The organism is Methylothermus subterraneus, assembly GCF_054656915.1.
Window position 1 is genome coordinate 167042 of the sequence record NZ_BAAHXK010000001.1, and the last position, 53646, is coordinate 220687.

The 53646-nt window shown below is 61.0% G+C and carries 59 protein-coding genes, 3 tRNA genes and 1 CRISPR repeat array (2 of these 63 only partly in view); of the genes, 28 read left to right on the forward strand and 34 right to left on the reverse strand.

Annotation, left to right across the window (positions count from 1 at the left end; all coding sequences use genetic code 11):
- The 3 genes in view from ACYQ3M_RS00815 to ACYQ3M_RS00825 are tightly spaced (at most 14 nt apart) and all read right to left on the reverse strand, a layout consistent with a single transcriptional unit that may run on beyond the window.
- Positions 1-224, reverse strand: partial view of an HAD family hydrolase gene (locus tag ACYQ3M_RS00815; protein WP_460034144.1) — the 5' portion only. The gene continues 475 nt to the left of window position 1, outside the view; only the first 224 of its 699 coding nucleotides appear in the window; it begins with the start codon at positions 222-224; the stop codon falls past the left edge of the window.
- The gene (gene ubiG / locus ACYQ3M_RS00820) at positions 221-937 is read right to left on the reverse strand and encodes a bifunctional 2-polyprenyl-6-hydroxyphenol methylase/3-demethylubiquinol 3-O-methyltransferase UbiG (protein ID WP_460034145.1); all 717 of its coding nucleotides are present in this window, start codon (positions 935-937) and stop codon (positions 221-223) included. The genes ACYQ3M_RS00815 and ubiG overlap by 4 nt, the downstream gene beginning before the upstream one ends.
- A 14-nt stretch (positions 938-951) precedes the next feature.
- Positions 952-2262 carry a TRZ/ATZ family hydrolase gene (locus ACYQ3M_RS00825; protein ID WP_460034146.1) on the reverse strand — a complete coding sequence of 437 codons (1311 nt, stop codon included), beginning with the start codon at positions 2260-2262 and terminating at the stop codon, positions 952-954.
- A 54-nt stretch (positions 2263-2316) separates the two neighbouring features.
- Here ACYQ3M_RS00825 and mtnA point away from each other — a divergent pair, with 54 nt between their 5' ends.
- Positions 2317-3378: an S-methyl-5-thioribose-1-phosphate isomerase gene (mtnA, locus tag ACYQ3M_RS00830; protein WP_460034147.1), complete on the forward strand. Its 1062-nt coding sequence runs from the start codon at positions 2317-2319 to the stop codon at positions 3376-3378.
- Here mtnA and pbpG read toward each other — a convergent pair.
- The gene (gene pbpG, locus ACYQ3M_RS00835; protein ID WP_460034148.1) at positions 3375-4481 is read right to left on the reverse strand and encodes a D-alanyl-D-alanine endopeptidase; all 1107 of its coding nucleotides are present in this window, start codon (positions 4479-4481) and stop codon (positions 3375-3377) included. The two genes, mtnA and pbpG, sit on opposite strands and share 4 nt — an antisense overlap.
- A gap of 101 nt (positions 4482-4582) precedes the next feature.
- Between pbpG and ACYQ3M_RS00840 the strand changes: the two genes are divergently transcribed.
- Positions 4583-5074, forward strand: coding sequence for a tRNA (cytidine(34)-2'-O)-methyltransferase (locus tag ACYQ3M_RS00840; RefSeq protein ID WP_460034149.1), 492 nt, complete (start codon positions 4583-4585; stop codon positions 5072-5074).
- Here ACYQ3M_RS00840 and ACYQ3M_RS00845 read toward each other — a convergent pair.
- Together ACYQ3M_RS00845 and ACYQ3M_RS00850 are read right to left on the reverse strand one after the other, a co-directional pair.
- A complete protein-coding gene (locus ACYQ3M_RS00845; RefSeq protein WP_460034150.1) occupies positions 5047-5862 on the reverse strand; it encodes a hypothetical protein in 816 nt (271 codons plus the stop codon). The genes ACYQ3M_RS00840 and ACYQ3M_RS00845 overlap by 28 nt on opposite strands.
- A 12-nt stretch (positions 5863-5874) precedes the next feature.
- Entirely contained in the window at positions 5875-8376 is a 2502-nt protein-coding gene (locus tag ACYQ3M_RS00850) for a glycogen/starch/alpha-glucan phosphorylase (protein ID WP_460034151.1), read from the reverse strand.
- Between the two features lie 114 nt (positions 8377-8490).
- Here ACYQ3M_RS00850 and ACYQ3M_RS00855 point away from each other — a divergent pair.
- Together ACYQ3M_RS00855 and ACYQ3M_RS00860 are read left to right on the forward strand one after the other, a co-directional pair.
- Positions 8491-8567, forward strand: a tRNA-Arg gene (locus ACYQ3M_RS00855).
- Positions 8568-8573: 6 nt separating this feature from the next.
- Positions 8574-8646 (forward strand) — tRNA-Asn (locus ACYQ3M_RS00860).
- A gap of 71 nt (positions 8647-8717) precedes the next feature.
- Here ACYQ3M_RS00860 and ACYQ3M_RS00865 read toward each other — a convergent pair.
- A complete protein-coding gene (locus tag ACYQ3M_RS00865) occupies positions 8718-10010 on the reverse strand; it encodes a hypothetical protein (protein ID WP_460034152.1) in 1293 nt (430 codons plus the stop codon).
- Between the two features lie 55 nt (positions 10011-10065).
- Positions 10066-11049 carry a Kelch repeat-containing protein gene (locus tag ACYQ3M_RS00870; RefSeq protein WP_460034153.1) on the reverse strand — a complete coding sequence of 328 codons (984 nt, stop codon included), beginning with the start codon at positions 11047-11049 and terminating at the stop codon, positions 10066-10068.
- 87 nt (positions 11050-11136) lie between these two features.
- Between ACYQ3M_RS00870 and ACYQ3M_RS00875 the strand changes: the two genes are divergently transcribed.
- Both ACYQ3M_RS00875 and gstA read left to right on the forward strand, forming a co-directional pair.
- Positions 11137-12012 (forward strand): M28 family peptidase, encoded by an 876-nt coding sequence (locus ACYQ3M_RS00875; RefSeq protein WP_460034154.1) that lies wholly within the window; start codon positions 11137-11139, stop codon positions 12010-12012.
- Positions 12013-12087: 75 nt separating this feature from the next.
- Complete coding sequence (gene gstA, locus ACYQ3M_RS00880) at positions 12088-12693, forward strand: glutathione transferase GstA (protein ID WP_460034155.1); 606 nt, start codon at positions 12088-12090, stop codon at positions 12691-12693.
- A 2-nt stretch (positions 12694-12695) separates the two neighbouring features.
- Here the strand turns inward: gstA and uvrD are convergent, their stop codons facing one another.
- Positions 12696-14837 carry a DNA helicase II gene (uvrD, locus tag ACYQ3M_RS00885; RefSeq protein ID WP_460034156.1) on the reverse strand — a complete coding sequence of 714 codons (2142 nt, stop codon included), beginning with the start codon at positions 14835-14837 and terminating at the stop codon, positions 12696-12698.
- Between the two features lie 62 nt (positions 14838-14899).
- Here uvrD and ACYQ3M_RS00890 point away from each other — a divergent pair, with 62 nt between their 5' ends.
- The 9 genes from ACYQ3M_RS00890 (at position 14900) to ACYQ3M_RS00930 (ending at position 23004) form a co-directional block, all read left to right on the forward strand.
- On the forward strand, positions 14900-15211 hold the full coding sequence (locus ACYQ3M_RS00890) for a YgaP-like transmembrane domain (protein ID WP_460034157.1): 312 nt from the start codon (positions 14900-14902) through the stop codon (positions 15209-15211).
- A 222-nt stretch (positions 15212-15433) separates the two neighbouring features.
- A CRISPR array of direct repeats spans positions 15434-16246; the repeat unit is 36 nt; unit sequence CTCTAGAAATCGACCTGATGAAAAAGGGATTAAGAC.
- Between the two features lie 4 nt (positions 16247-16250).
- Positions 16251-16589: a divalent-cation tolerance protein CutA gene (gene cutA / locus ACYQ3M_RS00895; protein WP_460034158.1), complete on the forward strand. Its 339-nt coding sequence runs from the start codon at positions 16251-16253 to the stop codon at positions 16587-16589.
- Positions 16559-18352 (forward strand): protein-disulfide reductase DsbD, encoded by a 1794-nt coding sequence (dsbD, locus tag ACYQ3M_RS00900; protein ID WP_460034159.1) that lies wholly within the window; start codon positions 16559-16561, stop codon positions 18350-18352. The genes cutA and dsbD overlap by 31 nt, the downstream gene beginning before the upstream one ends.
- A 73-nt stretch (positions 18353-18425) precedes the next feature.
- Positions 18426-18896: a type II 3-dehydroquinate dehydratase gene (gene aroQ / locus ACYQ3M_RS00905; RefSeq protein ID WP_460034160.1), complete on the forward strand. Its 471-nt coding sequence runs from the start codon at positions 18426-18428 to the stop codon at positions 18894-18896.
- Positions 18878-19321 (forward strand): acetyl-CoA carboxylase biotin carboxyl carrier protein, encoded by a 444-nt coding sequence (gene accB / locus ACYQ3M_RS00910; protein WP_460034161.1) that lies wholly within the window; start codon positions 18878-18880, stop codon positions 19319-19321. The genes aroQ and accB overlap by 19 nt, the downstream gene beginning before the upstream one ends.
- A gap of 9 nt (positions 19322-19330) precedes the next feature.
- A complete protein-coding gene (accC, locus tag ACYQ3M_RS00915; protein WP_460034162.1) occupies positions 19331-20677 on the forward strand; it encodes an acetyl-CoA carboxylase biotin carboxylase subunit in 1347 nt (448 codons plus the stop codon).
- A gap of 4 nt (positions 20678-20681) precedes the next feature.
- Positions 20682-21551 (forward strand): 50S ribosomal protein L11 methyltransferase, encoded by an 870-nt coding sequence (gene prmA / locus ACYQ3M_RS00920; protein ID WP_460034163.1) that lies wholly within the window; start codon positions 20682-20684, stop codon positions 21549-21551.
- Positions 21548-22732, forward strand: a complete 1185-nt coding sequence (locus ACYQ3M_RS00925; protein WP_460034164.1) for a class I SAM-dependent rRNA methyltransferase — start codon at positions 21548-21550, stop codon at positions 22730-22732. The genes prmA and ACYQ3M_RS00925 overlap by 4 nt, the downstream gene beginning before the upstream one ends.
- Positions 22729-23004: an Rdx family protein gene (locus tag ACYQ3M_RS00930; protein WP_460034165.1), complete on the forward strand. Its 276-nt coding sequence runs from the start codon at positions 22729-22731 to the stop codon at positions 23002-23004. Before ACYQ3M_RS00925 ends, ACYQ3M_RS00930 begins: the two co-directional genes overlap by 4 nt.
- A 20-nt stretch (positions 23005-23024) precedes the next feature.
- Here the strand turns inward: ACYQ3M_RS00930 and ACYQ3M_RS00935 are convergent, their stop codons facing one another.
- Positions 23025-23981 (reverse strand): potassium channel family protein, encoded by a 957-nt coding sequence (locus ACYQ3M_RS00935; protein WP_460034166.1) that lies wholly within the window; start codon positions 23979-23981, stop codon positions 23025-23027.
- Between the two features lie 39 nt (positions 23982-24020).
- Between ACYQ3M_RS00935 and apbC the strand changes: the two genes are divergently transcribed.
- The 9 genes from apbC (at position 24021) to dtd (ending at position 31351) form a co-directional block, all read left to right on the forward strand.
- Complete coding sequence (apbC, locus tag ACYQ3M_RS00940; RefSeq protein ID WP_460034167.1) at positions 24021-25109, forward strand: iron-sulfur cluster carrier protein ApbC; 1089 nt, start codon at positions 24021-24023, stop codon at positions 25107-25109.
- Positions 25110-25676: a dCTP deaminase gene (dcd, locus tag ACYQ3M_RS00945; protein WP_460034168.1), complete on the forward strand. Its 567-nt coding sequence runs from the start codon at positions 25110-25112 to the stop codon at positions 25674-25676.
- A gap of 1 nt (position 25677) precedes the next feature.
- Positions 25678-26505 carry an SDR family NAD(P)-dependent oxidoreductase gene (locus ACYQ3M_RS00950; protein ID WP_460034169.1) on the forward strand — a complete coding sequence of 276 codons (828 nt, stop codon included), beginning with the start codon at positions 25678-25680 and terminating at the stop codon, positions 26503-26505.
- Positions 26506-26508: 3 nt separating this feature from the next.
- The gene (locus ACYQ3M_RS00955; protein WP_460034170.1) at positions 26509-28053 is read left to right on the forward strand and encodes an alpha-isopropylmalate synthase regulatory domain-containing protein; all 1545 of its coding nucleotides are present in this window, start codon (positions 26509-26511) and stop codon (positions 28051-28053) included.
- A 136-nt stretch (positions 28054-28189) separates the two neighbouring features.
- Positions 28190-28654, forward strand: coding sequence for a ferritin-like domain-containing protein (locus ACYQ3M_RS00960; protein ID WP_460034171.1), 465 nt, complete (start codon positions 28190-28192; stop codon positions 28652-28654).
- On the forward strand, positions 28647-28853 hold the full coding sequence (locus ACYQ3M_RS00965) for a DUF6494 family protein (RefSeq protein ID WP_460034172.1): 207 nt from the start codon (positions 28647-28649) through the stop codon (positions 28851-28853). Before ACYQ3M_RS00960 ends, ACYQ3M_RS00965 begins: the two co-directional genes overlap by 8 nt.
- Entirely contained in the window at positions 28850-30166 is a 1317-nt protein-coding gene (locus ACYQ3M_RS00970; RefSeq protein ID WP_460034173.1) for an NfeD family protein, read from the forward strand. The genes ACYQ3M_RS00965 and ACYQ3M_RS00970 overlap by 4 nt, the downstream gene beginning before the upstream one ends.
- Positions 30163-30936 carry a slipin family protein gene (locus tag ACYQ3M_RS00975; protein WP_460034174.1) on the forward strand — a complete coding sequence of 258 codons (774 nt, stop codon included), beginning with the start codon at positions 30163-30165 and terminating at the stop codon, positions 30934-30936. The genes ACYQ3M_RS00970 and ACYQ3M_RS00975 overlap by 4 nt, the downstream gene beginning before the upstream one ends.
- Positions 30902-31351, forward strand: coding sequence for a D-aminoacyl-tRNA deacylase (dtd, locus tag ACYQ3M_RS00980; protein WP_460034175.1), 450 nt, complete (start codon positions 30902-30904; stop codon positions 31349-31351). The genes ACYQ3M_RS00975 and dtd overlap by 35 nt, the downstream gene beginning before the upstream one ends.
- Here the strand turns inward: dtd and rplI are convergent.
- The 6 genes from rplI to manA all read right to left on the reverse strand — a co-directional run bounded on the left by rplI (position 31335) and on the right by manA (position 36148).
- Positions 31335-31781, reverse strand: coding sequence for a 50S ribosomal protein L9 (gene rplI, locus ACYQ3M_RS00985; protein WP_460034176.1), 447 nt, complete (start codon positions 31779-31781; stop codon positions 31335-31337). The genes dtd and rplI overlap by 17 nt on opposite strands.
- 21 nt (positions 31782-31802) lie before the next feature.
- Complete coding sequence (locus ACYQ3M_RS00990; protein WP_460034177.1) at positions 31803-32702, reverse strand: hypothetical protein; 900 nt, start codon at positions 32700-32702, stop codon at positions 31803-31805.
- Between the two features lie 9 nt (positions 32703-32711).
- The gene (gene rpsR / locus ACYQ3M_RS00995) at positions 32712-32939 is read right to left on the reverse strand and encodes a 30S ribosomal protein S18 (protein WP_460034178.1); all 228 of its coding nucleotides are present in this window, start codon (positions 32937-32939) and stop codon (positions 32712-32714) included.
- 18 nt (positions 32940-32957) lie between these two features.
- Positions 32958-33374 (reverse strand): 30S ribosomal protein S6, encoded by a 417-nt coding sequence (gene rpsF / locus ACYQ3M_RS01000; protein ID WP_460034179.1) that lies wholly within the window; start codon positions 33372-33374, stop codon positions 32958-32960.
- 164 nt (positions 33375-33538) lie between these two features.
- Entirely contained in the window at positions 33539-34780 is a 1242-nt protein-coding gene (glgC, locus tag ACYQ3M_RS01005) for a glucose-1-phosphate adenylyltransferase (RefSeq protein ID WP_460034180.1), read from the reverse strand.
- A gap of 132 nt (positions 34781-34912) precedes the next feature.
- The gene (gene manA, locus ACYQ3M_RS01010) at positions 34913-36148 is read right to left on the reverse strand and encodes a mannose-6-phosphate isomerase, class I (protein WP_460034181.1); all 1236 of its coding nucleotides are present in this window, start codon (positions 36146-36148) and stop codon (positions 34913-34915) included.
- Between the two features lie 123 nt (positions 36149-36271).
- On the opposite strand from manA, the gene ACYQ3M_RS01015 reads away from it, so the two are divergent.
- Positions 36272-36344 (forward strand) — tRNA-Lys (locus tag ACYQ3M_RS01015).
- A gap of 15 nt (positions 36345-36359) precedes the next feature.
- Here ACYQ3M_RS01015 and ACYQ3M_RS01020 read toward each other — a convergent pair.
- Positions 36360-37214, reverse strand: coding sequence for an HDOD domain-containing protein (locus ACYQ3M_RS01020; protein ID WP_460034182.1), 855 nt, complete (start codon positions 37212-37214; stop codon positions 36360-36362).
- Positions 37215-37340: 126 nt separating this feature from the next.
- Between ACYQ3M_RS01020 and ACYQ3M_RS01025 the strand changes: the two genes are divergently transcribed.
- Together ACYQ3M_RS01025 and mrcB are read left to right on the forward strand one after the other, a co-directional pair.
- Positions 37341-39149, forward strand: coding sequence for a putative bifunctional diguanylate cyclase/phosphodiesterase (locus tag ACYQ3M_RS01025; protein ID WP_460034183.1), 1809 nt, complete (start codon positions 37341-37343; stop codon positions 39147-39149).
- 7 nt (positions 39150-39156) lie between these two features.
- Positions 39157-41472 carry a penicillin-binding protein 1B gene (gene mrcB, locus ACYQ3M_RS01030; protein ID WP_460034184.1) on the forward strand — a complete coding sequence of 772 codons (2316 nt, stop codon included), beginning with the start codon at positions 39157-39159 and terminating at the stop codon, positions 41470-41472.
- Here mrcB and ACYQ3M_RS01035 read toward each other — a convergent pair.
- From ACYQ3M_RS01035 to ACYQ3M_RS01070, 8 genes are all read right to left on the reverse strand, one after another.
- Entirely contained in the window at positions 41469-41657 is a 189-nt protein-coding gene (locus tag ACYQ3M_RS01035; protein ID WP_460034185.1) for a hypothetical protein, read from the reverse strand. The genes mrcB and ACYQ3M_RS01035 overlap by 4 nt on opposite strands.
- 54 nt (positions 41658-41711) lie before the next feature.
- Positions 41712-42686, reverse strand: coding sequence for a ferrochelatase (hemH, locus tag ACYQ3M_RS01040; protein ID WP_460034186.1), 975 nt, complete (start codon positions 42684-42686; stop codon positions 41712-41714).
- Positions 42687-42688: 2 nt separating this feature from the next.
- The gene (folE, locus tag ACYQ3M_RS01045) at positions 42689-43237 is read right to left on the reverse strand and encodes a GTP cyclohydrolase I FolE (RefSeq protein ID WP_460034341.1); all 549 of its coding nucleotides are present in this window, start codon (positions 43235-43237) and stop codon (positions 42689-42691) included.
- Positions 43238-43307: 70 nt separating this feature from the next.
- Positions 43308-43814: a TPM domain-containing protein gene (locus tag ACYQ3M_RS01050; protein WP_460034187.1), complete on the reverse strand. Its 507-nt coding sequence runs from the start codon at positions 43812-43814 to the stop codon at positions 43308-43310.
- Positions 43808-44650, reverse strand: coding sequence for a TPM domain-containing protein (locus tag ACYQ3M_RS01055; protein WP_460034188.1), 843 nt, complete (start codon positions 44648-44650; stop codon positions 43808-43810). The genes ACYQ3M_RS01050 and ACYQ3M_RS01055 overlap by 7 nt, the downstream gene beginning before the upstream one ends.
- Positions 44647-45222, reverse strand: coding sequence for a LemA family protein (locus tag ACYQ3M_RS01060; RefSeq protein WP_460034189.1), 576 nt, complete (start codon positions 45220-45222; stop codon positions 44647-44649). Before ACYQ3M_RS01060 ends, ACYQ3M_RS01055 begins: the two co-directional genes overlap by 4 nt.
- Positions 45223-45233: 11 nt before the next feature.
- Positions 45234-45611 (reverse strand): hypothetical protein, encoded by a 378-nt coding sequence (locus ACYQ3M_RS01065; protein WP_460034190.1) that lies wholly within the window; start codon positions 45609-45611, stop codon positions 45234-45236.
- A 29-nt stretch (positions 45612-45640) separates the two neighbouring features.
- On the reverse strand, positions 45641-46228 hold the full coding sequence (locus ACYQ3M_RS01070) for a DUF4202 domain-containing protein (protein WP_460034191.1): 588 nt from the start codon (positions 46226-46228) through the stop codon (positions 45641-45643).
- Between the two features lie 76 nt (positions 46229-46304).
- On the opposite strand from ACYQ3M_RS01070, the gene ACYQ3M_RS01075 reads away from it, so the two are divergent.
- Positions 46305-47207, forward strand: a complete 903-nt coding sequence (locus tag ACYQ3M_RS01075; RefSeq protein ID WP_460034192.1) for a TIGR01777 family oxidoreductase — start codon at positions 46305-46307, stop codon at positions 47205-47207.
- Here the strand turns inward: ACYQ3M_RS01075 and ACYQ3M_RS01080 are convergent.
- The 9 genes in view from ACYQ3M_RS01080 to glnE are tightly spaced (at most 6 nt apart) and all read right to left on the reverse strand, a layout consistent with a single transcriptional unit that may run on beyond the window.
- Positions 47185-48105 (reverse strand): type II secretion system minor pseudopilin, encoded by a 921-nt coding sequence (locus ACYQ3M_RS01080; RefSeq protein WP_460034193.1) that lies wholly within the window; start codon positions 48103-48105, stop codon positions 47185-47187. The genes ACYQ3M_RS01075 and ACYQ3M_RS01080 overlap by 23 nt on opposite strands.
- A complete protein-coding gene (locus tag ACYQ3M_RS01085; protein ID WP_460034194.1) occupies positions 48105-48752 on the reverse strand; it encodes a type II secretion system protein GspJ in 648 nt (215 codons plus the stop codon). Before ACYQ3M_RS01085 ends, ACYQ3M_RS01080 begins: the two co-directional genes overlap by 1 nt.
- A complete protein-coding gene (locus ACYQ3M_RS01090) occupies positions 48739-49137 on the reverse strand; it encodes a type IV pilus modification PilV family protein (RefSeq protein WP_460034195.1) in 399 nt (132 codons plus the stop codon). Before ACYQ3M_RS01090 ends, ACYQ3M_RS01085 begins: the two co-directional genes overlap by 14 nt.
- Positions 49127-49576: a GspH/FimT family pseudopilin gene (locus ACYQ3M_RS01095; protein WP_460034196.1), complete on the reverse strand. Its 450-nt coding sequence runs from the start codon at positions 49574-49576 to the stop codon at positions 49127-49129. The genes ACYQ3M_RS01090 and ACYQ3M_RS01095 overlap by 11 nt, the downstream gene beginning before the upstream one ends.
- Positions 49560-50774, reverse strand: coding sequence for a type II secretion system F family protein (locus tag ACYQ3M_RS01100; protein ID WP_460034197.1), 1215 nt, complete (start codon positions 50772-50774; stop codon positions 49560-49562). Before ACYQ3M_RS01100 ends, ACYQ3M_RS01095 begins: the two co-directional genes overlap by 17 nt.
- Positions 50774-52486, reverse strand: a complete 1713-nt coding sequence (gene gspE, locus ACYQ3M_RS01105; protein ID WP_460034198.1) for a type II secretion system ATPase GspE — start codon at positions 52484-52486, stop codon at positions 50774-50776. The genes ACYQ3M_RS01100 and gspE overlap by 1 nt, the downstream gene beginning before the upstream one ends.
- A 6-nt stretch (positions 52487-52492) precedes the next feature.
- Positions 52493-52699, reverse strand: coding sequence for a DUF4236 domain-containing protein (locus ACYQ3M_RS01110; RefSeq protein WP_460034199.1), 207 nt, complete (start codon positions 52697-52699; stop codon positions 52493-52495).
- Position 52700: 1 nt separating this feature from the next.
- Positions 52701-53633, reverse strand: coding sequence for a branched-chain amino acid transaminase (locus ACYQ3M_RS01115; protein WP_460034200.1), 933 nt, complete (start codon positions 53631-53633; stop codon positions 52701-52703).
- A gap of 2 nt (positions 53634-53635) precedes the next feature.
- Positions 53636-53646, reverse strand: partial view of a bifunctional [glutamate--ammonia ligase]-adenylyl-L-tyrosine phosphorylase/[glutamate--ammonia-ligase] adenylyltransferase gene (gene glnE / locus ACYQ3M_RS01120; protein ID WP_460034201.1) — the 3' end only. It continues 2842 nt past the right edge of the window; the window shows 11 of its 2853 coding nt (coding positions 2843-2853); its start codon lies off the right edge, out of view — the gene reads right to left on this strand; its stop codon occupies positions 53636-53638.

The following is a 53646-nucleotide window of genomic DNA, read 5'->3' on the forward strand; positions in this document are numbered from 1 at the left end:
AGCCGATTCACCCGACGGTGAACCACCGCCTCGTCCTGCACCTCGCCAAATCCTAGCCGCACCAGGGCCTTTGCGCCGTGCGAGACAGCCGGGCGAATCGCCGCAAGCGGCAAAGGCCTTCGGCCTTCCTCGCTTAGCAGGGTGTTGAGCGCGAAGGCCAAATCCGGAAGCGTGTCGAGCAAAGTGCCGTCCAGATCGAACAGAATGCAGCGCAGGCGGTTCACGCTTCTTTCGCGAAGGCGATCAAGTAATTGACCGAGACGTCGGCGCCCAAACGGAACTTGCCGCTCAAAGGCCGATATTCGATACCGCGAATGGCAAGCGGCTTAAGCTGCACCGCCCGCGCCCAGGCGGTCAGTTCTGAAGGCCGGATGAACTTCTCGTATTGATGCGTCCCCTTTGGGATCAAGCCCAGAATGTATTCGGCGCCGAGGACAGCAAACAGATAGGACTTTAGGTTGCGGTTCAAGGTGGACACAAACACTTTTCCTCCCGGTTTGACCAGCCGCGCCAAGGCTTTTATCACCGCCGCCGGCCGCGGCACGTGCTCGAGCATCTCCATGCACGTGGCCGCATCAAAGCTCTCCGGCTCGCGTTCGGCCAACGCCGCAACGCCGATGTGTTCATAACGCACCCCCTCCACCCCTTGCTCAAGGGCGTGGAGTTTTGCGACCTCGACCAGCTCTTCTGCCAGATCGATCCCCAAAACTTGCGCCCCTTCCCGGGCCAGCGCCTCGCTCAAAATTCCGCCGCCGCAGCCCACGTCCACGATTCTTTGGCCCTGGACGGCGCAGAATTCGCGGATGAACTGAATCCGCAACGGATTGACCTGGTGCAGGGTGCGCAGTTCGCCGCTTGGGTCCCACCACTGCGCGGCTTTGGCGGCGAATTTGGCGACTTCTTCGGGATGAACGTTGGGAGCAAAGTTCTCGTGCATTTTAAACCAAGCTTTCAAACCAGACGGGCCTGCCAGGCAGCCACATCTAAGCGCAGCGCCGGCCAGTCCAGGGAGGTCAGGCGGCGGCTTGCAAGCAGCCTGCGGCCGCCGACCCAGACGTCGGTCACCTGATGCCTCCCCGCCGCATAAACGATCTGAGAGACAGGCTGGTACACAGGCAAAGCTTCCGGCACAGAGAGGTCGATCGCGACTAAATCTGCCCACTTGCCCGGTTCCAAAGAACCGATCTTCGCCTCCAAACCCAAAACCCGCGCCGCCTCAATAGTCGCCATAGCCAGCACTTCCTCCGCCGCCAGAACTTTGGGATCCCCCGCCACGCCTTTGGCGAGCAAGGCGGCGCTACGCATCTCGCCGAGCATATCTAAGTTGTTGTTGCTAGCCGGTCCGTCGGTGCCCAAAGCCACGGTGATTCCCGCATCTTTTAGTTTGGCCACAGGGCAAAAGCCGCTTGCCAGCTTCAGGTTGGATTCCGGACAGTGCACCACGCCGCAGCCGGCTTCGGCCACCTGCTCGATCTCGGCGGGCTGCAGATGAACCATGTGCACCGCGACCAGGCGCCGATCGAGCAAACCCAACCGCTGGATACGCGCCAATGGGCGCTGCCGAAAGCGATCCAGGCTTTCTTCGATCTCGGTCTGGGTCTCGTGCAGGTGCAGGTGCACTTTAAGCCCCCATTCGGCGGCCAAATCGGCCACCTTACCGAACATCGCATCGCTTACCGAATACGGCGCATGCGGCGCCAGCATCCAGGTAATCTGCTCATCCGGCGGCCAGTCTCGATACACAGCTCGATTCTTGGCCAAATATTCCTCCGGGCTGCGCGCCCAAGGCGTGGGGAAATCGACGAAGATCAACCCCAGCACCGCCCGCATTCCCACTTCACGGACCACTTGGGCGGTCCTATCGGGATAAAAATACATGTCGCTAAAGCAGGTAACCCCGCTGCGCAGCATCTCCGCCAGGGCCAGGCGGGTGCCGGTGCGGACAAAATCCTCATCCACCCAACGCAGCTCCCGCGGCCAGATGTGTTCGTTCAACCATTCGGCAAGCGGCAGGTCGTCGGCAACCCCGCGCAGCAAGCTCATAGCCGCGTGGGTGTGGGCGTTGATCAGCCCGGGGATCAAAGCGTGGTCGGGAAGATCGACGGTCTCCTTGGCCTGAAACCGACGCTGCACTTCCTCGCGCTCGCCTACCGCCACGATCCGTCCTTTATGAATTGCAAGCGCCGCGTCCTTAAGTAGCCGTCCCTGGGGCACGACCGGTATAATCCAGCCGGCGCGGATAAGCGTGTCGATCGACTCCATGGCCTGCTTTGCGTTTTTGCTGCGCCTTAAACTTTACCACGAAATCCTTGAACTATGCACGACTCTACCACGACCTACGATCGAATCCGACCTTTGCTTTGGACGGAGGCGGGACTCCAAGTGCTCGACCAACGCTTCTTGCCGGAACGCACCGAGTACCGCCTCTGCACCAGCGCGCAGGAAGTAGCCGAAGCGATCCGCACCATGCAGGTGCGCGGGGCCCCGGCGATTGGCATCGCCGCCGCTTTCGGCGTAGTACTGGCTGCCCGGCAGCGTTTCCGCCAAGATCCAAAGCGCTGGAAGGAAGCGATCGAAAAAGACTTTGCGGTGCTCGCCGAAGCGCGGCCGACGGCGGTGAACTTGGCCTGGGCTTTGGCGCGGATGCGCCGGTGCCTCGCCGCCCTCGACGGCGACCCAGAGCCGGCCTTGCTCGCCGAGGCTCAGGCCATCCAAGCCGAGGACCTGGCCGCCAACCGGAGGATGGGCCGACTGGGCGCGGAACTCATCGGCGGCGCCAAAGGGATTTTAACTCACTGCAACACGGGATCGCTTGCCACTTCCGGCTTTGGCACCGCCTTAGGAGTGGTCCGTGCCCTGTGGCAACGCGCCGCCGCGCGGGGAGAGACACTTCGCGTCTACGCTACTGAGACTCGGCCCTGGCTGCAGGGGGCCAGGCTGACGCTGTGGGAGTTGGAACAGGACGGAATTCCAGCCACTTTGATTTGCGACTCGGCCGCAGCGTTGCTCATGCGACGGCGATTGATCGATTGGGTGGTGGTCGGGGCCGACCGGATCGCCGCCAACGGCGATGTCGCCAACAAGATCGGCACTTACCAGTTGGCGGTGGCCGCGCGTTACCACGGCATCGGCTTTATGGTCGTCGCCCCCACCAGCACCATCGACTGGAATCTCCCCCACGGCGACCGAGTCCCAATCGAGGAACGCAGCGAAAACGAGCTTTTGCCGCCTTATTTCCAGTCCCAAGGAAAGCGGGTCCAAGCTTTAAACCCGGTATTCGACGTCACGCCCGCCGCGCTGATTTCCGCGCTGGTCACCGAGCGTGGGCTGGCCTGCCCGCCGACTGCCGCCTCGCTGCGAACCTTGCGCGCCCCTTAAGCGGGGGTATCTAGCGCCTGGCGCTGGACATAACGCTGCATCGCGCCGCTTTCCAGCCATTTGCGGATACGCTCGGCGTCGTTGATCCGCGACCACTTGTCGCGCGAGTGCAAAAGCACCAAAATGACCGGCCGGTCGGCGATTTTGGCGTGCATCACGAGACAGTAACCGGCTTCGTTAATGAAGCCGGTCTTAGAGACGCCGATTTGCCAGTCGCTGCGGTGAACCAAACGATTGGTGTTGAAGAACGCAAGTCCCCGCCCTTCCAATTCGTAGCTGGCGGTGGTGGTGATCTGCCGGATCAAGGGATGGCGGTAAGCGGCTTGCACCAGCTTTACCAAGTCCTGAGCCGTGGAGCGGTTATGGCTGGACAAACCGGTGCCGTCCACAAAATACGTGGAGGTCATACCCAACTCCCTCGCCTTGCGGTTCATGGCCGCGACGAACGCCCGCCGCCCCCCGGGATAGGCGCGCGACAAAGCCGCCGCCGCTCGATTTTCTGAAGCGATCAAAGCCAGATGCAGGAGTTCCAAGCGGGTAAGCTGAGTGCCTAGAGCCAGCCTGGAATGCGTGTGCTTGATCCGGTCCACGTCCTCGGAGGTGATGGTGATATACTCGTTCAACGGCAGGTTGGCCTCCAAGGTAACCAGGGCCGTCATCAGCTTGGTGATGGAAGCGATAGGAGTAGGCTGATTCGGGTTCTTGGCGTAGATCGGCCGACCGCTCACGGAGTCCACGACCAATACCGAGGAGGCATAGACAAACGGTTCGTATCCACCCCGCGTCTTAGGCCGCATTGCGCTCGCCTGGGGTAGGATTCTTCGCCCAGAATGACGGGCCCGAGTCAAAGGCCGGCGCTTAGCCCAAAAGGCTCTAGAATGCACCCGAGCGACCGGCTTTCTCACTGCGGTCGTTCTGATCGAGCGGGCCTTGTTCAAAACGCGCCGATGGACCGCCGTAGCTTTGGTTTTTTTGGCGACCGCTTTGGTCTTGAAGATCCGCGGCTTTTCCTTCGAGGCCGTCGCCGCGTGTGCGAACCCCACACCGACTGCCAGCCCCAAAAAAACGCTTACCGCCCACGCCGCCAAGCATTTGCCCGCCATTTTACTATCCTCCCCTTGAAGTCCAAATCCTTGCTGTCTCAGATTCTAATACGCTTAGACTTTATTCAATTTTAGGGTGAAATCAAGCACGCTTTATTATCATGTTCGAAATCGTATTGTTTGAACCTGAGATTGCCCCCAACACCGGCAACATCATCCGCCTGTGCGCTAATACGGGCTGTAGGTTGCACCTGATCGAGCCTTTAGGGTTTGATTTGGCCGACTCTAGGCTACGCCGCGCCGGCCTAGATTACCGCGACTTGACCGCCGTGTATCGCTATCCGAGCTTGAGCTTTTGCCTGAACGAATTGGGCCCAAGGCGCGTGTTCGCCTTCACCACCCAAGCCCGGCGGTGGTACACAAGGGCCGATTTTCGTCCCGGCGATGTATTGCTCTTTGGCCCGGAAACCCGAGGTCTGCCGGCGAGCCTGCTCGCCACCTTGCCTGAGTCGCAAAGACTTAAGCTGCCTATGGTGCCAACGAGCCGCAGCTTAAACCTGTCCAACGCCGTGGCGATCGCGGTTTACGAGGCCTGGCGCCAGCAAGGATTTGCCGGCGCCTGCGCTCAAGAGGAAGATTCTGTCCCGACCTGAGCTTCGTGCACGATCCCCAACACATTCAGATCGATGAGGGCGAACGCCGCCAGCCATAAGAACGCGTCCCAGAAATCCAAAAATTCCCCGCGGATCCCCCAGAACACCGCCCCCGCTAGCAGGATCAGATACAAAAACGCCTTGGCGGCTTCGCTGGCGCGGAGGATCCAACCCTTGAGCGCGGCGTGCTCCTTGAAATACACATCCAACTCCAAAAGCGCAACCACCAACAACCAAGTGGCGGCATAGACCACATCCACCAGCGCCATCAGGCGGGCATCCTGAAGGTGTTCCAGATCCGTGAGAATGGCCGCTCCCTCAAGCTTGACCAAGGGGATCCCCTGCAACTTCTGGCACAGCTCGGCAGTCAACGGCAGATATTCGTCCAAAGCTTGCAGATAGGTATAGGCAGAGCCCAAAGCGCACGGATCCGCGGCCAAAGGCTCCACCTCGGTCAGCAGCAGATACTTGGCGATGTATCCATAAAAGGAAGATAGCACGAAGAAGTAACAAACCGCGCGGATTCCATGCAAGCCCCACGCCAGCATGCCTTTGATCTTTTCCGGAGAGATCCACGCCGTCTCCAGCTCAAAGCACAACAAAAGCACCAACCACGAAGTCACATCGATCGTGACGGCAAAGGATTCCATGAATTTCTGATAAGTCACTCCATCGGCTAGAAGATGTCTGGCCCCCGCCGAGTCGGCCTGCAAATATTGGTAAGCGTCAAAGAGCAAAAGCAGATAAATGGTATATTTGAGCAGGTTGAACAGGGTGAGCTTGTTCATCCACGTCATCCGCTAGGCCACGGGAACCGGCGTCAATTTCCAAATCTCCCGATTGTATTCGGCGATCGTTCTGTCGCTGGAAAAGCGCCCGCTGGAGGCGGTGTTGAGGATGCTGGAGCGCAGCCAGCGCGGGCGGTCGCGGAAAGCTTCGGCAGCGCGCTTGTGCGCCTCTACGTAGCTGCGAAAATCCGCCGCCGTCATCCAAGGATCGTGCGGGTTCTTGATCGACGCGATGATCTCATCGAACAGACCGGGCTCGAAGCGGTTGAAGTGCCCGGCCTCGAGCAGGCGCATGACCCGCGCAAGGTCCTCATCGGCGGCGATGATTCCTACTGGGTCGTAATGCCGACGCAGCTGCTCCACCTGCTCGGCGGTCAGGCCAAACAAGAAGAAATGCTCTTCCCCCACTTCTTCCAAAATTTCGATGTTGGCGCCGTCCAGAGTTCCAATCGTCAAAGCACCGTTCATCATGAATTTCATGTTGCCGGTCCCCGAGGCTTCCTTGCCGGCGGTGGAAATCTGTTCGGACAGATCGGTTCCAGCGCAGATCACTTCCATAGCCGAGACCCGATAATTGGGCAAAAAAACCAGCTTGAGCAAGTCCTCCGCGTCTGGATCGCCGTTGATCACTTCAGCGACGTTGTTGATCAGCTTGATGATCCGCTTGGCCATCACATAACCGGGCGCGGCCTTGCCGCCGATGACCACCGCCCGCGGGACCCAGTTCGCCGTATCGCCCCGCTTGATGCGGTCGTACAGGTGGATGACGTGCAAGACGTTGAGCAACTGGCGCTTGTATTCGTGGATCCTTTTGACCTGCACGTCCAGCAGGAAATGCGGCGGGATCTCGACTCCGCTCTCGCGGGCGATGAAATCGATCAGGCGGCGTTTGTTGTGCTGGCGCACCTTATCCCAACGCCGCTGAAACTCCGGATCGGAAGCCAAGGGTTTGAGCTCGCCTAAACGGCTTAGATCGGTGATCCAACGGTCTCCGATCGCCTCGGTAATGAGCGCGCTCAAGGCCGGATTGCTCCAGGCCAGCCAGCGGCGGGGTGTGATCCCATTGGTCTTGTTGTTGAACTTGTGCGGCCAGAGTTCGTAAAAATCCCGAAACAGGCCTTGGCTGAGCAGCCTCGAATGCAGCGCCGCCACGCCGTTGACCGAGAAGCTGCCGACGATGGCAAGATACGCCATGCGCACCTGCTTTTCCGCCCCTTCTTCGATCAGCGACATGCGCGCCAGGCGATCCAAGTCCCCAGGCCAGCGCTTTCTGACCTCGCCTAGAAAGCGGTCGTTGATCAGGTAGATGATCTCCAAGAGCCTAGGCAAGAGCCGCTCGAACAGGCGCACCGACCACTTTTCCAAGGCCTCCGGCAAGAGGGTGTGGTTGGTGTAGGCCATGGTTTGGGTGGTGATCTCCCAGGCCCGATCCCAGTCCAACCCGTATTCGTCCACCAAAAGACGCATCAGCTCGGCCACCGCGATGCTGGGGTGGGTATCGTTGAGTTGGAAGCAGTTTTTGGCGGCGAATTCGGAAAAATCGCTCCCCCGCGTCCAAACCCAACGCCTTAGTACGTCTTGCAAGCTGGCCGAGGCCAAAAAATACTGCTGGCGCAGCCTCAGTTCCTTGCCGTTCTCGCTGGCGTCGTTGGGATAGAGCACCAAGGTGATCTGCTCGGCCAGGTTTTTCGCCGCCACCGCTTCCGGATAATCGCCGGCGTTGAATTCTTCAAGATCAAATTCGTCGGTCGCCGCCGCCTTCCACAGCCGCAGGGTATTGACGGTGCCGTTGCGATAACCGGGAATGGGCACATCGTAAGGCACTGCCAGCACGTCGTGGGTGTCCACCCAGCGCGTCCGCCGGCGGCCTTGGGCGTCGGTGAACGTTTCGGTCCGGCCGCCAAAACGCACCCTAAGCGTTAGCTCCGGGCGCTCCAGTTCCCAGACGTTGCCGTTGCGCAGCCAGTGTTCGGGCTCCTCGACTTGGAAGCCGTTTTCGATGACCTGACGAAACATCCCGTATTCATAGCGCAGGCCATACCCCATCACCGGCAGCTGCATTGTGGCGCAGCTGTCCAAAAAACACGCCGCCAACCGCCCAAGCCCCCCGTTGCCGAGCCCGGCATCCGGCTCGATCTCGATCAACTCCTCCAAATGCAGGCCAAGATCGTACAAGGCTTCGGTCGCCGCGTCCGTGATCCCCAGGTTGAGCATGGCATTCCCTAGGGCGCGCCCTAACAGAAACTCCATCGATAGGTAATAGGCCTGTTTGCACTGGCTTTCCTCATAGGCGCGACGAGTATTCTTCCAACGCTCCATTAGCCGATCCCGCACTGCCAACCCTAAGGCGGTATAGGCGTAATGGGCAGATCGGCACGTCTTGGGATCGCGCCCCAAGGTGTAGTTGAAATGACGTTTGTAGTCGAGCTGGATCTCCCTGGGCGTCAGACCAAGAGGGGGAAGCTCAGCAACGGAGGCAGAGGGTTTGCTTTTGACCAAGGTTCGAATCGGCATGGCGTTAACAAAGTTTTTTAAATTATAATAATAGACGCGCCTAAAATCCTAGAATAACGCTAAGCCTGCTTGACAGAAACTTGTTCTTTACGTAAATTGGATAACTCTTTGCGAGCGCCCGTAGCTCAGTTGGATAGAGTACCTGGCTACGAACCAGGTGGTCGGAGGTTCGAATCCTTCCGGGCGCGCCAGTCCACTCCCCGGTAGCTCAGTTGGTAGAGCAGGTGGCTGTTAACCACCGGGTCGGCGGTTCGAGTCCGTCCCGGGGAGCTTTAAGTCCCGACGAGTCCAGAAAAGGCAATTGGCGTTCTAAGGAGAACGTCAAAGCCTTTGTGCTTGCCTCAAAACTGCCCGGAGAGGGAGACGACCACCTGATTGCCGTGACCGGTCTCCTTGCGGTGCAGGCCGAAGTTGTGGGCGTAATCCAAAGTCAGCAGGGTTCCGCCGAAAAAGCCGGTGACGAGCCGACCGCCGACGAAAGGCATCACCGTGTCCTTGCGGTCGATGTTATCCCCGAGCCGGCGCTGGGGATTGAGATAGCCCGCCCCGCCGTAGGCGCTCACCGCGCTGAAAAAGGTCGGCTGAAAACGATACTCGCCGTGGACGATGGCATAGCGGTCGGGGAAGAATTCCAACAGCGCCGCCCCAGGCAGAACCGGGAACCGGGTGCTGTGATACTCCTGCCCTAAGGGGTTGAAGCCGCCCATCGGGCGCGTGGTGGGGGTGTGGCTGAAGCGGTCCATGTTGGGACCGATGCCGGCGTGGACCGCGCCCAGCACATGATGGCGCGTCTCGTCCAACCAAGACAAAGGCGCCACGCCCAGAGCGTAGGCACTAAACCAGGCGTAATCGGCCTCAGCCCGGCGGTGGCCCTGCTTGCCGATGTCCTGCGGCAGTCCCCAATCGCGCCAGCGGAAGCGGTGGCCGTAAATGGCATCGCCCCCCAACGCAAAACCCTCCTGCGGCAAGCTGATCAGGTTACGCGTGACGGCATCCCAGCGCAGGTGCAGGTGGACGCGGGTCTCAAAGGTGTCGCTGGGATCGCGAAACCCCTGGCCGGCGGCTGAATCGCCGAAATACAAATACCCCGGTTGGACGACGAGGCTGACGGCTTGCATGTTGTCCTGATAGAAGGGCGCTACCATCCGCCGCCACCCGATGCCTATGCCAGGGCGCACATACCCCCACAGGATTTCCTCGGCGCGCTTCTTTTTGCCGTCGATCAACTCGTTCTGCTGGAAAGGAACGGTGAAGTTTTCAAACGAGGTAATCCACTCGAAATTGCCGCGAAATCGCTGGGCAAAGAACAAATTGTTGTAAAGGAGCGCCACATCCCCCCAAAACAGCCGGTCCTCGTTGGGATGTTCCCAAAAGTACAAAGAGGCGTAAGGTTCAACCCGGCGCTCGGAAGGGGCCGGAAAGTTGTAGTTCGCTCCCACAAACCAGGCGCGGATATGGCGCCGATCGATCGCCGGCAATTCCATCTTATGCTCCCAAAGGTAGGTGCAAACCGGCTGGGTTTTATCCTGCGGTTGCTTAGCCAACTGCCCAGGCGTCAAGCATTCCTCGGCGCCAGCAGCAGCCAAAGCGCACCCCAACCCAAGCCCCAATCCGATCCAACGCAAACCTTTCATCCGTCTCCTCCAAAGCGTTTCGGCTAAGCTTAGCAAGCCGGCCGAGATAGGGCAATTATGGCTTGCTTGGGACGAACGCCTCGTTGACCTGGCTGTAAGATCCGCCGGGCCGAAGTCCGCCCAAGAGCGCATACAGCCGTCCCCCCACCGTCGCGGCGGCCAGCCCGTGGCGCGCGGTCGGCAGCGGCGGCAAGATCACCCAAGTATCGGCCTTGGGCCAATACGCCTCGGCTTCCCGGAACGTCCCCTCCCCGCTTTCGCCGCCGACGACCACTACCATGCCTTCAAGCACGGCTGCGGCGATCCCGCTCCTTGGGGTAGGCAGCGGCTTGATCTGGCGCCAACGCCCGCTGCCGGGATCATACGCCTCGACCACTCCGAGGTTGCGGCGGTAATTGAGATCGACCCGCCCACCGATGGCGTACACCCGGCCGCCTACCGCCGCCGCGGCCAGGTGGTCGCGCGGTACCGAAAGCGAGGCCACAGGCTGCCAGGTATCGACATCCGGGTCGTATACCTCCACCACCGCCACGCTCCTTTGGCCGTCGTAACCGCCGATGGCGAAGATCTTCCCGTCCAACACCGCCGCTGCCAGCGCCCCGCGGGGAGTTGGCATGGGTCGGCGGGCGAGCCAGCGGTTTTCCGCCGGCAGATACTCAAACACCGTATCGACCGGGTTCCAGATCGAAGTGAGGCTGGGCGCAAAACCGCCGAGGACGAACAAACGACCGCCTACCGAGGCCGCGGCGGCATGATGCAAAGGTTTGGGCAAGGGCGCCGCCGGACGCCAACGGTCTTTGGCCGGGTCGTAGACTTCCACCGCATCGCTCACGCTCAGCCGGAGCAGGTTGCCCAAGCGCAGCGGCGAAAATCCGCCGATCACGTAGATTTTATCTCCCAGCACCGCCGCGGCCACCTCGGTGCGGGCGGTCGGGGCAGCGGCCGCTTGCTGCCAGACGCCACTTAGAATCGGAGGGGGTTCCTGCGCTTGCGTCCAGGAGCCAACGGCCAAGCACAGCAAACAGATCAGGCAGCGCATGCTCTCACCTCACAAATGGATGTAAACTGACTTTGGGCATTCTACTTTGCTGCTGATTGGCGCGCCGCACAAGAGGGCAGGATTGGCATGAACGAGAATTTGGCAGCAAGGCTGCGCTGCCACGTCGAGCACTTGGCTGGCACCATCGGCGAGCGCAACGTGTTCCACCCGCACGCCCTGAAGGCGGCGGCAGACTACCTTACCGCTACCTGGCAAACGCTTGGATTGGCCGTTAAGCGTCAAGAGTATCTCGCCAAGGGGGTGGTTTCGGCCAATCTGGAAGTAACCCTCCCCGGGCAAGAGCGGCCCGAGGAAATCCTGTTGCTCGGCGCGCACTACGACTCTGTCCAAGGCTCTCCAGGCGCCAACGACAACGCCAGCGGCGTAGCCGTTCTGCTCGAACTTACAAGGCTTTTAAAAACCTTTCCCTTGCCAAGAAGCGTGCGCTTGGTCGCTTTTGCCAACGAGGAGCCGCCGTTCTTCTTTACTTCCAAACAGGGAAGCTTTCAGTACGCGAAAGAAGCGCGGGCGCGCGGCGACCCCATCCGCCTGATGATTTCCTTGGAAACCATGGGCTATTACTGCGACACCTTAGGCTGTCAGCGTTATCCTCCTTTGTTTCGGTTCTTCTACCCCAGCCGCGGCGATTTCATCGCCTTAGTCTCCAACCTGAAGTATCGCCGTCAGCTCCGGCGGCTGGCCGAAGCGTTCCGCGCCGCCTGCGATTTCCCGGCAGAGCAGGCCGCCGTTTTCTCCTGGATTCCGGGAGTGGCCTGGAGCGATCACCTTTCGTTCTGGCGCCAAGGGTACCCCGCGGTGATGGTGACCGACACGGCTTTTTACCGCTATCCTTGGTACCATCTTCCCGGCGACACTCCCGACAAGCTCGACTATCCGCGTCTGGCTAAAGTCGCCCAAGGGCTGGCGGGGGCGGTCTGCCGCTTGGCTAAGGAGGGTCTGTGATCGATTTTCCAAAATCTGCGCTAAGATAGCCCAAAGCCTAAGCAAGAACTTTCCCAAGCTCGAAGGAGGTTTAATATGAAACTGTACTATTCCCCCGGCGCCTGTTCCCTGGCCCCTCATATCGTGCTGTGCGAGTTGGATCTGGATTTCGATCTGGTGCGGGTGGACCTTGCCAGCAAACGCACCGCGAGCGGGGAGGATTTTCGCCAAATCAACCCCTTAGGCTACGTGCCGGTACTGGAGCTGAACGACGGCACGCGCCTTGTGGAAGGCCCGGCCATCCTCCAGTATCTGGCCGATCTGGCCCCACAAGCCGACCTGGCTCCCCGCCCAGGGGACTTTCAGCGCTATCTCCTGCAGCAGTGGCTGAATTTCATTTCCAGCGAACTGCACAAAAACTTTAGCCCCCTGTTTTGGGCCGAGCTGGCGGAAGAAGCCAAGCAACTCTTTCGCCGCCGCCTAAACGAGCGCTTAAGTTTCATCTCCGAACGGCTGGCTAAGCACGACCATCTGCTCGGCGCAAACTACAGCGTCGCCGACGCGTATCTGTTTGTGGTGCTGAGCTGGCGCAACTACGTTGGACTGGACTTTTCGCCCTGGCCGCCGCTTCTGGCCTACGCCGAGCGCATCGCCCAGCGTCCGGCGGTGCAGCAGGCGATGCAGGAAGAGGGCTTGCGCTAAGTTTACAACAGCTCCAGCTTGGCGTAACTTAGCATCAGCCACTTGGTCCCAGCGCGGTCAAAACGCACCTGGACGCGGGCGTTTTGACCTTCGCCCTCGCACTGGAGCACTTCCCCTTGGCCGAAAACCGCGTGCGCAACCCGTCGGCCCACCAGCTCTAGCGCTTCCCCAAGCCCGGCCGTTTTGGGAGACGACCGTAGGCGGGTAGAGCGCACTTCTTCCAAATGGGCCGGCGGAATCTCGCGCACAAAGCGCGAAGGCCTTGGGTACACCTCACGCCCGTACAGCCTGCGGCACTCCGCATACGTAAGATAGAGCTGCTCCATCGCCCGGGTGATCCCCACGTAACACAGGCGCCGTTCTTCCTCGAGGCGGGCGGAATCTTCCAACGATTGCAGGGAAGGAAACAACCCCTCTTCCATCCCGACGATGAACACCAGCGGAAACTCCAAGCCCTTGGCCGCGTGCAAGGTCATAAGCTGGACGCTGTCGGCATTGGGATCGGCCTGAGATTCGCCGGCGTCCAAAGCGGCCTGGGTCAAAAACGCCGCCAGCGAATCCGGCTCGTCAAGGCCTACAGAATACAACGCAAACTGCCGCGCGGCGCTGACCAGTTCCTTGAGGTTCTCGACCCGCAGCTCGCCCTCTACCCCCTTTTCTTTGCTGTAGTGCTCGATCAGGCCGCTGCCCTCGATCACGTAGCGGACCCGGTCGGCCAAGGCGAGCCTGCGGCCGGCCTGATCCAATTCCTCGATCAAGCGCATGAAGCCGCGCAAGGCGTTGGCGGCGCGCGCCGGCAGCGCCTGCTCGCGGCACAAATCCAAAGCGGCGTCCCACAGCGACACGCCCAAGAAGCGCGCGCGCGTGCGGATCGCCTCCAGAGTGCGCGGGCCGAGGCTGCGCGCCGGCAGGTTCACCACCCGCTCGAAAGAGGGATCGTCGTGGCGGTTTTGAATCAGCCGCAGGTACGCCAGAGCGCTTTTGACCTCGGCGCGCTCAAAGAAGCGCAGGCCGCCGTAGACGCGATACGGGACGCCGGAGGCGATCAGCTGCTCCTCGAACAGGCGCGATTGGGCGTTGGAGCGGTACAGCACGGCCACCTCGCCGGCGCGCCTTCCCTGCTCTAACCAATGCTGGATGCGGTCGACCACGAAGCGGGCTTCGTCCAAGTCGTTGAAGGCGGCATACATCCGGATCGGCTCGCCGCGCGGGCCGGCGGTCCAAAGCCGCTTGCCCAGACGGCCCCGATTGTGGGCGATGAGGGCGTTGGCCGCCTCGAGGATATGGCCGGTGGAGCGGTAGTTTTGCTCCAGGCGAATCAGCACGTGCTCAGGAAAATCCTGACAGAAGCGCTGGATGTTTTCCACCCTGGCCCCGCGCCAACCGTAGATCGACTGATCGTCGTCGCCGACCACGAACAGCTTGGGGTCGTCTCCGGCCAGAAGGCGCAGCCAGGCGTACTGAATGGCGTTGGTGTCCTGAAATTCGTCCACCAAGAGATGGGCGAAGCGGCGCCGGTAGTGTTCGAGCAACGCGGGATGCTCGCGTAAGAGTTCGTAGCTGCGCAGCAAAAGCTCGCCGAAATCGACCAGCCCCACGCGGCGGCAGTGTTGCTCGTAACGGCGATAGATCGCGAGCATCTGCTGCTCAAAGTAATCCCCAGCCGTAAGGTGTTCGGGGCGGCGGCCTTCGTCCTTGCAGGCGTTGATGTACCCCTGCGCCTGGCGCGGCGGAAAGCGCCCTTCGTCCAGTTTCAGCTCGCGCAGCACCGTTCGGATCAAGCGAAGCTGGTCGTCGCTGTCGAGCACCTGGAAGCCTTCCGGCAGGCCCGCCTCCGGCGCGTGGCGGCGCAGCATCCGGTGGGCGAGGCCGTGGAACGTCCCCAGCCACATCCCCTGGGTGTCGAGGCGCAGCAACTCCTCCACCCGCCCGCGTATCTCCCGGGCGGCCTTGTTGGTGAAGGTGACCGCGACCAGCGCGTGCGGCGGCATGGATTCGACCCGCATCAGCCAGGCCAGCCGGTGCACGAGCACGCGGGTCTTGCCGCTGCCGGCCCCGGCAAGAACCAGCATCGGGCGCAAGGGGGCGGTGACCGCCTCGCGCTGGACCGGGTTGAGGGGGGCTAAAATAGGCGAGATATCCATAGGTTGCCATTTTACCGAATCAAAGCGTTATACTAAGCCGAATTTCCAACGGAGGTGTTTTTATGCAGTTCGACTTTAAGCGCATGCTCAAATATCAATACAACGTCGGCGAGCAGGATCAAAAAATCCGCTACGGGGTTGGCGGCCTTTCTATTTTTGTATCTTTGTTCCTGGGCAGCGTGCCGCTTTTGCTCCTCGGCATCGCCCTATTGATCTCCGGCTACACCCACTTCTGCCCGATCTACGCGGGCTTGGGCAAAACCACCGCCTGCCCGGGTTGCGGCCAGGGCGAGAAGGCTTGCGCAAGCCAAGCGGAGGAAACTCCTAAGGCTCATTCCTGCTGCGGCGGCCACGGCCACACCGCCCATTCTTAAGTTCGCTGGGCAAGCGCAGGGACGCGCTGCTTTGTTCGCCAAGACGGCGCTTTCCGCCCGGAGACCGGCGATTTTCCCTTGTCCAAAAGGCGGGTTTGTGTTAAGCTTGAAGGCAAACGCCGTGTCGGAGAGCCGTCTTGAACGTCAGCTTTTTGACGCCGAAAATTTTTGGGAAAGCTCTCTGTAAGGCATTGATCTTTAACAAGAAATTCGAGGGGTGCTCTCTAGAAATCGACCTGATGAAAAAGGGATTAAGACTTGACGGACTTCGCACAATTTCATCCCACTCAGGAACTCTAGAAATCGACCTGATGAAAAAGGGATTAAGACCTTTTGCATAAGCATACGTGGGAGAGATCCCAGCTTTCTCTAGAAATCGACCTGATGAAAAAGGGATTAAGACATGGTCGCCGGGGAGATCTGGGGAGCTAGAGTACTCTAGAAATCGACCTGATGAAAAAGGGATTAAGACATCCTGATTAAGTTCAGCTTTGCCATTTCACACTCTCTAGAAATCGACCTGATGAAAAAGGGATTAAGACTTTGGGGCCGTCTTCCATTTGGCGATGGCCCTGACTCTAGAAATCGACCTGATGAAAAAGGGATTAAGACGCGATGGCCCTGAGATTCTCCCCCGTCGGGGCTACTCTAGAAATCGACCTGATGAAAAAGGGATTAAGACACACGGGGAAAACATAGATTTTCATAACCTCTTTCCTCTAGAAATCGACCTGATGAAAAAGGGATTAAGACCCAAAAACCAAAAAAAATCCGGCTAGCTAGCCGCCTCTAGAAATCGACCTGATGAAAAAGGGATTAAGACATAAGCCCAGCCAACGGGATGGTCGCCGGGGAGATCTCTAGAAATCGACCTGATGAAAAAGGGATTAAGACATGGCATCCGGCCGCAGTTTGGCCGAATGTGCCTTCTCTAGAAATCGACCTGATGAAAAAGGGATTAAGACCTCGAGTTGAATGATTGCCCTGACGTTTTCTTTCCTCTAGAAATCGACCTGATGAAAAAGGGATTAAGACGAAGATGAGCACGCCGTACCGAATCGTCTTCTGCACCTGTCCAGACGCCGAGAGCGCCTCGCGTTTGGCTTATGGCCTGGTGGAAAACCGCCTGGCCGCCTGCGTCAACCAGGTCCCTGGATTGACCTCGGTTTACCCTTGGCAAGGCCAAATCGAAACCGCAGGCGAGGTGCTTTTGATCATCAAGACGCGCGCCGACCGCCTGGCCGAGCTTACGGCCTTCATCCAGGCGCGCCATCCTTATGAACTTCCCGAAATCGTCGCGGTCTCTGTGGAGCAGGGTAGTCTTGCGTATCTGGACTGGATCGGCGCATGGCTCGATTCCTCTTCTTACTCGTCTTAAGCCTCACCTGGCCGGCCCTTGGCCGGGCCGAGCCGTTTTCGGGATTGCGCCTGTTTGAGGACAAACTCCTGCCGGCGGAGGAGGCGTTTCGCTTCCAGGCCGCGGTCGAAGACCCCAACACCTTGCGCCTGAGCTGGCAGATCGCCAAGGGGTATTACCTTTACCGCGAGCAATTTCGCGTGGAAAAACTCGCCGGCCAAGTCCAGCTCGAGCCCTTACAACTGCCGCCGGGGGAACGCAAGGAGGATCCGGAATTCGGCCCGACCGAGGTGTACCACCAAAGCGTCGTCGCCACCCTGCCGCTCAAGCGCGCCGATCCGCAGGCGACCGAACTGGTCCTGAAAGTCCGCTATCAAGGCTGCGCTGAGCGCGGGGTCTGCTATCCGCCGCAAATTCAAACCGTGCGCCTTAATCTGCCCGCCACGCCGGCTTCGGCAACGCCTCCCTCCCCTCCCCTCGTGGCCGAACCGGACCGCATCGCCCAGGCCCTCAAAGCGCAAGGTTTTTGGCTTACCCTCCTAAGCTTTCTCGGCTTTGGGGTCTTGCTCGCGTTTACGCCGTGCTGCTTCCCCATGCTGCCCATCCTGTCAGGAATCATCGTTGGCCACGGCCAAAACCTTACCCCCTGGCGCGCGTTCGGGCTGTCCTTGAGCTACGTTTTGGCCTCGGCGCTCACTTATACGGGGTTCGGGATCCTGGCCGGGCTGTTTGGCGCCAATTTGCAGGCGGCGTTGCAAACGCCCTGGGCGATCGCCGCGGTCAGCGCTTTGTTTGTGCTGCTGGCGTTGTCCATGTTCGGGCTGTATGAACTGCGGCTGCCTTCCGCCTGGCAGTCTCTGCTTGCCTCGCGGTTTAAGATCCGCGGCGGCAGTTTTGTCAATGCGGCGGCGCTCGGCGCGATTTCGACCTTGATCGTCAGCCCGTGCGTGGCGGCGCCTCTGGCCGGCGCGTTGATTTACATCGGCCAGACCGGGGATGCGGTCTTGGGAGGGGCGGCCTTGTTCGCCCTGGGGCTGGGGATGGGTTTGCCCCTGATCGCCGTCGGAACCTCCGCGGGCAAGCTTTTGCCCAAAGCCGGTTTGTGGATGCAGGCGGTCAAGGCGGTATTCGGGGTGGCGCTCATCGGCGTGGCGATCTGGCTGCTCTCGCGCCTCCTGCCGCCCTCGCTCACGCTGTTTCTATGGGCGCTATGGTTGATCGTGCCGGCCATTTATCTGGGCGCCGCCAGCCCTCTGTCCGAAGCGGCCCCGCATCACAAAAAGCTCGCCAAAGCCTTAGGGGTGGTGATGCTCACCTACGGCATTTTGCTGCTCATCGGCGCCGCTTCGGGTGGCTCGAACGCGTTTCGCCCGCTCGAGCCGCTCATCGCGTGCGGGATGAAACCGCCTCTCCCCCCGCCTCTGGCGCAACCTATCTCCTCGCTCCAGGCCCTGAACACGGCCTTAAGCCAAAAGCCTGCCCACAAGTGGGTCATGCTCGACTTCTATGCCGACTGGTGCGTCTCGTGCAAGGAGCTGGAAAGCAAGACTTTCGCCGATCCCAGGGTCCAAGAGAAGCTGGGCAAATTCTCGCTGCTCAAGGCCGACGTCACCGCCAACGCCGAAGCCCACCGGATTCTTCTGCGCCGTTTTGGCTTGATCGGGCCGCCGGCGATTTTGTTTTTCGACCCGCAAGGGCGCGAATGCAAGGCCGCGCGCCTGATCGGTTACGTGCCGCCGGAGGAATTCTTGACCCATCTGGCCAAGCTCGAGCAAGCCTGCTAAAACACGCCGCGTTCTAGACAAAACCGGCCTCCTTCTTCACAATAACTTGGTTTTTTAACCGCTTTGCAGCTCGATGGCGCTGATTACCGTTCTCAACGGACCCAATCTCAATTTGCTCGGCACGCGGGAGCCGGAAATCTACGGCGCCGTTACCCTGGCCGACATTGAGGCCCGCCTCAAAGCTTTGGCCGAGCGCCACGGCCATACCTTAGAGTTTCAGCAAAGCAACGCCGAGCACGTTCTCGTCGAGCTGATCCACGCCGCCTGGTCCAAACAGAGCGCATTCCTCGTCCTCAATCCGGCCGCCTTCACCCACACCAGCATCGCCATCCGCGACGCCTTGCTCGCTACCCGAATCCCGTTCGTCGAGGTTCATTTATCGAACGTCTATGCGCGCGAGCCTTTTCGCCACCGTTCGTATTTTTCCGACATCGCCTACGGGGTCATCTGCGGTCTAGGCGCTTTCGGATATGAGTTGGCGCTGTTGGCTGCAATCCGGCATCTGAACCAAAACCAGGAAGACCTATGGACATCCGCACAATAAAAAAGCTGCTCGAAATCATCGAGGACTCAAGCGTCGCCGAGATCGAAATCCACTCTGGGGAGGAGTCCATCCGCATCACCCGCGTCAGCACGACCACCCAAATCGTCACCCAACCTCAGGTTTCCGTCCCCGCCCAACCGCCGGCGGCAACCGTTTCCAAAATAGCCGAGGAAGCCAAACCGGAAGAGACCGGGCACATCGTTCGCTCGCCGATGGTGGGAATCTTCTACCGCGCCCCCGCTCCGGGCGCCAAGCCGTTCGTCGAGGTCGGCCAGCGCGTCAACGTCGGCGACGTGCTGTGCATCATCGAAGCGATGAAGATTCTCAACCAGATCGAGGCGGACAAGGCTGGGGTCGTCACCAAAATTCTGGTGGAAAACGGCGAGCCGGTAGAGTACAACCAACCGCTGTTCGTGATCGAATAAAGGTCGCCCATGCTCGACAAAATCGTCATCGCCAACCGCGGCGAAATCGCTTTGCGGATCCTGCGCGCGTGCCGGGAACTCGGCATCCGCACGGTCGCGGTCCACTCCGAGGCCGACCGCAATCTAAAGCACGTGCTGATGGCCGACGAAACGGTCTGCATAGGACCTGCCCCTTCCGCCGACAGCTACCTGAACATCCCGGCGATCATCAGCGCCGCCGAAGTCACCGACGCCGTCGCCATCCATCCAGGTTACGGGTTTCTAGCGGAAAACGCCGACTTTGCCGAACGAGTCATCCAAAGCGGTTTTATTTTCATCGGTCCCAAACCCGAGACCATCCGCCTGATGGGGGACAAGATTTCCGCTAAGGAAGCCATGCGCCGGGCGGGAATTCCGTGTGTGCCGGGATCGGACGGCCCGTTATCGGACGATTTTGAAGAAAACCTGCGCCTGGCGCGGGAAATCGGCTTTCCGGTGATCGTCAAAGCCGCCGGCGGCGGCGGTGGGCGAGGAATGCGGGTGGTGCACTCGGAGGCGGCGTTGATGAACGCGATCACCATGACCCGGGCCGAAGCCTTGGCCGCCTTCGGCAACGATCAGGTGTACCTGGAAAAATTCCTAGAGCGCCCGCGCCACATCGAGTTCCAGGTGCTGGCTGACAGTCACGGCAACGCCATCCATCTGGGCGAACGCGATTGCTCGACCCAACGGCGTCATCAGAAAGTCATCGAGGAAGCCCCCGCCCCCGGCATCACCGAAAAGCAGCGGCGCGAGATGGGGGAACGCTGCGCCCAGGCCTGCCGCGAGATCGGTTATCTGGGCGCCGGCACCTTCGAGTTCCTGTACGAAAACGGCCGGTTTTACTTCATCGAGATGAACACCCGGATCCAGGTCGAGCATCCGGTCACCGAGATGGTCACTGGGGTGGACCTCGTCAAGGAACAAATCCGCATCGCCGCCGGTGAACCCTTGGCCTACTCCCAAGAGGACATCAAGTTGCGCGGCCACGCCATCGAATGCCGGATCAACGCCGAGGACCCAGAAACCTTCCTGCCCTCGCCCGGCCTGATCGAACAGCTGCATCTTCCGGGTGGCCCCGGCATCCGTTTGGACACCCACATCTATGCCGGCTACCAGGTGCCGCCCTACTACGATTCCTTGATCGGCAAGCTCATCGCCCACGGTGAAACCCGCGCCTCGGCGCTGGCAAGGATGCGCACGGCCTTAAGCGAAACGGTGATCACTGGCATTAAGTGCAATATTCCCCTGCTCCAACGCATCGTCGGCGACAGCGCCTTCAAGAGCGGGGGGCAACACATCCATTATCTAGAAGAGATGCTGGGGATACGCGAATAAAATCATGCCTTGGTGCGAGCTTTCCTGCGTCCTGCCGCGCGATCTGGCCGATGCCGTCTCGGAGTTTCTGGAAGCGCAAGGCGCCATCGCGATCACTTTTGCCGAGGACGGCGACGAGGCCCTGTTCGAGCCGCTGCCCGGCGAGATGCCCCTTTGGCGCTCGCCCCGCCTGACCGCCCTGTTCGAGCTTGGGGTCAACCCCGAAGCGATCCAAGCCGATCTGGCCGCGCGCTTTGGCGATAAGCTCACGGGGTGGCGGCGTCAAATCCTCGCCGATCGGCCTTGGGAGCGGGTTTGGCTTGAGCACTTTAAGCCGCTGAACTTCGGCCGCCTGTGGGTCTGCCCTAGCGGCCAATCGCCCCCCGATCCAAACGCTGTCTATCTGACCCTCGACCCCGGCCTGGCCTTTGGCACCGGCACCCATCCCACCACCGCCCTGTGCCTGCGCTGGTTGGCGGCGCACCCCTTAAGCGGCAAGAGCGTGATCGACTACGGCTGCGGCTCCGGCATCCTAGCGGTGGCGGCTTTGGTGTTGGGGGCCTCGGAGGCGCTCGCCTGCGACCTCGACCCCCAAGCGCTGACCGCCACGCAGGAAAACGCGCGCAAAAATCAAGTCGCCGCGCGCTTGCGCTGCTGTTATCCTGAAGCCATGCCCCAAGTCGCCGCCGACCTCGTCCTGGCCAACATTTTGGCCGATGCCTTGATCGCCCTCGCGCCGACGCTCGCCGCCCACACCCGTCCGGGCGGCTGGTTGGTTCTGTCGGGGATTTTGGAGTCCCAGGCGGAAGCGGTCAAACGGGCCTATCCGGGGTTTGCCTTTCGCCCCCCGGCCGTGGAGGACGGCTGGGTCCTTCTGGCGGGGCAGAGGCAATGACCCTGCCCCGCCTGCGCCTAAAAAAGCGCGAAGACCGGCGTCTGCGCCAAGGCCATCTGTGGGTTTTCAGCAACGAGATCGACACGCAAGCCACGCCGCTCAAAGCGTTTGCCCCCGGGGATCTGGCCGCGCTCGAAGACAGCTCGGGCCGCTTCATCGGCACCGCCTACGTCAACCCCAACGCCTTGATCTGCGCCAGACTGCTAAGCCGCGATCGGGACGAAGCCATAGACTTAAATTTCTGGCGCACGCGGTTGGCCGCCGCCTTGGCGTGGCGAGAACGGCTGTTCCCGACCCCCTACTACCGGCTGGTCCACAGCGAGGGGGATTGGCTGCCGGGGCTGGTGATCGATCGTTTCGATCCAGTGTGCGTGGTCCAGGCCAATACCGCCGGCATCGAGCGCCGCCTAGACGAGATCCTAAGCGCGCTTTCCGACCTCATCCGGCCCAAGGCGATCGTGCTGCGCAACGACTCCCCAAGCCGCGCCCTAGAAGGCTTGCCCGCGCAGGTCGAGGTTCAAGGCGAGTTGCCTGAGGTCGTGTGCGCAGAAGAAAACGGTTTACTTTTCCGCATCGATCCGCTCAAGGGGCAAAAAACCGGCTGGTTTTACGATCAGCGTCCAAATCGCGCGCTGGCGGCCTCTTTGGCCCGAGGCTTGAGCGTCTTGGATCTGTTCTGCTACACCGGAGCCTGGGCGGTGCAGGCCGCGGTCGCCGGCGCCAAGCGAGTGATCGCGGTCGACAGCTCTGCCTCGGCGCTCGCCTTGGCGCAGGAAAACGCCAAGCGCCACCAAGTGGCCGACAAAATCCAATTCGTCCAGGCCGAGGTCTTGGACTTTCTCAAACAGGCAAGGCAAACCGGCGAGCGCTTTGGTCTGATCGTCTGCGACCCTCCCGCCTTCATCAAGCGGCGTAAAGACATCGCCCAAGGCATTCGGGGCTATGGCCACCTCAACCGGCTGGCCTTGACGTGCCTTGAGCGCCCAGGGATCTTGGTGAGCTGTTCGTGCTCGTACCATTTGCCGGCGGCGCAACTGCAGCGCTTGATCGCCCACGCCGCCCAACGCACCGCCTCTAAGATCGCCTTGTTCGCCCAAGGCCACCAAGGACTGGATCACCCCATCCATCCGGCCATCCCCGAAACCGAATACCTAAAAGCCCAGTTTTACCGCGTGTTATGACAACCCCGCGCCTTGAGATCGAATACTGCGCGCGCTGCAACTTTCTCTTGCGCGCCGCCTGGCTGGCCCAGGAGCTTTTGACTACGTTCGCCGAAGAGCTGGGGGAAGTCGCCCTAAAGCCCTCAGGCGGCGGCGTTTTTGAGATCCGCCTCGATGGCGAAATCCTCTGGTCGCGTCAACGCGAAGGAAGGTTTCCCGAGGCCAAGGAGATCAAGCAGCGCGTGCGCGATCGGATCGCGCCGCAAAAATCCTTGGGCCACAGCGACCGTTAACGCACGCGATGCCGCTTCCCTCATTCTTCCTCGCCGGCCAAAGGCCGGCCGCAATGGGGGCATACGCCCTGCCTGCGCAGCCGCCGCCGCAGCCGTTCGTTTTCTAACTCCATCCTGACCTCCTCCGGGTCTAGGCCGTATTCGCGGCTCAAGCGATGCAGGGCGTGGCGCTCCTCTTCCGAGAGCCGACCGTCGAGCAGCGCCTCTTGCAGCCTGAGCCGATAACGCTCGCGCCGCTCTTGCAGCTCGTGGGTGTAGCGGGAAGTCAAAATCGCCGCCGGCAGCGCGACCATCCCCAAACCCACGATGGTGATGAAAATGCCAAACGCCTTGCCCCAGAAAGTTACCGGGACCACATCGCCGTAGCCCACCGTCGTCAGCGTCACCGCCGCCCACCAAATCGCCTGCGGAATGCTGCCGAACGCCTCTGGCTGCACCTCGCCCTCGACCAGGTAGATTCCGCTGGCGGCAAGCACGATCAAGATCAAAAGCATCAAAGTCGCCGCCAGCAAAGTTGGAAACTCGCGGCGCACCACAAAGGCAAGCACCTCCAACGCGGCAAAATAACGCCCTAGTTTGAGCACCCGCACCAGCCGCAAAACGCGCAGCACCCGGGCCTGGTCGCCTACACCCGTCGGTCCGCCAAGATAAAAAGGCAAAAACGCGAGCAAATCGATGAGCGCCATCGGGGTGAGCGCATAACGCAGCCGCCCCCAGACCGGATGCCGATAACGCTCGTCTTCCACGCACACCCAAAGGCGCACAAAGTACTCGAGCGCAAACAAGCCGACCGAGATCCGCTCGAACCAAGCAAACTCGCGCGCCCAGACCCTCTGGTACGTCGGCACCGACTCCAAGACGACCGCCAGGACGTTGAGCAAGATCAAGCTCAAGATCGCCCATTCGACCGCCCGGCTGGCCACGCTCGGATAGCGATGATCTAGGAGATGAAAAACCTTCTGGCGGCTCACGGACATGGATGAGTCTAAGGCAAGGCTGATGTAGAATAGTCCGTCATGAACGACGCTTTGCTTGAGCTTGTCGAAGCTGCCTTGCGCAGTTATGGCGAACCCCACTTGGGGTGCGATCTGTACTCTGCCGGAGCGGTGCGCTCCCTGCGCGTGGACCAAGGCCGCGTCGATCTGGCCATCGAGTTGGGCTTTCCGGCCAAAAGCCAGATTATAGCTTTAACTTCCGCCCTGCAGGAACGCCTGGCTGCGGTGCCGGGAGTGAAGGAAGTCTCGGTGCAAATCGGCTATCGCTGCCTGCCGCACCGCGTCCAGGCCGGCCAGGCTCCCTTGCCTGGGGTCAAGAACGTCCTCGCCATCGCCTCCGGCAAAGGCGGAGTGGGAAAATCCACTGTGGCCGTCAACCTGGCTTTGGCCCTGGCCCAAGAGGGCGCGCAGGTCGGCATTCTGGACGCCGATATTTACGGGCCTAGCCTGCCGCGCATGTTGGGGATCTCCGGACCGCCGACGGTCGAAGGCCAAACCATCGAACCGCGGCGCGCTTTCGGCCTGCAGGCGATGTCCATCGGCTTGCTGGTCGAGGAAGACACCCCCGTGATCTGGCGCGGCCCGATGGCGACTTCGGCTTTGGAGCAGCTGCTCAGGCAGACCCGCTGGCAGGACTTGGACTATTTGATCGTGGACTTGCCGCCTGGAACCGGCGACATCCACTTGACTTTGGTGCAAAGGATCCCAGTGGCGGGGGCAGTGATCGTCACCACCCCGCAGCCGATTGCCTGGCTCGATGCCATGAAGGGCTTGAGGATGTTCGAGAAAGTCAAAGTGCCGGTGCTCGGGATCGTGGAAAACATGAGCGTCTATCGTTGTCCCCAGTGCGGCCACCAGGAGGCGATCTTCGGCCAGGGCGGCGGCGAAGAATTGGCGCAAAAATCCGGCGTCCCGCTTTTGGGGAAGCTGCCTTTGGATCTTCGCGTCCGCGAAGGCGCGGACTTGGGTCAACCCATCGTGGTGGCCGACCCAGAAAGCGCGCTTGCCCAAACCTACGCCGAGATCGCGCGCAGAATGGCGGCGCGCCTGGCTTTGCAGCCTAAGGACTTGGCCGGCAAATTTCCCAAGATCGTGGTAGAGAGAACGTAAATGGCGATCAAATCCGACCGCTGGATCCGCCGCATGGCGGAAGAACAGCGCATGATCGAACCGTTCGAGCCTAGGCTGATCTCGCAGACAGAAGATAGGCGGATTATCTCCTACGGCACTTCAAGCTACGGGTACGACGTGCGCTGCGCCGACGAGTTTAAGATTTTCACCAACATCAACTCGACCATCGTCGACCCCAAGAACTTCGACCCGGCCAGTTTTGTGGACGTCCGGTCCGAGGTCTGCATCATTCCCCCCAACTCCTTTGCGCTGGCGCGGACGGTGGAGTATTTTCGGATTCCGCGCAATGTGCTGGTCGTTTGCCTAGGCAAAAGCACCTATTCCCGCTGTGGGATCATCGTGAACGTCACGCCGTTAGAGCCAGAGTGGGAAGGTCACGTCACCCTGGAATTCTCCAACACCACCCCCTTGCCGGCCAAAATCTACGCTTACGAAGGGGTCGCCCAGATGATCTTCCTGGAGTCCGACGAAGAATGCGAAACCTCCTATGCCGACCGCGGCGGCAAATACCAAGGCCAGACCGGGGTCACCTTGCCCAAAGCCTGATATGAAGGTCAACACCGTCTTGATCACCGGCTGCTCGAGCGGCATCGGCTACGCCACCGCCAAGGGGCTTAAAGAGCGCGGCTATCGGGTATTTGCCGCCGCGCGCAAACCTGAGGACGTATCTCGCCTCCAGGCCGAAGGGTTTGAAGCCGTGCGCCTCGATCTGGACGATTCGGCCAGCCTCAAAAACGCCGTCGCGCAAGTATTGGAATGGACGGGCGGGACTTTGGATGCGCTTTTCAACAACGGCGCCTGGGGACAGGTAGGCGCGGTGGAGGATTTGCGCCGCGACGTTCTAAGATCCCAGTTCGAGACCAATCTGTTTGGCACCCTGGAGCTGACCAACCTCGTTTTGCCCGTCATGCGCCGGCAAGGGTACGGGCGGCTCCTGTTCAACAGCTCGGTGCTCGGGTTCGTCGCCTTGCCTTACCGCGGCGCTTATGTCGCCAGCAAGTTCGCCTTAGAGGGGATAGTGGACACTTTGCGCCTGGAGCTCCACGGCACTAAGATCTATCCGGTGTTGATCGAACCCGGACCGATACTGACTAAGTTCCGCGAGAACGCCTATGTGAAGTTCAAGCAGAACATCGACGCCGAATCCAGCCCCCACCGCGAGATATACCGCCGAATGGAACAACGCTTAGCCACCGAAGGGCCGGTGGTGCCGTTCACCTTGCCGCCGGAGGCGGTGCTGCAAAAAGTCATCTACGCCCTGGAGAGGCCGCGCCCCAAGGACCGCTACTACGTGACGGTTCCAACCTATCTGTTCGCTTTTCTCAAGCGAATCTTGCCCGGACGCGCGCTCGATTGGGTACTGCGCAAGGTCTAGTCTATGGAAGCGCCACGCCGAGTTGAAATCCTAGACACCACGCTGCGCGACGGCGAGCAGACCCAAGGGGTGTCGTTCTCCCCCGAAGAAAAGTTTCACTTGGCCAGAGCGCTGTTGGAGCGCGTGCGCGTGGATCGGATCGAGATCGCTTCCGCCAGGGTGTCGGCGAGGGAGCAGGAAGCGGTCGCTAAAATCTGCGCCTGGGCGGCGGACGAAGGTCTGGCCGAGCGGGTGGAGGTTTTGGGGTTTGTCGACCACACTTTAAGCGTGGACTGGATCTGTCAGGCCGGCGGCAAGGTGATCAACCTGCTCACCAAAGGCAGCGAGAAACACTGCCGGCTGCAGCTCGGCAAGACCTTGGAAGAACACCTAGCCGACATCCTGCGCACCTTGGACTACGCTTTGGCACGCGGCTTGACAGTCAACGTTTATCTGGAAGACTGGTCCAACGGCTACCGCGACAGCCCCGACTACGTCTTCGCCCTGCTGGATAGGCTTAAAGACTTAAACATCCGCCGCTTTATGCTCCCCGACACCTTAGGGGTGATGGCGCCGGAAGAAGTCGCTTCCGCCATCGCCGCCATGGGCGCGCGCTATCCTACGCTGCACTTCGATTTCCACCCCCACAACGATTACGGTCTAGGCACCGCCAATTGCTTGTATGCGGTCCGCGCCGGCGCCAAGGGCGTGCACTGCACCGTCAACTGCCTAGGCGAACGCGCCGGCAACGCCGCGCTCGCGGAAGTCGTGGTGGTGTTGCGGGACAAGCTTGGGGTCGAGCTTGCGGTGGACGAATCACAACTGGTGCGCATCAGCGACATGGTCGAGCGCTTCTCGGGCAAGCGTGTGGCCGCCAATGCCCCCATCGTTGGCGCCGACGTGTTCACCCAGACCGCCGGCATCCACGCCGACGGCGATCAAAAAGGCGGCCTTTACCACAGCCCCTTGACTCCCGAGCGCTTCGGTCGGGTGCGCAGCTACGCCTTGGGCAAGATGAGCGGCAAGGCTTCGCTGCGCAAAAACTTAGAGCGCCTTGGCATCGAGCTGAGCGAGGAGCAGCAGCGCAAGGTGCTCGCGCGCATCGTCGAGCTCGGCGACGCCAAACAGATCGTCACCACCGACGACCTGCCCTTCATCATCGCCGACGTCTTAGAAGGCGAGAGCTATCAGCACATCCGGCTGCTCGGCTGCGCCATTACCTCTGGGCTCGACCTTCCTTCCACCGCCAGCCTGCGGGTGGAGATCGACGGCCAGATCCACTCCACCTCGGGGGCCGGCAACGGCGGTTTCGACGCTTTTATCGACGCGATCAACAAGGTACTGGCCCGGTACGATATCAGGCTTCCCGAGCTTGTAGATTACGAGGTCAGGATCCCTAAAGGCGGCCACACCTCCGCTCTGACCGAGTGCATCATTACCTGGGAGGCTTGCGGCCGCACTCGAACGACGCGCGGGGTTCATGTCAACCAAGTGTTCGCCTCGGTACTGGCCGCTTTAAAGCTGATCAACCTGCTGTTGGAGGAACGGCAGCCTTCCGCAAGCGCCTAGGTCCTTAAAACCCTCGATGGAGGGTATTTGTCGTCGTCTCGGCGCTTGCCCGATCTTGCGAAAAGTGATGGCAAAAAGCCGCGCTGGGATTATCATGATCGGCGTGGACTGGTCACCAACCCGATCGGAGGCGCTTATGAATACGCTAAATCAAACCAAAGTGCTCGAACTCCTCAACCGGATCCTAGAATTGGAACTGGCCGGGGTGGTTCGCTATACGCACTATTCCTTTATGGTTTTCGGCTACCACCGGATTCCCATCGTCTCGTGGATGCGGGCGCAGGCCGAGGAATCTTTAGCCCACGCCCGCGAGGCCGGCGAACTCATCACGCATTTGGGCGGCCATCCTTCTTTGGGCATCGGACCGTTGCTCGAGACGCACAAGCACGACATCGGCGACATCTTGCGCGAATCGCTCGAACACGAGCGCGAGACCTTAAAGGTGTATAAAGAGTTGTTGGCCGAGGTGGCGGGCAAATCGGTTCTACTCGAAGAATACGCCCGCCGCCTGATCGCCAGCGAAGAGTTGCATCAGGGCGAGGTGGACAAGATGCTGCGTAAACCCGGAGACATCAAAACCTACGGAGGCAGCCATGAATGAAGAAAAGCTCAACATGGATATGCGTAAGTTCTTGAAGAAATTCGGCGTGAGCTCGCAGCAGAAGATCGAGTACGCCCTCTTCAAGGCGCTCGAGGAAGGCCGGCTCAAATGCACCGAGAGCTTGGCCGTGAAAGCGCGGCTGGAGCTTCCGGAGCTCAATCTGGTCCACGAAATCGACGGCCAGATCGACCTTCAATGAACGCGCTCTGGCTGGCGGCGTTCGTTTGGCTGGCAAGCGCTGCCCATGCGGCAAGACCCCAAGCCGTCCAGCTCGACCTGGAAGGCCCGATCGGCCCGGCCACCGCCGACTACGTCCGGCGCGGCTTTGACCACGCCCTAAATACCGACGCCCGGCTGCTCATCCTGCGCCTGGACACCCCGGGCGGACTGGACGCCTCGATGCGCGCGATCGTCAAGACGATCATCGCCTCGCCGCTGCCGGTGGTCGCCTTCGTCGCCCCCAGCGGGGCGCGCGCCGCCAGCGCCGGCACCTACATCGTCTATGCCAGCCATATCGCGGCGATGGCCCCGGCGACCAGCATCGGCGCCGCCACCCCCGTGCGCCTGACCGGCCCCGAGCCGGAGCGCGACAAACCCGCGCGCAAACAGCGCGCGCCGGACGCCATGGAACACAAGATGATCAACGACGCGGTCGCCTATCTCAAAGGCCTGGCTAACATGCGCGGGCGCAACGCCGAGTGGGCGGAAAGGGCGGTGCGCGAGGCCGCCACCTTGACCGCCGAAGAAGCAGTAAAGCAAAACGTCGTCGATCTGATCGCCCCGGACGTCGGCGAGCTTTTGCGACGATTGGATGGCCGCAAAGTAAGCGTGCTCGGAAGCCAAATCACTCTTGCCACTTCCGGCCTGACGGTAGAACCATTCCAGCCGGACTGGCGCAGCCGGCTGCTGGCGGTCCTGACCGACCCCAACATCGCCTATATCTTGATGCTGCTTGGGATCTACGGCTTGCTGTTTGAGTTCTCCAATCCCGGCGCGATCGTGCCTGGGGTGTTGGGCTCCATCTGCTTGCTGTTGGCGCTGTTTGCCTTCCAGGTGCTGCCTATCAACTACGCCGGCCTTGGCCTGATCCTGCTCGGCCTTATCCTGATGGTGGCTGAAGCTTTCGTCCCCAGCTTTGGCGTCTTGGGGATAGGCGGCGTCGCCGCGTTTACCTTAGGGTCCATTCTGCTCATCGATACCGACGTGCCCGGTTTTGCCATCCACCTGGAATTAATCTTGGGATTTGCCATCGCCTCGGCCTTGCTGTTCATCTTCGGCGTAGGGATGGTCTTGAAAACCAGGCAAAGGCCCGCCACCACCGGCGCGGAAGAACTCCTCCACCAGCCTGCCATTGCGCTCGAGGACTTTGCGCGCGAGGGCTGGGTCTGGGTGCGCAGCGAACGCTGGCGGGCGGTGAGCGAGAAGCCGGTGCACCGTGGAGAAAAACTTAAGGTACTCAAACTCGATGGCCTGACCCTTCACGTTACCCCCCTTGAGGAGGAAAGCCGATGAACGCCTTGATCGTCGTCCTGATCCTGTTGCTCTTGTTTCTCTTGAGCGGTATCCGGGTCTTGTGGGAGTACGAGCGCGGGGTAATTTTTCTGCTCGGCCGCTTCTACAAGGTCAAAGGGCCGGGCTTGATCTTGGTGATCCCGATCATCCAGCGCATGGTGCGGGTGGACATCCGCACCGTGGTCATGGACGTGCCACGCCAGGACGTGATCTCGCGCGACAACGTCTCGGTGAAGGTGGACGCGGTGGTGTATTTTCGCATCATCGACCCGGCGCGCGCCATCATTCAAGTGGAAAACTACTACGACGCCACCAGCCTTCTGGCCCAGACCACCTTGCGCTCGGTCTTGGGGCAGCACGAGCTGGACGAGATGCTGGCCGAGCGCGAAAAGCTCAACGCCGACATCCAAGCGATCTTGGATACCCAGACCGACGCCTGGGGAATCAAGGTCGCCAACGTCGAGATCAAGCGGGTGGACTTGGACGAGAGCATGATCCGCGCGATCGCCCGTCAGGCCGAAGCCGAGCGCGAGCGGCGCGCGAAGATCATCCACGCCGAAGGGGAAATGCAGGCGGCCGAAAAGCTTTTGACCGCGGCCCGCACCTTGTCCCAACAGCCGCAGGCTTTGCTGCTGCGTTACCTGCAAACGCTGATCGAGATCGCCGGCGACAAGTCCAACACCATCGTCTTCCCTGTGCCTTCGGAAATCCTGGAATTGCTTAAATTACGCGCCGATGATCACCGTCCTGCAGCGGGTGAGCCAAGCTAAGGTCGAAGTTTTAGGCAAGATCGTCGGCGAGATCGGGCTTGGAATTTTGGTCTTGGTCGCCGTCGAGAGGCAAGACACCGAGCGCCAGGCCGAGAGGATGGCCAAGCGCTTGCTCGGCTATCGGGTGTTTGCCGACCCGCAAGGAAAAATGAACCTAAGCGTGATAGATGTTGGCGGCGGAGTGCTTCTGGTCCCGCAGTTCACTCTCGCCGCGGACACGCGCAAAGGGCTGCGCCCAAGCTTTACCCCCGCTGCCGAACCGGCCACCGGCAAGCGCTTATTCGAGTATCTGGTCGAAGCGGTCCGGCGCCGTTATCCCAAGATAGCCACCGGCCATTTCGGCGCCGACATGCAAGTGCACCTCACCAACGCCGGGCCGGTGACTTTCATCTTGCGCGCTACTCCGGACGAATGACGATCTTGACCTTAGCGATTACGTCCGGGTGCAGCTGCAAGGCGACTTCGTGCTCGCCGGTCTGGCGCAAAGGCCCCTGCGGTAACCGAATTTCCTGTCGGGTGACAGGAACGCCTAAGGCGCAGATCGCCTCGGCGATGTTTTGGGTGCCGACCGAGCCGTACAGCTTGCCCTCAGGACCGGCCCGCTGGGTAATGATCACCTCCAGCGCGGCGAGCTTGGCCGCGCGCTCTTGAGCCGCCGCCAAAGCTTCGCTGGCCTTCTTTTCCAGCTCGGCGCGGCGTCTCTCGAACTCGGCGATGCGCTCCGGCGTGGCGCGCACGGCCTTGCCCTGAGGAATTAGGTAATTTCTCGCGTAGCCGGGTTTGACTTTGACACGGGCGCCTAAATCGCCAAGGCCCGCGACTTTTTCAAGTAGGATCAATTCCATAAAGTTACCTCGAGTTTCGTTTCAATCCGATCCGGAATCCCGCGGCACGAACCGACCGCGCCAATCCAACCACGCATCGCTCAAGCCGACCAGCGCGATCGGCAGCAACGCGTGGGGAACAACCAGCAGCAAGCCGTATAATCCAAACAGCCACCCTTTGTGGCCCCGCTCGACGAAAATCGCGTGCAGGATGGCGGTTCCCGCAACGACGTACACCACTCCGAGCACTAAAAGCAGATTGACCACCGCCTCGCGCGCTTGGGCCTCCAGCACCATCGCCGCCCCACTCAAAGCGAGGGCCAAGTAAGCCATGGGTCGGTGCAAACGCAGCCCCAAGAACTCGGCGCGAAATCCCCCCGGGTTGAACAGCAGCGCCTGCAGGTAGCGCGCCAACAGCAAACTTAAGGCCAGGCTGGACACCATGCCGGCAGCCGCGATCCCGGTCATGTAACGCGCCAGCGCCGCAAGCTGGGCTTGGTCGAAGTCGATTTGTCCAGAGAGAAAGCGCAACGCTTGCTGCATTCGGGTTTGCCAAAATCCAGCTACGTCCGCGCCGAGCAGGTACGCCGCGGCGACTCCAACCAACCCCAGCGCCGTTACCAGCTCGAAAGTCCAACCCAGGCTGCGGGTATAGCGCAGCGCCAGCGCGATCGCCCAGATGGGCAGCCAGAGCATCAAGCCGTACCCTGCCGGGAGGGCGAAATTGCTGATCACGATCGCGCCCAAAAGCCCCGCCGCCAGCGCGCTCGCGAGCACGGTATTTAGCCCCTCGCGCCATCCCTGGCGCAAAGTCACCAGCGCTACCACCGCCGCCGCGAGCAGGCTCACAGGCGGTGCCAACAACGACAGCATCAGACAGGTCGCCGCCACGGCGATGGCCTGCATCCGGCTCCGCAGGATGAACTCGGCCAGAAAGCGCATCCTAAAAAGCTATTTGTGGGCGTCGCAGTAAGGCAGCAGGGCTAAGTAACGCGCGTATTTGATCGCCCGCGCCAGCTGCCGCTGGTATTTGGCGCTGGTGCCGGTGATCCGGCTGGGAACGATCTTGCCCGTTTCGGTGATAAAGTCCTTTAAAGTATCGAGATCTTTGTAATCGATCTCTTTCACGCCGGCTTCAGTAAAACGGCAGTGTTTTCGTCTTTTGAGTTGATGCGCCATGGTCGTTTGCCCTTTTCATCAAGACTCGATGCTTTCCTCGTCGGCGACCGCTTCTACCGTGCCTTCGGCTCTCTCTTCGAACTCACCGCTAGGCGGTTCGAGTTTGGCTTCCGCTTCACCCCCCTTGGCCATCGGCGACGGCTCAGTGATAGCTTCCTCGCGCTTGAGGATCAGGTCGCGCAGAATCGCGTCGTTGAAGCGGAAATGGTTTTGCAGCTCCTGGATGGTCTTTTGGTCGCACTCGATGTTCATCAGAATGTAATGCGCTTTGTGCAGCTTTTGGATCGAATAGGCGAGCGGCCTGCGGCCCCAGTCTTCTAGACGATGGATCTTGCCGCCGCGGTTTTCGATCATCGCTCGGTAGCGCTCGAGCATGGCCGGAACCTGCGGGCTTTGGTCGGGATGAACCAAGAATACAATTTCATAATGACGCATGAACGGCTCCTTACGGTTTAAAACAGCTTTCCGCCTCGGGCGGTAAAGCAAGGAACAACAAGAACAGGAAATTTTATCTGTACTGAGTGTGGATCACAAGGTCTTTACCGCCCATCGTCTTCCCCTACGCGGAACCCGTCCCGCCGATACCTAACCTACGCGGCTCACAAGTCTTCGGCGAAAGACGTGCGCGCGGTTGCGTAAGGCTGCGCCTCAGGGATGACGACGATGCCGGAGTCGGTCACGTGGTAGCGGCCGCGGTCGGCCTCCAGGTCGTAACCGATCGTTGCGCCCGCCTCGATGACGTTGTAGCGGTCCACGATCGCTTTTCTGAGCTTGGCGCCGCGCTTGACGATCACGTTGTCCATGAGGATGCAGCCGTCCAGTTCCACCCCCGGTTCGAGCACCACCTCCCGGCGCAGGATGGAGTTTTTCACCTTAGCGCCGTGGATCAGGCAGCCGGCACGGACGATGCTGTTGTCGAGGCAGGCGTCTTGGAATTTGCTAGCCGGCCCTTGGTAGTTGGTGGAAATGATCGGCCACTGAGCGTTGAAAGTGTCAAAGCGCGGGGTGAGGCCCAAAAGGTCCAGATGCGCCTGATAATAAGCGTCCAAGGTGCCTACGTCCCGCCAATAGGCCGGCTCCTCGTAATCGCGCACGCCCGGCACCCGGTTCTGGCTGAAGTCGTAGGCGTACACCTTGCCGCTTGCGACCAGACGCGGCAAGACGTGCTGGCCAAAATCGTGTTCCCTGCGCGCATTGGCCTCGATTAAAGCCTGCTCCAGTACTTCCGTGTTAAATAAGTAGTTGCCCATGGAAGCATAAGCGCGGTTGGGGTCTTGGGGCATGGACGGCGGATTCTGAGGCTTTTCCAAAAACCTTAAGATGCGGCCTTGGGAGTCGGCGTCGATGATGCCAAAAGCGGAAGCTTGTTCGCGCGGGACAGGCAGCGCGGCCACCGTGCAGTCGGCACGGCAATCCAAGTGGAATTCGACCATCTGGCGCACGTCCATGCGGTAGACGTGATCGGCCCCGAACACCAGCACCAGGTCGGGAGAATGCTGGCGAATCAGGTTCAAATTTTGATAGACGGCGTCGGCGGTTCCCTGAAACCATTGCTGCCCTTGGCGCATCTGCGGTGGGACCACGGTGATGAAATGGCCGGGCAAAGTCGGCGGCAGCGCCCACGCCATACGTACATGTTCGATCAGCGACTGCGACTTGTACTGAACCAGAAGGTAAATCGCGTGGATCCCCGAATTGACCAGGTTGGACAACACAAAATCAACGATCCGATAGCGTGCGCCGAAAGGAACCGAGGGTTTGGAACGCTCGGCAGTCAGCGGGTACAAACGGCTGCCCTCGCCACCTGCCATGATGAAAGCAAGGATATTGTGCTTGGCCATGGTTCTCCTCCTCTAAGTAACTGGCTTAAATTCTCGTAACTCCGCCAACGGCCTAGACACCAGATTCAACCTGCGCACTGCGACCTGTCCGATCCGCCGTCCAATCCGTTTAAGGCTACCCTGCGCGCCAATTTAAATCGGGCAGGCGCTCTGATACAAGACGGCGTCGGCTTCCGCCTGGATGCGGCACGCCAGTCCATGCGGGATCAAATAGGACTGGCCGCGGCCGAGAAGCAGCTTACCGGTTTCCCAGGTCAACCGCACCGCCCCGTCCAACACGATACCCAAACGCAGCCCACCCGAGGAGGCATAAACTTGAGCTTGCGGCAATTCCACCCGGCTGAGCACGAATTCCTCCACCGGCGCCGGATAGACCGCCTCCTCCCCCTGCCGCTCAGGGAGCAGCACCTGGGCCGGGCCTCCCTCGAACTTGACGATCTCCAGCAAGGCTTCAATATCCACGTGCTTGGGGGTCAGTCCGCCGCGCAGCACGTTGTTGGAGTTGGCCATCACCTCCACCCCCACTCCCTCCAGGTAGGAATGCAGCTCGCCGGCGGACTGGAAGATAGCCTCCCCAGGGCGCAAATGCAGGAAATTGAGAAGATACAAGGAGAACAGGCCGCGGTCGTGATGCTTCCCCTGGGAGTAAAGCGCATCGGCCTTAAGCAACCAATATTCCCGCCGATCCTTCGGAAACGGCCCTTGCCGGCGCAAGCGCGCAAGATGCGGCGCGAGCAGCCGATCGACTTCGGCCTGCGGCAGCGTCATCAAATACCGGTAAAACGCCTTCAATCCAAGCTCGCCAAACCGCGTAAACAACCCGCGCCACTCGGGAATAGCCGCCAATTGTGCGGCGACTTCGGCTTCGGGGCGAAACCCCTTGAGCGCGTAAAAATCGCTCAAGGCGCACAGCAGCTCGGGCTTGTGGTTGGGATCGCGGTAATTGCGGTGCGCCGCGTTTACGGGAATACCCAGCTGCTCCTCCCGCCTAAACCCCGCCTCGGCCTGGCGCTTGTCAGGGTGGACCTGAATCGACAAAGGCTGGGCCGCGGCTAAGATTTTCATCAGAAAGGGCAGCTGTTCCCGCTCAGGTCCCAGCAAAACTTTAGGGATCGCCTCAAGCAACCGATCCAGCGGCACTTTGTCTTCACCGACCACCGCCTGGGCCATAAGATCAGAATGGGCGCCAATCCAAAGTTCGGCAAACGGCTTGCCTTCAAGATTGGCAAGACCCAACAGGTTCGGGATAAACGCGCGATCGCCCCAGGCGTAATGCTGCACCCCGCAGCACAAGGGCAGCGGCCGAGGCTGCCGCGCCAAAGCGGCGATGGCCGCCCGTTGCCGATCGCAGTCAAGCTCCATTGTCATCTTCACCCCCAGCGAGCGCGGGAAGCGCTTAAAAAGCGCAAGCTTTTCCACCCTAAACCGCCCGATCGCGTGACTGCCTTTGCTTTTTGGTTTTTTTTCGTTATCATAACGAACCTTTCCTGTGGGCCGTTAGCTCAGTCGGTAGAGCATCGCACTTTTAATGCGGTGGTCGCTGGTTCGAATCCAGCACGGCCCATCCCCACCCAGCTGTTCAGCCGCGAAACAACCCCCGAAATACCTCATCGAGCTGGGCCTCCGCCTCTTCCAAAGCCTCCGGCAAACAAGCCGCAGGCAAATGGAGAAAGGCCAACAGCGCTGTAGGCTCGACGGCTTCCGCGGGGAAGACCTCCGCCAGGCTTAAGCGGCTGGCCAAGGTCACCAAGGCGGTCTCTCGGGCAAAAGACCCTGCCTCCCCAGGGGAGCCATGCCAGCGCAAGGTGGCGACGAACACTTCCGGCAAGCGCCAGCGCCGAGCCAGCTCGGCGGCCAGTTGGTAATGATCAAAACCATAGATCCGACGTTCGGCCTCGATTTCCTCGATCCCCTCCGCTTTGGTCAAAAGCTCTGCCGCGCGGCCTAACTCGGGGATCTTGGCGTAAATCACCAAACGCCCGATTTCGTGCAGCAGGCCGCAGACGAAAACCGATTGCAGCGACTTGGCTTGCGCATGGCGGCGGGCGAGTGCCCTGGCCAGCAACCCTGTGCGCACGCTGACGCGCCAGAAAGCGCGCATATCCAGCAAGCGATTAGGTAGGCGGCTGAAGCGTTCGACCACCCAAGTCGCCAAGATCAGATCGCGCAGCTCCTTAAGGCCGATCATAGCGATGGCGCGTGAGATGGAAGTGATCTGCCTGGGAAACCCGTAAAACGCGCTGTTGACCAGGCGCAACAAACGCGCCGCCGTCCCCGGATCGTGTTCGATCACCCGCTCGGCGTCGTAGACGGTTTTGGCTGGATCGTCGAGGATCTCGCATAGCCTTAAGAAAACTTCCGGCGGAGAAGCCAGCTTCACCTCGCCCGCCAGCAAAGTCTCCACGGCGAGCCGGTTGGTACCGAAGGTCACCATGACAGGATGGCCGTTAAACGTTAAGATTTGTCGGTTAAAAAAACGCCTTTAAGCGATGGCTTGTTTGGTAAAAATAGGCTATAAGTCACAAAAAAACCAATTTGGATTTTGCGCCCGCGCGCAGCTATGACCAAGCCTTTCGACCAAGCCATCCTCGTCGCCGATCCCAACGATCATCACCGTCAACAGATAACAAACATCCTCGCTCAACACGGCTTCGAGCGCGTTTATTGCGCTGCCGACGGCGCCCATTTGGCCGAGCTGCTCAAAGCCAAGCTCGATCTGGGTTTGATCGTCTTGAGCGAACGCCTGCCCGATTGCCAACTCGCCGAACTGTGCCGGGTTTTGGTCGATGAGCCCGGCGAGCTTAACGTGCCGATTCTTGTGCTTTTGGAGCCTCCGCCTGCCGACCCGAGCCAGCGCGAGGCCTTACGGTCCCTTCAAGCCCATGGGGTGATCTTGGTAGAAAAGCCGCTCCGAGCGCAGGATTTCCTCCCGCTGGTGCAGCTTGCGCTGGTGCTCCGAGACGAACGCCGCCAGCGGCATCGACTTGAGGAAGAAGTATTGACCGAACTGGCCGAACATAAAATCCTTGAAGCCAGGCTCAAATACTTGGTCCTCCACGACGAACTGACCGGCATCGGCAACCGCCGCCGCCTTGAGCAAATCCTGCAACTGGCCATCCACCACTGTCAGGCCTACAAGCAAGAAAGCGCCCTCCTTTACTTGGACCTGGACCGCTTCAATGTCATCAACGACCTTGAGGGACATGACGCCGGCGACCGCTTGTTGGTGGAGGTGGTCAATCTGCTCCGCCACACCGTGACCGATAAGTGCACCCTCGCTCGGATCGGGGCCGACGAGTTCTGTATCCACCTTCCCGGCGCCGATCAGGGAAAAGCCCTAGCAACCGCCGAAACCATCCGCCAGGCGATGGATGAGTTTCGCTTTTTGACCCCCAACGACTGTTACCACATCTCCGTCAGCATCGGCGTTGCTTTGCTCTCGCCCGCGCTTCCTATCCAGCATCCCAACGAATGGATCGCCAAAGCCCATCAGGCCTGTTACATCGCTAAAACCCACGGCCGCAACCTGGTCAACCTCTACGACGCCAAGGATCTCGCCGCCACCCATTTCAACGACGTCCGCTGGGTCCCGCTACTGCGCGCCGCCCTCAAGCAGGAACGGTTCCAGTTGGTCTTCCAGCCGGTCGTCCGCCTCAAAGACGGCCTGATCAGCCACTACGAGGTGTTGCTTAGGATGTTGGGGGAAAACGGCAAAATCTTTACCCCGGATGCGTTTATTCCAGTGGCCGAGCGCATGGGGCTGATTCATAACATCGACTTGTGGGTGGTCGAACACGCGATCGATTTTCTAAGCTCCTTACCTTCGGACCAAAATCACGTGGCTCTCACCGTCAATCTGTCCGGTCACGCCTTCCAAAACCACAAGCTGTTGCCTTTCTTGGAAGAAAAATTAGAATCGACGTGGGTTTCCCCCAAGCGCCTGATTTTCGAGATCACGGAAACCGCCGCGATCGCCAATTTCGAGCGTACCTTAAGCGTGATCGCCAAATTACGCTCTCTAGGCTGCGGCTTTGCCTTGGACGACTTCGGCACCGGGTTCAGCTCCTTCGAATACATCAAAAATTTTCCTGTCGACTACGTCAAAATCGATGGCCAATTCGTGCAGAATCTGCCCAACGACGAAACCGACCGCGTGCTGGTCAAGGCCATCGTCGAGATCGCTCACAAGCTGGGCAAACAAGTGATCGCCGAATACATCGAAACCTCTTCCACCTTAAACTTACTCCGCGGCCTGGACGTGGATTACGGGCAAGGCTTTCTTTTAGGCAAGCCAAAGCCTAAGTTGCTTGACTGCAAGACCATCGCTTTGACTGCCATTGCAACCGCCGACCGTCCATTAGTGAATTAGATCCTGCATGCCCACACCACCCCGCCACAGACGCCGCCGACTGCGTAGCCGGCGCAGACCGACTGCCGCGCGCACTTGGCTCGGGCTTGCCTTAGGGGGGCTCTTAGGTCTTGGCCTGATTGCGCTCACAATCTATCTCGGCTATTTGGATCGCCTCATCCGCGAGCAATTCGAGGGGCGACGCTGGGCTTTGCCGGCCAACGTGTACGCCGCTCCAATAGAAATGTATGCCGGCTTGAAGCTGTCGCCTTTGCAGCTGGAGGGCTTGCTCAAGCAACTCAATTACCGGTACGATCCGAATTTGAGCAGCCAAGCCAGTTACTACCGGCAAGGCAGCCAGGTTTTCTTACGCACCCGCGCATTTCACTTTCCCGACGGCCCCGAGCCTAGCCACCGGGTCGGCTTGAGTTTTGCCGGCGAACAAGTGGCCAGGCTCTACGACCTCGAACAGAAAACCGAGCTGCCCTTGCTGCGCTTAGATCCAGTGCAAATTGGGAGTTTCTATCCGGGGCGCAAAGAGGATCGCGTCCTGGTCCGCCTCAGCGAGGTTCCACCGCTGCTCGTCAAAATCCTGCTGACCGTCGAAGACCGGGATTTTTACCAGCATCACGGCATTTCGCCGCGGGCGATCGCGCGCGCGCTGTGGTCCGACATCAAGGCTCTAAAGCTTGTGCAGGGCGGAAGCACCATCACCCAGCAACTGGTGAAGAATTTCTTCTTAAGCGCCGAGCGCAGCCTCTGGCGCAAGCTCAACGAGGCGCTGATGGCGTTGATTTTGGAGGTGCGTTACAGCAAGGACGAAATTCTAGAAGCCTATCTCAACGAAATCTATCTAGGGCAAGACGGCGCCCGCGCGATCCACGGTTTTGCGCTTGCGAGCGAATTTTACTTCAGCCGCCCCCTGGCCGAGCTCAAACCGCACCACATGGCCCTTTTGGTCGGCTTGATCCGCGGGCCCAATTATTACGATCCCCGCCGCCATCCCAAGCGGGCGCTCGCGCGCCGCAACCTGGTTTTGGACCTGTGCGCTGAAGAGGGGGTAATCGACGCCGCCACTTTAGCCCAAGCCAAGCGCCTGCCGTTGGAGGTGACGCCCTACTTCCACCGCCCCAGCGCCCGCTACCCGGCCTTTTTGGATCTGGTCAAACGGCACCTTACCCTGGAGTACAAAGAGGAAGACCTCACCTCGGAAGGCTTGAAGATCTTCACCACTTTAGACGTGCGCGTTCAAGAGGCGCTGGAGCAGACCGCCGCAGCCACGTTGACGCAGCTCGAACAAGGTTACCGGCTCGATCGCCTAGAAACCGCCACCCTCGTCACCCGCCGCGACAGCGGAGAAATCGTGGCTTTGACCGGCGGCCGCGATCCGCGCCAGGCCGGCTTCAACCGCGCCCTAGACAGCGCGCGCCCGATCGGATCGTTGGTGAAACCGGCAGTTTACCTTACGGCCTTGGCGCAACCGGAGCGCTACACCGTCATTACCCCATTACCGGACGTCCCGGTGCAGATCAAAAACGCCGACGGCACTTTCTGGCGGCCGCAGAATTACGACCGCAAGCCGCATGGTCAGGTGCCGCTCCACTGGGCGCTGGCCCAGTCCTACAACCTTGCCACCGTGCATCTGGGCCTAGAGCTGGGTCTGGACCGAGTCGTCGATACCCTACGCCGATTGGGAGTTAGCCGCGAGCTCGCGCGCTACCCCTCGCTGCTCTTGGGAGCGGTCGAGCTGTCTCCGCTGGAAGTCGCGCAGATGTACCAAACCTTGGCCAACCAGGGGTTTAATACCCCTTTGCGCGCCATCCATGCGGTCTTAGCCAACGACAACCGCCCGCTTCAGCGCTATCCCTTGACGGTCCAACAGGCGATCGATCCCGGACCGGTGTACCTCTTAAACACCATTTTGCAGGAAGTCGTCAGTCAAGGCACCGCAAGCTCGGCTTATCGGATCCTGCCCAGGTCCATGCAGGTAGCCGGCAAGACCGGAACCACCGATGATCTACGCGACAGCTGGTTTGCCGGCTTCAGCGGCGATTATCTGGCAGTCACGTGGATCGGGCGCGACGACAACTCGCCCACGCGGCTGACCGGGGCCAGCGGCGCGCTCCAGCTCTGGGCCAGGCTCATGGCTAAAATCTCCGCTCAGCCTTTGGCTTTGACCCAACCGGAAACGGTGGAATGGGTCTGGATCGACTCGACCAGCGGCCTCAAAGCCGAGGAAAACTGTAGAGGAGCCCGGCAATTTCCTTTCCTGCGCGGCTCGGCGCCCACGGAGACCGCCCCTTGTGCTCAGGATATTCAGCCGTGGCTCAAACGCTGGTTTTAACGCCTATTGCGCAGCGCCATCCCGAGCGCCATGATCGCTGCCCCCATCACCGCCGCGGTCAGCGCCGTCGATTTCGAGGCCCCCAGCCCCAAGGCGCTATAACCACCCAACGCCGCTCCCAGACCGCTGAATGCCATCCCCCGCATCACCCGGCACAAAGCGCAGTCGCGGTCGTAACGCCGCATCGAGTCCTCCCATAGGTTATCTCTACTACCTCAATCCGCGCTAACAAAGGCAGATCAAAAGCGCTTGACCTTTGGCGCCTGCAACCGGCTTGCGATCAACGCGGCCAACATCGCCACGTGCGCGTCGCTGTCGTTGAGCGCTGGGATATAGCGGTACTGCTCGCCGCCGGCGGCGAGGAACAAGTTGCGGTTGACCACCGCGATCTCCTCTAAGGTCTCAAGGCAGTCTACGGCAAATCCAGGACAGACCACGTCCACTTTACGAATCCCCTCTTTGGGCAAGGACGCCAAGACCTCCGTGCAGTAAGGCCCAAGCCACTTGGCCGGTCCGAACCGCGATTGGAACACCACTTGCCAATCCGGCGCCCCCAGATCCAAGGCCTCGGCGATCAGGCAAGCCGAGGTCAGGCATTGATCGTAGTAGGGATCGCCTTGCGCGCGGCTCTTTTCGGGCAGGCCGTGGAAAGACAAGAGCAATCGCTCAGGGCGCCCGTGCTCCCGCCAAAAAGCCTTAATCTGCCCGGCGAGCGCCTCGATGTAAGCGGCTTCGGCGTGATAATCGTTCAAAAAATAACAGGCCGGCAGATACGGCCAACCGGAGAGAACTTGCGCGAACCGGTCAAATACCGCCGCCGTCGTGCTCTTGGAGTATTGAGGATAAAGCGGCCACACCAAGACTTCTTTTACCCCGCGCGCGCGCAGCGCCTCAAGCCCCGTCTTAAGGCTGGGCTCGCCGTAAACCATGCCTACTTCTACCTGCCACCCCGACGCCGCTTTAAGTTTTTGCGCCAGCCTTTGGGTATACACCCAAAGCGGGGAACCTTCCTCGAGCCAGATCGCCTGATACGACTTAGCCACCCGACGGGCGCGAAGCGGCGCGATGACGGTGTAAAGCAAGGACCGCCACCACAGCCCAGGCAGGTCAACCACCCGCCGATCTCCCAAAAACTCCCGCAAATACCGGCGGACCGCCGCCGCGGTCGGCGCTTTAGGGGTGCCCAGATTGACCAGCAAGATTCCCAAAGACATCGCTAAATTTTACGCCCGATGAGATTCAGAAATTCCGAACGCGTGCTGATGCGCTCGCGGAACAGGCCTAACATCGCCGAGGTGGTCATCACCGAGTTTTGTTTCTCCACCCCGCGCATCATCATGCACAAGTGCTTGGCCTCGATCACCACCGCCACCCCGCGCGGACGGATCGCAGTCTGGATGGCGTCGGCGATCTGCTTGGTCAATCGTTCCTGAATCTGCAGCCGTCTGGCATACATCTCCACGATCCGAGCGGTCTTGGACAGGCCGATTACTTTCCCCGCCGGAAGATAACCGATGTGGCATTTGCCGATAAAAGGCAAGAGGTGGTGCTCGCACAAGGAATACAATTCGATATCGCGCACGATCACCATGTCCTCGGTGTCGGCTTCGAAAATCGCGTTGTTGAGCACGCTCTCAAGCGACTGGTGGTAGCCGCTGGTAAGGTAGCGAAAAGCGGCCGCGGTGCGTTTGGGCGTATCGACCAATCCTTCGCGGTTTAAGTCCTCGCCGATGGCCTGGATGAGCTCGGCAAAAATTTCCTCCAGTTTCACCCTACCCTCCCCGGGCAATGAGATCGTTCTAGTATACCCCGTTTCACCGCCTTAATGCCGGCCTTCAGCTGAGAAGGCAAGGCCGGTCGGGAAGCTCGTTGCCGGCCCGGTCGGGGCCTGGAAAGTGCCGCTTGAGCTTCTCCCCCACCGCGGCCACGCCGGCCAACAGCCCCTCCGCGAAACGACCCTGGCGAAACGCGGCCTCCATGGCTTGGCAGATCCTTTGCCATTCGTCCGGCCCTACTCGCCGGGCGAGGCCGCGGTCGGCGACGATCTCGACCTGGCGGTCGGCAAGCAGCAGATAGATCAACACGCCGTTGTTGTCTTCGGTATCCCACACTCGAAGCTTTTCGAACACCTCCAAGGCCCGCTCCCGTACCGACTGGCGGCGCAGCAGCCGGCGCCAGTCCAAGGCCGCCTCGACCGCCACACGGATCTCGCCGGTGTGCTCGCGTTCGCTTTGCGCAATCGCTTGCGCGATCGCCTGCAAAGCGCGCTCCGGCAACACCCGCCGCAGTCGCCAAGGCGGATAACAAAGGTGCTTGACCAGCCGGGCTAAAAACCTTACCACCGCCCCGAAGCCCCGCCGCCGCTAAACCCCCCGCCGCCACCGCGGAAACCGCCGTCGCCCGATCCCAAACCCCAGCGGAAACCGGCGCTGCCTCCGTACCAACCGCGCGGACCGGCCTCAAATCCGCCAAGGACAGCCATGAACACGAACAGCCCTAGAACTAAGGCCAGCAACAGCGGCGTCCCTGTGAGCACGGCCAGCGCGCCGACTCCGCCGCCGGCGAGCAGCGCCGCCGGCAAGGGGCCAAGCAGCCGCCTGAGCCATTGCCCGCCGAAAACCCCGGCGATAACGCTGACGATCAACCCATCCGATCCGGCGCGCGGGGCACTGCGCTTGCGCTCAGGCGGCGGCAGCGGCTCGCCGCGGATAAGCTCCATGATTTGGGTTATCCCCGCTTCCAATCCACCGTAAAAGTCCTTTTGCCGGAACTTGGGGATCATGATCTCCTCGATGACGCGTTTGGCGATGGCGTCCGGAATCGCCCCTTCCAGACCGCGCCCGACTTCGATGCGCACGCGGCGGTCCTGGACGGCAAGCAGGACCAACAGGCCATCGTCCACTCCGGCCCGCCCCAGCTTCCAGGCCTCGACCACCCGAATCGCGTAGGCTTCGATGGGTTCGGGTTGGGTCGTGGGCACGATCAGCACCGCGATCTGACTGCCCGTTTCGGCCTCGAACGCAGCCAGCCGCCTATCCAGTTCTGCCCGCTGGCTGGGCGTCAAAGTTTCGGTCAGGTCCACCACCCGCCCGCTAAGCTCAGGCACCCTAAGCTGGGCCCAAGCCACCGCCGCGACCAGCGCCACCACCCAAGCGCTAAGACAAAGCGGTTTGGTCATTCAAAGCTCACCTTGGGCGGGGTCGAAAGGGCGCGTTCGTTTTCTACGCCAAAACTCGGCTTGGGCTCAAATCCGAACAGCTTGGCAGTCAGGTTGGTGGGAAACGAGCGCACCGTGACGTTGTAAGCCTGCACCGCCTGAATGTAGCGGTTCCTGGCTACCGTAATGCGGTTTTCGGTCCCTTCGAGCTGCGCTTGCAGGTCGCGGAACAGCGCGTCGGCCTTAAGTTGGGGATAGTTTTCCACCACCGCCAGCAGGCGGGACAAGGCGCTTGTAAGCTCGCTTTGCGCCGCTTGGAAGCGCGCCAAGGCTTCAGGATCGGCCAGCATCTTTGGGCTGACCTGAAGGCTTCCCACCTTGGCGCGCGCTTCCACGACCTGCGCCAGGACTTCTTTTTCGTGGGCAGCGTAGCCTTTGACCACCTCGACCAAGTTGGGGACCAGGTCGGCGCGCCTTTGATACTGATTGATCACCTCCGCCCACGCGGCTTTGACTTGCTCGTCCTGCTGCTGCAGAGTGTTGTAGCCGCAGCCGGGCAACAACAAAATCACCAACAAACTTACCCACGGCATACGCTTCTTCCTCATCCGCGCGCACACTTCAACCGCCGCCAGGCTTCCGCCAGCTGCGACAGCCCAAAGTACACTAGACCCGCAGGCAGCCAGAGCCGCACCGGCAACTGGGTAAGGCTGGAAAACAAGCCGGTGGCCAAAGCCGCAACCAGCCACAACCCGCCCATGAACAACACCGGCCGATAGTCCGGCCGGGAATAATGAAACCACCCCAACCAGACCTGCACCGCCACCAAAACGAACACCACCGCCATGAAGCTTAAATTCACATGGCCATAAAGCCGCATCACGAGCTCGGGAAACACCCATTCGGGGTGAAACAACACCCAAAGCCCACCCAACACCGACAGCCAGACTGCAAACTGAAAATTGATCCGCACCGCTTCCATCCCAACCTCCTCTTGCCAAAGTTTTTCGATTATCGCCCAAGCGCCTCTCTAAGCCACTTGGCCTCGCGCGCGCCCAAGTTCAAGCCAAGCGCCGCTTCCCGAGCTCGATCCGACATCTTGCGCCAGGTTTTAGCGAGGATCTCGACGATTTTCGTCTCGCTATGGCCTTGCGCGAAGGGGGCCAAATAATATTCAAGAAACACCAAACAAGCGCAATCTTCCACCCACTGGACCTTAGGATCCCGGCGCAGTCCTTGTTTTTGCAAGATCCGCCGAACGCCAGCGATTTCAGCCTCGCGGTATCCGGCCGCCGCCAGCAGCTGGGCCGCCTTGTCCGCATGCAGCCGGTAGAGAAAAGTACGCCACTCTAGATAGCCGCGCCTTCCCGGCGGATAAGACGCCCGCGGCACCAGCCAGCGGCAGGTGTGCTGGGCGCGCGCCGCGAGGAACACCTCTTCCGGCGCGTCGGGGACAAGGCGCATAAGCCACGCGGTCATCCGCAGGCCGTACAGATAGGTTTTGGGATACGCGAGCCCCTGCCAGAACTCCCACTCGGGATCCTGCGCGTTGGCCTGATCGATCAGCGCTACCGCCCGCAAAAACCGCCGCGCGTCCATGGTTCAATTAAAATTTGACCGAGACGCAGATTGTGGCATAAAAGTAGGCGTTACCGCCAACCGAAGAGGAAGCCTCATGCACGTATTCATCACCGGCGGCACCGGCTTCATCGGCCGTGCGCTGTGCCAATCGCTGCTCGCCCAGGGCCATACCCTGACGGTCTTAAGCCGCCGGCCCGACGCCCAAGTTCAGGCAATCTGCGGCCAAGTGGGAGTGGTCCGGGCACTAGCCGAGCTTACCCCAACGCATCGTTTCGACGCCGTCGTGAACCTGGCCGGCGAACCGATCTTCGGCCCCCCTTGGACTGAAAAGCGCAAAACGATCTTATGGGACAGCCGGGTGACGCTCACCGAGCGCCTGGTCGCCTGGATCGCTCAGGCCGAGACCAAGCCGAAGGTGCTGGTGTCCGGCTCGGCGGTAGGCTATTACGGCGACCAGGGGGACCAAATCTTAGACGAGGCCAGCCCACCGGTAGAAAAAGGCTTCGGCCAGCGCCTGTGCGCCGCCTGGGAAGCCGCCGCAAGCGCCGCCGAAGAGCACGGGGTGCGGGTCTGCCGCCTGCGCACCGGTTTGGTGCTGGGCCGAGATGGGGGGTTGTTGGCGCGCATGCTGCCGATCTTCAAGCTGGGATTGGGCGGCCGCTTAGGCGGCGGCCGGCAGTGGATGAGCTGGATCCATCTGAGCGACCACGTCCGCATCACCCAAACCCTCCTTGGCGACGACCGGCTCTCTGGGCCGTTCAACGCCTGCGCCCCGGAACCGGTCACCAACGCCGAATTCACTCAGGTTCTGGCGCGCCTCATCAAGCGTCCAGCCTGCCTGCCGGTCCCCGCTTTGGCGATCCGGCTGGCTTTGGGGGAGATGGGGGAACTCTTGCTCTCCAGTCAAAGGGTGTACCCTAAGCGCCTGCAAGAGGCAGGCTTTGCGTTTCAATTTCCGACCCTAGAGGCCGCTCTTAAGGAGGTGCTGGCAGCTTAATCTCCGGGGCGGCGAGCGGGAGATCAAACAGCGACTTGGGCAGCTTGGTCTCGCGCCAATCCAAGTACTCCACGCCTTGCCCGGGCCGCACCACCGCCGCAAGCTGAAAGTCTCCCGCCTGCCCGCGCACCTCCACGTTCATCCCGAAGGCGGCCCCGGCTAAGGCGTGAAAATTCACTCCAGGCAGCGTGGGCAAAGGCAACCCCCCTGCCCCCGCTATCTGTTGGCTCCGCGCTTGAACGAAGCCGTCTACGAAGGCTGGATCCATGCCAGGCAAGGCCAGCAGCACTTCTTTGGGCGCAAGGTAAGGATTGACGCCGGCCTGGCCGCTGTAGACGGTGACCCAAGGCAAAAGCGCCTGGGTCAGCTCGGACGTCATCCCCAGCACCAGCCCCACCTCGGCCACCGAGTCGAAAGGCGCATCGGCGGGTTCGTAATTTAGCCCGGCGGCGCGGTAGTCGTCGGCTTCGGCGCCATTGACGCGGCGGTCGCGATCGCCGTCGCGCCAGTCGAGGATGGCCGAGGCAAGCGCCGCCGCCCGGTCGGGATCTTGGGTGAGATAAGTCAGAATCGCCCGGAGCAAGCCTTCATCGGCCTGGTTCAAATCCACTTTGCCGCCTTCGTCCACGACCTGGACGCGGACCTCCAATTCGTCCAGAACCAGCGCGTAGACGCTGCCGTCGGCGCGAAAGCGCCGCTCTGAGTCCGGCTGGGTGAGCATGAACGCGGCATATTGGATCCCTGCCTCGGCCGCCGCCCGCAGCTTGGCCGCTTCGGCCAAATTGACGGCAAGGCGCGCTTCGCGCCGCACCCCTAAGCCAAAGCTCGCCGCCAACAAGCTAAGCGCCGCCACCACCCACAATACCACCACCAGCGCCGCCCCCGCCTGCCGAACCATCAGAACAAAGGCTGCCCCAAAAGTCTTTGTTGGAATTGAGCGCCGACAGCGCGGGCGGTTTGGATAGTCAACGGAACTATGTAAGGCGGCCAGCTCTCCCCTCGGCGCTCCACCTCGACCCACACCGCCTTGGGCAGCACCGTGCCCTCCCAACGGTCGACCCATTCTCCCGGCCCGCCGTTGCCCTCCTGCCAGTAGGCGAACCGCACCGCCGCCACGTCCTCCAGCAGGACCTGATCGCGCGCTTCTTCCTCGCCTTCCGGCATCGTCCCGTCCGCCCGCGCGACCCGAACCCGAAGGTCCTGGCCGCGCGGATGCTTGGGCGCAAGATACAGGGTAAAGCGATTCAAGCCCCGGGCGCCGGCGGCGTGCTCAAGGAAGGCGACAAACTCAAGTTGCGAGGCCGAACCGTTCAGCCCGAACGACGGCGAGCCCGCCGACCCGCGCCACACCCGCGCCTGCCCGAGGACGTGGCGCAAGAAGCGCTCGAGCGCCAGCCGCCCGCCTATCTGCTCGGCGCGCACCTCGCCGGCCTCCCAAACCCGCCGCGCCATCTGCAGGGCGCTAAACACCAAAGCCAGCATCAGGCCGAACAAAGCCACCGCGATCAAGACTTCCAGCAAGGTAAACCCTCTAGCTGGCCGCATTGGTCTGCTCTCCGATCCGCAAGGTGGTCAGACTATACGTTTTCGGGCGGCCGGCTTCAAACCAAGAGACCGTCACTTCCACGTAAAAGAGCTGCCAGCGCGCTTGCCCGGCGAGGACAGGCGAAGGCGCCACCGGAATCACCTTGAGCTTGAAGCGCAGGTCTTTGGGCCATTCTCCCTGGTATTCCCCTGCCGCCAGCGGGATCTCGGTCCCGACGCGAGCCAGCTGCGACTGCGCCAGGGTCGCGGCGCGCGCCAGCTGTTCGGCGTCTCCTAAAAGCCGCGCCCCACCGCCGAAGGCCTGCATTAAGACGGCCACAGAAAGCGCCATCAAGGTGAAAGCGACCACGACCTCGAGCAGCGAGAAGCCGCGTTCAGCCGGCATGCGCGGCGACGCTGACGCGGCCGGTAAGCCAATGGACGTCCACGCGCTTGGCCAACCCAAACTGGCGCAAAACGATCCGGCCGCCGGTGGCCGAACCGTCGGGGAAAAACCGGATGCCGCCCACACCCGGACCGATCCGTTCGGTCTCGGCGGTCGAAAGCCGAAGCTCGATGGATTTAGGCAAGCGCCTGGGCCGATCTCGGTCGATGCGGTAAGTATGCGCGGCCACGTCCAGGAAAAACACCACCTCTCGTCCCTGCGCCAGGGCGATGCCGCGCGCGTGGCGAAGCCCTGAGGCCACTTCCCGAACCGCGCTCTGAAAGCGCACGCTTTCTAAAGTCTTGATGAAGTTGGGCGCCACATACGCAAAGCCTAAGGCCGCAATCGCCAGCGCCACGATCAGCTCGAGCAAGGTAAAGCCATCAGAACGCCAACTCATTGACGCTCACCACCGCCACCAGGATCGACAGGATGATCGCCGCGATCGCTGCGCCTAGGCCCACGATCAGCGCCGGCTCGAGCAAGGTCAAAAATCGCTGCACGGCGATTCTGACCTCGCCCTCATAGATCTCGGCCATCTTCGCCAGCATGGGTGCCAGTTTCCCCGTCTCTTCTCCCAGCTTGATCATCTGCAGCGCCAGGATCGGGAAGTAGCCGGCTTCTTCCAGGGCCGCCGACATCTCCCCCCCCTCCTTGATGCGCCCTGCGGCCTGGGCTACCGCCTCGGCGAGCACCAGGTTGCCCAAGGTATCCCGGACGATCCCTAAAGCGGCAAGCAAAGGCACCCCCGCTTCGAGCAAGGTCGAAAGCGTCTGCGCCAGGCGCGCCACGTCCAGCTTGATCCACAACTCGCCCACCAACGGCAGCCCAAGCAGCCGGCGGTGAAAGCGGTAGCGCACTTCAGGACGCGCCAGCCGCGCCTGTCCCAGGCGGATCAGCCCCAAAGCCCCGATCAAGGCGAACAAGCCATAACGGCGGATCCCATCGGCTAAGCCTATCACGATCTGGGTCGCGACCGGCAGCTCTTTGCCCGCGCTTTGGAACATTTCCTCGAACTGCGGCACCACAAAGGTGAGCAAGGCAAGCAAGGACAGGATCGCCACGACCACCAAAATCGCAGGATAAATGAGCGCCGTCAGAACGTTGGACTTGAGCGCCTGGGCGCGCTCTAAATAATCGGCCAACCGCTCGAGCACGCTTTCTAACGCGCCGCCGGCCTCCCCCGCACGGACCATGCTCACGTACAGCTTGGGGAACAAGCCGCCTTCGGCTTCCAACGCCGCCGACAGCTGCACCCCGCCCTTGACCCGTTCCAGAATCCGCTCGCTTAAGGCAAAAAGCGCCGAGTTTTCGGGAAATATCGACAGCAACACCTTGAGGCCGCGATCGAGCGGCAGGCCCGCGGACAGCAGGGTCGCCAATTCGCGGGTGAACAAGGTGAGCTCCTTAGATTTGAGCTTGTTTCTTGCCTTTCCCCGCCGCAGCCAGCCCAAAGCGCCGCCTGCCTTCGCTACCCGGACCGGCAGCAGGCCTTCTTCTTGGAGCTGGCGGATCAATGCGGTCTCGTCTTGGGCTTCGCGCAGGGCTTCGACGGTTTCTCCGGTGCGGCTGACCGCTTTGACGAGGAAGGTAGGCATCAGACGACGTCGGTGGTCACGCGCAGGATTTCTTCCAGAGTCGTTTTCCCGGCGATGGCTTTGTTTAGACCGTCCTGGTACATGGTGAGCATGCCTTCCGCGATCGCGACCTCTTCGATCTCGCGCGCTTGCGCATGGCGCAGCACCAGGCGGCGGATGGTGTCCGAGACGACCAGAAACTCCATGATCGCCAGCCGTCCGCGGTAGCCTATGCCGTTGCAGTGCTTGCACCCCACCGGCTGGTACAACACCGGCTCGCGCCCGGCCAAAAAGCGGCCAAGACCGGTTTCCTCGACCACTTCCGGCAGCACCGGATACGGCGCCTTGCAGCGCTCGCACAGGCGGCGGACCAAGCGCTGCGCCAAAATCCCGTTGACGGTGGAGGTGAGCAGATAATCTTCCAGACCCATATCCAAAAGCCGCGTGATCCCGCTGGAAGCGTCGTTGGTATGCAGGGTGGAAAGCACCAAGTGCCCGGTGAGAGCGGCCTGCACCGCGATCCTGGCGGTTTCGAGATCGCGCATCTCGCCGATCATGATCACGTCCGGGTCCTGGCGCATGATGGAGCGCAAGGCGTTGGCAAAGGTCAGGCCGATCGCCGGTTTGACTTGGATCTGGTTGACGCCGTTCAACTGGTATTCCACCGGATCCTCGACGGTGATGATCTTGCGCTCGGGGCGATTGAGCTTGTCCAAGGCGGTATAGAGGGTGGTGCTCTTGCCGCTGCCGGTGGGGCCGGTGATGAGGAGGATGCCGTGGGGCAGTTCGAGCACGCTCGTAAACCGCCGTTCGAGCTCCGGCTCAAACCCTAAGGCGGCAAAGTCCAAAGTCACCTGCTCTTTGTCCAACAGGCGGATCACTACGCTCTCGCCGTACAGGGTCGGCACCGTAGAGACGCGCAAATCCAACTCCTTACCCTGCACCTGCGCCTTGATCCGGCCGTCCTGCGGCAGGCGGCGCTCGGCGATGTTGAGGTTGGCCATGAGCTTGACCCGCGAGATCACCGCCGCCGCCGAGCGCACCGCCGGCGGGTCGATGGGACGCAAGATCCCGTCGATCCTAAGGCGCACCTTAAGCTGATCTTCGAACGGCTCGATGTGGATGTCGGAGGCGCGAAGTTCCACCGCCTGCTGCAGGATCAGGTTGACGGTGCGGATCACCGGCGCCTCGGAGGCCATGTCCTTGAGTTGTTCGACGTCGGCCTCGTCCAACTCCGCATCGAAGGTCTGGATCCCCGATTCTTCCGCGCTCTGCTCGTACTGGCGCTTTAACGCCTTGTCGATGTCGCTGAGCACCCCGACCTTAAGCTCAACCCGACGGCCGGTGGCCAAAGCCAGCGCTTGGCCAAGGAATTCGTCCAAAGGATCGGCGACTGCGACCACCAGGCGATCGCCCAAGTCGGCCACCCCGACCGCGTGGCGCAAGCGCAAGAAGCGGCAAGAGACGCTTTCCGGCAGCGGCGGAACGGCCGGGTAATCGACCGCCGCCACCTGTTCTAAGCCGGAGACTTCGGCCAGAGCGTCGGCGACGTCCTTCTCGGCCACCAGCCCGAGCCGGATCAACAACACCGGCAGGGTGTCCTCACCGGTTTCCTCGAGCACCCTCCGCGCGCGCTGCAAGTCGGCGGGGCGCAGCTTGCCTGTCTCGACCAAGCGCTTGGCGAAAGCCTCGTAAGACGAAGACTCCAAGGCCTCAGCAGCGACCGCGGCCATGGTTCGCTATCCTTTTTTAAGCCGCCGATACGGGACCTTTTCGGACACCGCAAGCCCCGTCCCAGGAAGCCCCGCCGTCACCCTCACTCCACCGCGGCCAAAGGTCAGCCAAAACCCGGGCCGGCCTACCGACAGGGAGATCCCGGTCTTGGTGAGATTCAAATACAAAAACCCGGGAACGATGGGGATGCGGCGTTGAAACCTAAGATGCATTTTAGTTGCCCGGCGCGACTGGCGTCAGCCATTCGGGATGATCTTTGCGGCGGCCGTGGACGTAGTCAAAATACACGCTCTGGAGCTTCTCGGTGATCGGGCCGCGGGTCCCATCGCCGATAATCCGCCCGTCGACCTCACGAATGGGGGTAATCTCGGCGGCGGTGCCGGTGAAAAAGGCCTCGTCGGCGATGTAGACCTCGTCGCGGGTGATGCGCTTTTCGATCACCTCCAGGCCAAGCTCGCGGGCGATGGTGATGACCGTGTCGCGGGTGATGCCTTCGAGCACCGCGGTCAAATCGGGCGTGTAGAGCTTGCCGGCGCGCACGATGAACAGGTTCTCGCCGCTGCCCTCGGCCGCGTAGCCCTGCGAGTCGAGCAGCAGGGCCTCGTCGTAGCCGCAATCCAAAGCTTCCTGCAAGGCGAGCATGGAGTTGACGTAGTTGCCGTTGGCCTTGGCCTTGCACATCAGGCTGTTGACGTGATTGCGGGTGTACGAGGAGGTGCGCACCCGAATCCCCCGCTTGAGGTTTTCGGCGCCCAGATAAGCCCCCCACTCCCACGCCGCCACCATGACGTGCACTTTTAGGTTGTCGGCCCTAAGCCCCATGCCTTCGGCGCCGTAGAAGCACATCGGGCGGATGTAGGCGCTGTCCAACCGGTTGCGCCAGACCACCTCGCACTGGATGCGGTTGAGGGTCGCCTTATCGTACGGGATCGTCATGCGCATGATGTGGGCCGAGCGGAACAGCCGGTCGGTGTGGTCGTACAGGCGAAAGATCGCCGTCCCGTGTTGGCCGTAATACGCCCTAAGCCCCTCAAACACCCCTGCGCCGTAATGCAGCGTGTGGGTGAGCACGTGCACTTTGGCTTCGCGCCACGGCACCCATTCCCCATCGAGCCAGATTTCGCCGTCTTTGTCGTGTATCGCCATGTTCAAATTTCTC

Bases quoted from the DNA above. Each gene is read 5' to 3' on its own strand.
- ubiG (WP_460034145.1), bottom strand. From the start codon at position 937: ATGCACGAGAACTTTGCTCCCAACGTTCATCCCGAAGAAGTCGCCAAA.
- ACYQ3M_RS00825 (WP_460034146.1), bottom strand. From the start codon at position 2,262: ATGGAGTCGATCGACACGCTTATCCGCGCCGGCTGGATTATACCGGTC.
- mtnA (WP_460034147.1), top strand. From the start codon at position 2,317: ATGCACGACTCTACCACGACCTACGATCGAATCCGACCTTTGCTTTGG.
- pbpG (WP_460034148.1), bottom strand. From the start codon at position 4,481: ATGGCGGGCAAATGCTTGGCGGCGTGGGCGGTAAGCGTTTTTTTGGGG.
- ACYQ3M_RS00840 (WP_460034149.1), top strand. From the start codon at position 4,583: ATGTTCGAAATCGTATTGTTTGAACCTGAGATTGCCCCCAACACCGGC.
- ACYQ3M_RS00845 (WP_460034150.1), bottom strand. From the start codon at position 5,862: ATGAACAAGCTCACCCTGTTCAACCTGCTCAAATATACCATTTATCTG.
- ACYQ3M_RS00850 (WP_460034151.1), bottom strand. From the start codon at position 8,376: ATGCCGATTCGAACCTTGGTCAAAAGCAAACCCTCTGCCTCCGTTGCT.
- ACYQ3M_RS00865 (WP_460034152.1), bottom strand. From the start codon at position 10,010: ATGAAAGGTTTGCGTTGGATCGGATTGGGGCTTGGGTTGGGGTGCGCT.
- ACYQ3M_RS00870 (WP_460034153.1), bottom strand. From the start codon at position 11,049: ATGCGCTGCCTGATCTGTTTGCTGTGCTTGGCCGTTGGCTCCTGGACG.
- ACYQ3M_RS00875 (WP_460034154.1), top strand. From the start codon at position 11,137: ATGAACGAGAATTTGGCAGCAAGGCTGCGCTGCCACGTCGAGCACTTG.
- gstA (WP_460034155.1), top strand. From the start codon at position 12,088: ATGAAACTGTACTATTCCCCCGGCGCCTGTTCCCTGGCCCCTCATATC.
- uvrD (WP_460034156.1), bottom strand. From the start codon at position 14,837: ATGGATATCTCGCCTATTTTAGCCCCCCTCAACCCGGTCCAGCGCGAG.
- ACYQ3M_RS00890 (WP_460034157.1), top strand. From the start codon at position 14,900: ATGCAGTTCGACTTTAAGCGCATGCTCAAATATCAATACAACGTCGGC.
- cutA (WP_460034158.1), top strand. From the start codon at position 16,251: ATGAGCACGCCGTACCGAATCGTCTTCTGCACCTGTCCAGACGCCGAG.
- dsbD (WP_460034159.1), top strand. From the start codon at position 16,559: ATGGCTCGATTCCTCTTCTTACTCGTCTTAAGCCTCACCTGGCCGGCC.
- aroQ (WP_460034160.1), top strand. From the start codon at position 18,426: ATGGCGCTGATTACCGTTCTCAACGGACCCAATCTCAATTTGCTCGGC.
- accB (WP_460034161.1), top strand. From the start codon at position 18,878: ATGGACATCCGCACAATAAAAAAGCTGCTCGAAATCATCGAGGACTCA.
- accC (WP_460034162.1), top strand. From the start codon at position 19,331: ATGCTCGACAAAATCGTCATCGCCAACCGCGGCGAAATCGCTTTGCGG.
- prmA (WP_460034163.1), top strand. From the start codon at position 20,682: ATGCCTTGGTGCGAGCTTTCCTGCGTCCTGCCGCGCGATCTGGCCGAT.
- ACYQ3M_RS00925 (WP_460034164.1), top strand. From the start codon at position 21,548: ATGACCCTGCCCCGCCTGCGCCTAAAAAAGCGCGAAGACCGGCGTCTG.
- ACYQ3M_RS00930 (WP_460034165.1), top strand. From the start codon at position 22,729: ATGACAACCCCGCGCCTTGAGATCGAATACTGCGCGCGCTGCAACTTT.
- ACYQ3M_RS00935 (WP_460034166.1), bottom strand. From the start codon at position 23,981: ATGTCCGTGAGCCGCCAGAAGGTTTTTCATCTCCTAGATCATCGCTAT.
- apbC (WP_460034167.1), top strand. From the start codon at position 24,021: ATGAACGACGCTTTGCTTGAGCTTGTCGAAGCTGCCTTGCGCAGTTAT.
- dcd (WP_460034168.1), top strand. From the start codon at position 25,110: ATGGCGATCAAATCCGACCGCTGGATCCGCCGCATGGCGGAAGAACAG.
- ACYQ3M_RS00950 (WP_460034169.1), top strand. From the start codon at position 25,678: ATGAAGGTCAACACCGTCTTGATCACCGGCTGCTCGAGCGGCATCGGC.
- ACYQ3M_RS00955 (WP_460034170.1), top strand. From the start codon at position 26,509: ATGGAAGCGCCACGCCGAGTTGAAATCCTAGACACCACGCTGCGCGAC.
- ACYQ3M_RS00960 (WP_460034171.1), top strand. From the start codon at position 28,190: ATGAATACGCTAAATCAAACCAAAGTGCTCGAACTCCTCAACCGGATC.
- ACYQ3M_RS00965 (WP_460034172.1), top strand. From the start codon at position 28,647: ATGAATGAAGAAAAGCTCAACATGGATATGCGTAAGTTCTTGAAGAAA.
- ACYQ3M_RS00970 (WP_460034173.1), top strand. From the start codon at position 28,850: ATGAACGCGCTCTGGCTGGCGGCGTTCGTTTGGCTGGCAAGCGCTGCC.
- ACYQ3M_RS00975 (WP_460034174.1), top strand. From the start codon at position 30,163: ATGAACGCCTTGATCGTCGTCCTGATCCTGTTGCTCTTGTTTCTCTTG.
- dtd (WP_460034175.1), top strand. From the start codon at position 30,902: ATGATCACCGTCCTGCAGCGGGTGAGCCAAGCTAAGGTCGAAGTTTTA.
- rplI (WP_460034176.1), bottom strand. From the start codon at position 31,781: ATGGAATTGATCCTACTTGAAAAAGTCGCGGGCCTTGGCGATTTAGGC.
- ACYQ3M_RS00990 (WP_460034177.1), bottom strand. From the start codon at position 32,702: ATGCGCTTTCTGGCCGAGTTCATCCTGCGGAGCCGGATGCAGGCCATC.
- rpsR (WP_460034178.1), bottom strand. From the start codon at position 32,939: ATGGCGCATCAACTCAAAAGACGAAAACACTGCCGTTTTACTGAAGCC.
- rpsF (WP_460034179.1), bottom strand. From the start codon at position 33,374: ATGCGTCATTATGAAATTGTATTCTTGGTTCATCCCGACCAAAGCCCG.
- glgC (WP_460034180.1), bottom strand. From the start codon at position 34,780: ATGGCCAAGCACAATATCCTTGCTTTCATCATGGCAGGTGGCGAGGGC.
- manA (WP_460034181.1), bottom strand. From the start codon at position 36,148: ATGACAATGGAGCTTGACTGCGATCGGCAACGGGCGGCCATCGCCGCT.
- ACYQ3M_RS01020 (WP_460034182.1), bottom strand. From the start codon at position 37,214: ATGGTGACCTTCGGTACCAACCGGCTCGCCGTGGAGACTTTGCTGGCG.
- ACYQ3M_RS01025 (WP_460034183.1), top strand. From the start codon at position 37,341: ATGACCAAGCCTTTCGACCAAGCCATCCTCGTCGCCGATCCCAACGAT.
- mrcB (WP_460034184.1), top strand. From the start codon at position 39,157: ATGCCCACACCACCCCGCCACAGACGCCGCCGACTGCGTAGCCGGCGC.
- ACYQ3M_RS01035 (WP_460034185.1), bottom strand. From the start codon at position 41,657: ATGCGGCGTTACGACCGCGACTGCGCTTTGTGCCGGGTGATGCGGGGG.
- hemH (WP_460034186.1), bottom strand. From the start codon at position 42,686: ATGTCTTTGGGAATCTTGCTGGTCAATCTGGGCACCCCTAAAGCGCCG.
- ACYQ3M_RS01055 (WP_460034188.1), bottom strand. From the start codon at position 44,650: ATGACCAAACCGCTTTGTCTTAGCGCTTGGGTGGTGGCGCTGGTCGCG.
- ACYQ3M_RS01060 (WP_460034189.1), bottom strand. From the start codon at position 45,222: ATGCCGTGGGTAAGTTTGTTGGTGATTTTGTTGTTGCCCGGCTGCGGC.
- ACYQ3M_RS01065 (WP_460034190.1), bottom strand. From the start codon at position 45,611: ATGGAAGCGGTGCGGATCAATTTTCAGTTTGCAGTCTGGCTGTCGGTG.
- ACYQ3M_RS01070 (WP_460034191.1), bottom strand. From the start codon at position 46,228: ATGGACGCGCGGCGGTTTTTGCGGGCGGTAGCGCTGATCGATCAGGCC.
- ACYQ3M_RS01075 (WP_460034192.1), top strand. From the start codon at position 46,305: ATGCACGTATTCATCACCGGCGGCACCGGCTTCATCGGCCGTGCGCTG.
- ACYQ3M_RS01080 (WP_460034193.1), bottom strand. From the start codon at position 48,105: ATGGTTCGGCAGGCGGGGGCGGCGCTGGTGGTGGTATTGTGGGTGGTG.
- ACYQ3M_RS01085 (WP_460034194.1), bottom strand. From the start codon at position 48,752: ATGCGGCCAGCTAGAGGGTTTACCTTGCTGGAAGTCTTGATCGCGGTG.
- ACYQ3M_RS01090 (WP_460034195.1), bottom strand. From the start codon at position 49,137: ATGCCGGCTGAACGCGGCTTCTCGCTGCTCGAGGTCGTGGTCGCTTTC.
- ACYQ3M_RS01095 (WP_460034196.1), bottom strand. From the start codon at position 49,576: ATGAGTTGGCGTTCTGATGGCTTTACCTTGCTCGAGCTGATCGTGGCG.
- ACYQ3M_RS01100 (WP_460034197.1), bottom strand. From the start codon at position 50,774: ATGCCTACCTTCCTCGTCAAAGCGGTCAGCCGCACCGGAGAAACCGTC.
- gspE (WP_460034198.1), bottom strand. From the start codon at position 52,486: ATGGCCGCGGTCGCTGCTGAGGCCTTGGAGTCTTCGTCTTACGAGGCT.
- ACYQ3M_RS01110 (WP_460034199.1), bottom strand. From the start codon at position 52,699: ATGCATCTTAGGTTTCAACGCCGCATCCCCATCGTTCCCGGGTTTTTG.
- ACYQ3M_RS01115 (WP_460034200.1), bottom strand. From the start codon at position 53,633: ATGGCGATACACGACAAAGACGGCGAAATCTGGCTCGATGGGGAATGG.